Annotated in this window: 56 protein-coding genes and 1 tRNA gene (2 of these 57 running past the window's edge); 29 read left to right on the top strand and 28 right to left on the bottom strand. The window is 61.8% G+C overall.

The window, feature by feature from the left end:
- Window positions 1-842 carry the 5' portion of a cell division protein FtsX gene (locus tag AC2444_RS19560; RefSeq protein WP_012759178.1) on the bottom strand. The gene continues 172 nt to the left of window position 1, outside the view, so the window shows 842 of its 1014 coding nt (coding positions 1-842); its start codon is at window positions 840-842; its stop codon lies off the left edge, out of view.
- A complete protein-coding gene (gene ftsE, locus AC2444_RS19555) occupies window positions 835-1494 on the bottom strand; it encodes a cell division ATP-binding protein FtsE (protein WP_003543317.1) in 660 nt (219 codons plus the stop codon). The genes AC2444_RS19560 and ftsE overlap by 8 nt, the downstream gene beginning before the upstream one ends.
- A gap of 206 nt (window positions 1495-1700) precedes the next feature.
- Between ftsE and AC2444_RS19550 the strand changes: the two genes are divergently transcribed.
- The 3 genes from AC2444_RS19550 to AC2444_RS19540 all read left to right on the top strand — a co-directional run bounded on the left by AC2444_RS19550 (window position 1701) and on the right by AC2444_RS19540 (window position 3560).
- Window positions 1701-2360, top strand: a complete 660-nt coding sequence (locus AC2444_RS19550; RefSeq protein WP_012759177.1) for a membrane protein — start codon at window positions 1701-1703, stop codon at window positions 2358-2360.
- Window positions 2361-2489: 129 nt separating this feature from the next.
- Entirely contained in the window at window positions 2490-3032 is a 543-nt protein-coding gene (gene hpt / locus AC2444_RS19545) for a hypoxanthine phosphoribosyltransferase (protein ID WP_003543314.1), read from the top strand.
- A 168-nt stretch (window positions 3033-3200) separates the two neighbouring features.
- A complete protein-coding gene (locus tag AC2444_RS19540) occupies window positions 3201-3560 on the top strand; it encodes a response regulator (RefSeq protein ID WP_012759176.1) in 360 nt (119 codons plus the stop codon).
- 143 nt (window positions 3561-3703) lie between these two features.
- On the opposite strand, the gene AC2444_RS19535 is transcribed toward AC2444_RS19540, so the two are convergent.
- From AC2444_RS19535 to argH, 4 genes are all read right to left on the bottom strand, one after another.
- Window positions 3704-6358, bottom strand: coding sequence for a TIGR02302 family protein (locus AC2444_RS19535; RefSeq protein ID WP_012759175.1), 2655 nt, complete (start codon window positions 6356-6358; stop codon window positions 3704-3706).
- 165 nt (window positions 6359-6523) lie between these two features.
- Window positions 6524-7792 carry a diaminopimelate decarboxylase gene (lysA, locus tag AC2444_RS19530; RefSeq protein WP_012759174.1) on the bottom strand — a complete coding sequence of 423 codons (1269 nt, stop codon included), beginning with the start codon at window positions 7790-7792 and terminating at the stop codon, window positions 6524-6526.
- An 11-nt stretch (window positions 7793-7803) separates the two neighbouring features.
- Window positions 7804-8016: an LPS translocon maturation chaperone LptM gene (gene lptM, locus AC2444_RS19525; RefSeq protein WP_017995323.1), complete on the bottom strand. Its 213-nt coding sequence runs from the start codon at window positions 8014-8016 to the stop codon at window positions 7804-7806.
- Between the two features lie 158 nt (window positions 8017-8174).
- A complete protein-coding gene (gene argH, locus AC2444_RS19520; protein ID WP_128448890.1) occupies window positions 8175-9578 on the bottom strand; it encodes an argininosuccinate lyase in 1404 nt (467 codons plus the stop codon).
- Window positions 9579-9618: 40 nt separating this feature from the next.
- Here argH and tlpA point away from each other — a divergent pair, with 40 nt between their 5' ends.
- A complete protein-coding gene (tlpA, locus tag AC2444_RS19515) occupies window positions 9619-10281 on the top strand; it encodes a thiol:disulfide interchange protein TlpA (protein ID WP_012759171.1) in 663 nt (220 codons plus the stop codon).
- 49 nt (window positions 10282-10330) lie between these two features.
- Here tlpA and AC2444_RS19510 read toward each other — a convergent pair whose 3' ends face one another.
- The 7 genes from AC2444_RS19510 to AC2444_RS19480 form a co-directional block, all read right to left on the bottom strand.
- A complete protein-coding gene (locus AC2444_RS19510) occupies window positions 10331-11212 on the bottom strand; it encodes a 3-hydroxybutyryl-CoA dehydrogenase (protein WP_012759170.1) in 882 nt (293 codons plus the stop codon).
- A 148-nt stretch (window positions 11213-11360) separates the two neighbouring features.
- Entirely contained in the window at window positions 11361-12302 is a 942-nt protein-coding gene (locus tag AC2444_RS19505) for an electron transfer flavoprotein subunit alpha/FixB family protein (RefSeq protein ID WP_012759169.1), read from the bottom strand.
- A 25-nt stretch (window positions 12303-12327) separates the two neighbouring features.
- Complete coding sequence (locus tag AC2444_RS19500) at window positions 12328-13077, bottom strand: electron transfer flavoprotein subunit beta/FixA family protein (protein WP_012759168.1); 750 nt, start codon at window positions 13075-13077, stop codon at window positions 12328-12330.
- Window positions 13078-13264: 187 nt separating this feature from the next.
- Window positions 13265-14050, bottom strand: coding sequence for a rhomboid family intramembrane serine protease (locus AC2444_RS19495; RefSeq protein WP_012759167.1), 786 nt, complete (start codon window positions 14048-14050; stop codon window positions 13265-13267).
- A 33-nt stretch (window positions 14051-14083) separates the two neighbouring features.
- Window positions 14084-14662 (bottom strand): cob(I)yrinic acid a,c-diamide adenosyltransferase, encoded by a 579-nt coding sequence (locus AC2444_RS19490; protein WP_012759166.1) that lies wholly within the window; start codon window positions 14660-14662, stop codon window positions 14084-14086.
- A gap of 21 nt (window positions 14663-14683) precedes the next feature.
- Window positions 14684-14887 (bottom strand): twin transmembrane helix small protein, encoded by a 204-nt coding sequence (locus AC2444_RS19485; protein WP_012759165.1) that lies wholly within the window; start codon window positions 14885-14887, stop codon window positions 14684-14686.
- A gap of 18 nt (window positions 14888-14905) precedes the next feature.
- Complete coding sequence (locus AC2444_RS19480; RefSeq protein ID WP_012759164.1) at window positions 14906-15739, bottom strand: SDR family oxidoreductase; 834 nt, start codon at window positions 15737-15739, stop codon at window positions 14906-14908.
- Between the two features lie 76 nt (window positions 15740-15815).
- On the opposite strand from AC2444_RS19480, the gene AC2444_RS19475 reads away from it, so the two are divergent.
- The gene (locus tag AC2444_RS19475) at window positions 15816-16739 is read left to right on the top strand and encodes a YihY/virulence factor BrkB family protein (RefSeq protein ID WP_012759163.1); all 924 of its coding nucleotides are present in this window, start codon (window positions 15816-15818) and stop codon (window positions 16737-16739) included.
- Here AC2444_RS19475 and gluQRS read toward each other — a convergent pair.
- Window positions 16704-17585 (bottom strand): tRNA glutamyl-Q(34) synthetase GluQRS, encoded by an 882-nt coding sequence (gluQRS, locus tag AC2444_RS19470; RefSeq protein WP_012759162.1) that lies wholly within the window; start codon window positions 17583-17585, stop codon window positions 16704-16706. The genes AC2444_RS19475 and gluQRS overlap by 36 nt on opposite strands.
- On the opposite strand from gluQRS, the gene AC2444_RS19465 reads away from it, so the two are divergent.
- Window positions 17584-18276: a DNA-3-methyladenine glycosylase family protein gene (locus tag AC2444_RS19465; RefSeq protein WP_041935582.1), complete on the top strand. Its 693-nt coding sequence runs from the start codon at window positions 17584-17586 to the stop codon at window positions 18274-18276. The genes gluQRS and AC2444_RS19465 overlap by 2 nt on opposite strands.
- Before the next feature lie 111 nt (window positions 18277-18387).
- Window positions 18388-18945: an HNH endonuclease gene (locus AC2444_RS19460; protein WP_012759160.1), complete on the top strand. Its 558-nt coding sequence runs from the start codon at window positions 18388-18390 to the stop codon at window positions 18943-18945.
- Window positions 18946-19020: 75 nt separating this feature from the next.
- On the opposite strand, the gene AC2444_RS19455 is transcribed toward AC2444_RS19460, so the two are convergent.
- Together AC2444_RS19455 and AC2444_RS19450 are read right to left on the bottom strand one after the other, a co-directional pair.
- Window positions 19021-19536, bottom strand: a complete 516-nt coding sequence (locus AC2444_RS19455; RefSeq protein WP_012759159.1) for a disulfide bond formation protein B — start codon at window positions 19534-19536, stop codon at window positions 19021-19023.
- A gap of 78 nt (window positions 19537-19614) precedes the next feature.
- Window positions 19615-20205, bottom strand: a complete 591-nt coding sequence (locus AC2444_RS19450) for a YqaA family protein (RefSeq protein ID WP_012759158.1) — start codon at window positions 20203-20205, stop codon at window positions 19615-19617.
- Window positions 20206-20402: 197 nt separating this feature from the next.
- Here AC2444_RS19450 and AC2444_RS19445 point away from each other — a divergent pair, with 197 nt between their 5' ends.
- Window positions 20403-20693, top strand: a complete 291-nt coding sequence (locus AC2444_RS19445) for a hypothetical protein (protein ID WP_041935581.1) — start codon at window positions 20403-20405, stop codon at window positions 20691-20693.
- Window positions 20694-20740: 47 nt separating this feature from the next.
- Here the strand turns inward: AC2444_RS19445 and AC2444_RS19440 are convergent, their stop codons facing one another.
- Entirely contained in the window at window positions 20741-22489 is a 1749-nt protein-coding gene (locus AC2444_RS19440; RefSeq protein ID WP_012759156.1) for a cation:proton antiporter domain-containing protein, read from the bottom strand.
- Between the two features lie 212 nt (window positions 22490-22701).
- Between AC2444_RS19440 and AC2444_RS19435 the strand changes: the two genes are divergently transcribed.
- Together AC2444_RS19435 and AC2444_RS19430 are read left to right on the top strand one after the other, a co-directional pair.
- Window positions 22702-22986, top strand: coding sequence for a hypothetical protein (locus AC2444_RS19435; protein ID WP_012759155.1), 285 nt, complete (start codon window positions 22702-22704; stop codon window positions 22984-22986).
- A 169-nt stretch (window positions 22987-23155) separates the two neighbouring features.
- Window positions 23156-23443: a hypothetical protein gene (locus AC2444_RS19430; RefSeq protein ID WP_012759154.1), complete on the top strand. Its 288-nt coding sequence runs from the start codon at window positions 23156-23158 to the stop codon at window positions 23441-23443.
- Between the two features lie 233 nt (window positions 23444-23676).
- Here AC2444_RS19430 and AC2444_RS19425 read toward each other — a convergent pair whose 3' ends face one another.
- Complete coding sequence (locus tag AC2444_RS19425; RefSeq protein WP_012759153.1) at window positions 23677-24534, bottom strand: LysR family transcriptional regulator; 858 nt, start codon at window positions 24532-24534, stop codon at window positions 23677-23679.
- A gap of 114 nt (window positions 24535-24648) precedes the next feature.
- Between AC2444_RS19425 and AC2444_RS19420 the strand changes: the two genes are divergently transcribed.
- A complete protein-coding gene (locus AC2444_RS19420; protein ID WP_012759152.1) occupies window positions 24649-25107 on the top strand; it encodes a DUF3237 domain-containing protein in 459 nt (152 codons plus the stop codon).
- Between the two features lie 104 nt (window positions 25108-25211).
- Here the strand turns inward: AC2444_RS19420 and AC2444_RS19415 are convergent.
- A tRNA-Leu gene (locus AC2444_RS19415) sits at window positions 25212-25296 on the bottom strand.
- A 125-nt stretch (window positions 25297-25421) separates the two neighbouring features.
- Window positions 25422-26717: an MFS transporter gene (locus tag AC2444_RS19410; RefSeq protein WP_012759151.1), complete on the bottom strand. Its 1296-nt coding sequence runs from the start codon at window positions 26715-26717 to the stop codon at window positions 25422-25424.
- A 129-nt stretch (window positions 26718-26846) separates the two neighbouring features.
- On the opposite strand from AC2444_RS19410, the gene AC2444_RS19405 reads away from it, so the two are divergent.
- Window positions 26847-27425: a TetR/AcrR family transcriptional regulator gene (locus AC2444_RS19405; RefSeq protein WP_012759150.1), complete on the top strand. Its 579-nt coding sequence runs from the start codon at window positions 26847-26849 to the stop codon at window positions 27423-27425.
- Window positions 27426-27515: 90 nt separating this feature from the next.
- Here AC2444_RS19405 and AC2444_RS19400 read toward each other — a convergent pair whose 3' ends face one another.
- Window positions 27516-28496 carry an aldo/keto reductase gene (locus AC2444_RS19400; protein WP_012759149.1) on the bottom strand — a complete coding sequence of 327 codons (981 nt, stop codon included), beginning with the start codon at window positions 28494-28496 and terminating at the stop codon, window positions 27516-27518.
- Window positions 28497-28719: 223 nt separating this feature from the next.
- Between AC2444_RS19400 and AC2444_RS19395 the strand changes: the two genes are divergently transcribed.
- Window positions 28720-30351 carry an AMP-binding protein gene (locus AC2444_RS19395; protein WP_012759148.1) on the top strand — a complete coding sequence of 544 codons (1632 nt, stop codon included), beginning with the start codon at window positions 28720-28722 and terminating at the stop codon, window positions 30349-30351.
- Window positions 30352-30377: 26 nt separating this feature from the next.
- On the opposite strand, the gene AC2444_RS19390 is transcribed toward AC2444_RS19395, so the two are convergent.
- From AC2444_RS19390 to secA, 3 genes are all read right to left on the bottom strand, one after another.
- On the bottom strand, window positions 30378-31655 hold the full coding sequence (locus AC2444_RS19390; RefSeq protein WP_012759147.1) for a GNAT family N-acetyltransferase: 1278 nt from the start codon (window positions 31653-31655) through the stop codon (window positions 30378-30380).
- The gene (locus tag AC2444_RS19385) at window positions 31656-33071 is read right to left on the bottom strand and encodes a lipopolysaccharide biosynthesis protein (RefSeq protein WP_012759146.1); all 1416 of its coding nucleotides are present in this window, start codon (window positions 33069-33071) and stop codon (window positions 31656-31658) included. It lies immediately after the preceding gene.
- 180 nt (window positions 33072-33251) lie between these two features.
- A complete protein-coding gene (secA, locus tag AC2444_RS19380; RefSeq protein WP_012759145.1) occupies window positions 33252-35969 on the bottom strand; it encodes a preprotein translocase subunit SecA in 2718 nt (905 codons plus the stop codon).
- 246 nt (window positions 35970-36215) lie between these two features.
- Here secA and AC2444_RS19375 point away from each other — a divergent pair, with 246 nt between their 5' ends.
- Entirely contained in the window at window positions 36216-37097 is an 882-nt protein-coding gene (locus AC2444_RS19375) for a peptidylprolyl isomerase (protein WP_012759144.1), read from the top strand.
- Between the two features lie 69 nt (window positions 37098-37166).
- Here the strand turns inward: AC2444_RS19375 and AC2444_RS19370 are convergent, their stop codons facing one another.
- Window positions 37167-37400, bottom strand: a complete 234-nt coding sequence (locus AC2444_RS19370; protein ID WP_171815669.1) for a hypothetical protein — start codon at window positions 37398-37400, stop codon at window positions 37167-37169.
- Here AC2444_RS19370 and argJ point away from each other — a divergent pair.
- The 5 genes from argJ to AC2444_RS19345 all read left to right on the top strand — a co-directional run bounded on the left by argJ (window position 37330) and on the right by AC2444_RS19345 (window position 40452).
- Window positions 37330-38571 (top strand): bifunctional glutamate N-acetyltransferase/amino-acid acetyltransferase ArgJ, encoded by a 1242-nt coding sequence (gene argJ, locus AC2444_RS19365; protein WP_012759143.1) that lies wholly within the window; start codon window positions 37330-37332, stop codon window positions 38569-38571. The genes AC2444_RS19370 and argJ overlap by 71 nt on opposite strands.
- Window positions 38552-39358, top strand: coding sequence for a GNAT family N-acetyltransferase (locus tag AC2444_RS19360; protein ID WP_012759142.1), 807 nt, complete (start codon window positions 38552-38554; stop codon window positions 39356-39358). Before argJ ends, AC2444_RS19360 begins: the two co-directional genes overlap by 20 nt.
- Complete coding sequence (mutT, locus tag AC2444_RS19355) at window positions 39355-39768, top strand: 8-oxo-dGTP diphosphatase MutT (RefSeq protein WP_012759141.1); 414 nt, start codon at window positions 39355-39357, stop codon at window positions 39766-39768. Before AC2444_RS19360 ends, mutT begins: the two co-directional genes overlap by 4 nt.
- A gap of 126 nt (window positions 39769-39894) precedes the next feature.
- Window positions 39895-40212 carry a hypothetical protein gene (locus tag AC2444_RS19350; protein WP_003543245.1) on the top strand — a complete coding sequence of 106 codons (318 nt, stop codon included), beginning with the start codon at window positions 39895-39897 and terminating at the stop codon, window positions 40210-40212.
- Between the two features lie 72 nt (window positions 40213-40284).
- Window positions 40285-40452, top strand: a complete 168-nt coding sequence (locus tag AC2444_RS19345; RefSeq protein ID WP_012759140.1) for a Flp family type IVb pilin — start codon at window positions 40285-40287, stop codon at window positions 40450-40452.
- Between the two features lie 15 nt (window positions 40453-40467).
- Here AC2444_RS19345 and AC2444_RS19340 read toward each other — a convergent pair whose 3' ends face one another.
- Entirely contained in the window at window positions 40468-41352 is an 885-nt protein-coding gene (locus tag AC2444_RS19340) for a methyltransferase domain-containing protein (RefSeq protein WP_012759139.1), read from the bottom strand.
- Window positions 41353-41429: 77 nt separating this feature from the next.
- Between AC2444_RS19340 and AC2444_RS19335 the strand changes: the two genes are divergently transcribed.
- The 4 genes from AC2444_RS19335 to AC2444_RS19320 are packed head-to-tail and all read left to right on the top strand — an operon-like array spanning window position 41430 to window position 43788.
- On the top strand, window positions 41430-42206 hold the full coding sequence (locus AC2444_RS19335; RefSeq protein ID WP_128406141.1) for a ComF family protein: 777 nt from the start codon (window positions 41430-41432) through the stop codon (window positions 42204-42206).
- Window positions 42207-42237: 31 nt separating this feature from the next.
- Entirely contained in the window at window positions 42238-42495 is a 258-nt protein-coding gene (grxC, locus tag AC2444_RS19330; protein WP_012759137.1) for a glutaredoxin 3, read from the top strand.
- Window positions 42496-42505: 10 nt separating this feature from the next.
- Entirely contained in the window at window positions 42506-43363 is an 858-nt protein-coding gene (locus AC2444_RS19325; protein WP_012759136.1) for a carbon-nitrogen hydrolase family protein, read from the top strand.
- Window positions 43360-43788, top strand: a complete 429-nt coding sequence (locus AC2444_RS19320) for a DUF1178 family protein (RefSeq protein WP_012759135.1) — start codon at window positions 43360-43362, stop codon at window positions 43786-43788. The genes AC2444_RS19325 and AC2444_RS19320 overlap by 4 nt, the downstream gene beginning before the upstream one ends.
- Before the next feature lie 76 nt (window positions 43789-43864).
- Here AC2444_RS19320 and ubiG read toward each other — a convergent pair whose 3' ends face one another.
- Window positions 43865-44611, bottom strand: a complete 747-nt coding sequence (gene ubiG / locus AC2444_RS19315) for a bifunctional 2-polyprenyl-6-hydroxyphenol methylase/3-demethylubiquinol 3-O-methyltransferase UbiG (protein ID WP_012759134.1) — start codon at window positions 44609-44611, stop codon at window positions 43865-43867.
- Window positions 44612-44908: 297 nt separating this feature from the next.
- Here ubiG and AC2444_RS19310 point away from each other — a divergent pair, with 297 nt between their 5' ends.
- From AC2444_RS19310 to clpB, 6 genes are all read left to right on the top strand, one after another.
- Window positions 44909-46183: an aspartate kinase gene (locus AC2444_RS19310; RefSeq protein ID WP_017995292.1), complete on the top strand. Its 1275-nt coding sequence runs from the start codon at window positions 44909-44911 to the stop codon at window positions 46181-46183.
- 89 nt (window positions 46184-46272) lie between these two features.
- Window positions 46273-48540, top strand: coding sequence for a phosphoenolpyruvate--protein phosphotransferase (ptsP, locus tag AC2444_RS19305; RefSeq protein WP_012759132.1), 2268 nt, complete (start codon window positions 46273-46275; stop codon window positions 48538-48540).
- Between the two features lie 29 nt (window positions 48541-48569).
- Window positions 48570-49649 (top strand): peptide chain release factor 1, encoded by a 1080-nt coding sequence (prfA, locus tag AC2444_RS19300; protein ID WP_012759131.1) that lies wholly within the window; start codon window positions 48570-48572, stop codon window positions 49647-49649.
- Window positions 49646-50506 (top strand): peptide chain release factor N(5)-glutamine methyltransferase, encoded by an 861-nt coding sequence (prmC, locus tag AC2444_RS19295; RefSeq protein WP_012759130.1) that lies wholly within the window; start codon window positions 49646-49648, stop codon window positions 50504-50506. Before prfA ends, prmC begins: the two co-directional genes overlap by 4 nt.
- Before the next feature lie 342 nt (window positions 50507-50848).
- A complete protein-coding gene (locus AC2444_RS19290) occupies window positions 50849-51607 on the top strand; it encodes a DUF4167 domain-containing protein (protein ID WP_012759129.1) in 759 nt (252 codons plus the stop codon).
- Window positions 51608-51858: 251 nt separating this feature from the next.
- The gene (gene clpB, locus AC2444_RS19285) at window positions 51859-54459 is read left to right on the top strand and encodes an ATP-dependent chaperone ClpB (protein WP_012759128.1); all 2601 of its coding nucleotides are present in this window, start codon (window positions 51859-51861) and stop codon (window positions 54457-54459) included.
- 99 nt (window positions 54460-54558) lie between these two features.
- On the opposite strand, the gene AC2444_RS19280 is transcribed toward clpB, so the two are convergent.
- A protein-coding gene (locus AC2444_RS19280; RefSeq protein WP_017995288.1) for a M23 family metallopeptidase crosses the window boundary here: on the bottom strand, window positions 54559-55996 show its 3' portion. Its footprint extends 503 nt past the window's final position; the window shows 1438 of its 1941 coding nt (coding positions 504-1941); its start codon lies off the right edge, out of view — the gene reads right to left on this strand; it ends in the stop codon at window positions 54559-54561.

Raw genomic sequence — 55996 nt, 5'->3', positions numbered from 1 at the left:
GCGGTCGCCTGGTCCGTTTCCGGGGTGGCGAGGGTGCGGCTCTGCCAGAAACCGGCGCTAGCGAAGAAGAGAGCGGCAAGCGCGCTGCCGATCGCCGAGCCCTTGAGGCTGATCTTCAGGAAATGCTTCTGAAATTCGGTGGCGACGAAGGAGCTTTCGGCGCCGACGAAATGCAGCACTTCGACGACGTGACGATTGCCCGACAGCGCGCCGCGCGTGGCGAAGACGACCGTGAGCACCATCGCCGTGAAAACCAGCAGCAGGATGCCGGTGCCGATCATGACAGTCGTGTGCGCCATGGACACCAGCCGGTCGACCCAGGTGCGGTGATCGTCGAGGCTCGCCTGCGGGATACTGTCCTTGAGCAGCGCCCGCATCGAATCGAAATCCGGTGGATTGCTCTCATCGATGGTGATGATGACGAGACGGGGAACGGGCAGATCCTTGAGATCGAGACCGGGGCCGAGCCACGGTTCGAGCAGGCGGGCGGTCGCCGCCTCGTCGACGATCTGGCCGCTTTTGGTGCCGACGAAGGTCAGCGCCAGGTCGCGCGCCTGGGTGAGCGCCTTCTCCATGTCGAGATTGTCGTCCGGCTTGATCTGAATGGTGATCTCGCGGGAGATCTGGCTCTCCCAGCTGGCCGCCGTCGAGCGCACCATGCTGACGCCGCCGAGCGTCAGGCAGGCAAGAAAGGCCATGATTGAGATCACCACCATCAACGCGCTGCCCTGGATGTTCGAAGGCGGCAGGATCGGCGCAGTCGGACGCACGCGCAATTCCGGCCGCTTCTGCTGGGTCTTGGCAGACGCCTTCTCGGGGTTTCTGGACGGGGGCTCAGTCATAGATATCGAGATGCCCCTCTGAGAGGATCATGCGGCGGGCTTCCACCTGTTCCATCAGCGCCAGGTCATGGGTGGCGATCACCACCGCCGTGCCGAGTCGGTTCAGCTCGAGGAAAAGATTGAGCAGGCGCTTGGCCATCGGCGGATCGACATTGCCAGTCGGCTCGTCGGCCAGCAGCACTTCCGGCCGGTCCATCAGCGCCCGGGCGATTGCGGCGCGCTGTTTCTCGCCGCCGGAGAGCACGGGCGGCAGCACGTTGATGCGTTCGCCGAGGCCGACCCATTTCAAAAGTTCGAGGACATCGGTCTTGTAGGAGCTCTCATCCTTGCCACGCACCCGTAAGGGCAAAGCGACATTCTCATAGGTGGTGAGATGGTCGAGGAGGCGGAAATCCTGGAAGACGATGCCGACGCGGCGGCGCAGAAGCGGCAGTTCAGGGCGGGGGATTTCGGAAATGTCGCGCCCGAACATGCGGATCAGGCCGCGCGTCGGCTGCAGCGACATGAAAAGCATCCGCAGCAGCGACGTCTTGCCGGCGCCCGATGGGCCTGTCAGGAACTGAAAGGATTTCTTCGGAATGTCGAAGGTCAGGTCCCGGAGGATTTCCGGGCCCATGCCATAGCGCAAACCGACATTCTCGAAGTGGATCAACGGGCAACTCAGTCTGTTGTGGGTTTCACCGCACGACTTGTTAACCAACACCGTTAACAGCCGGTAAATTTTGCTGGAAAGACGCCCGTTTGATGGCGATCTTTGCGAAGCATTAACCATTAAAATTTACGACTGAGCAGGATTCGTTTCAATGCCAAGATTTCCCCTGGCAGCGAAACCATGTGGACATCTGCGAGGCAGCCACCATGGAAGCATCCTCCTTCAGTCGCCGGACGCCGGGCCAGGCCTATGATTTCCTGCCGCCGGAACCTGCCAACCGTCAGTACCGCTCTGCGCGTCCTGCCGATATCTCCGACGCCGAATTCGTCACCCTCGGCAAAGTTCGGCCCAGGGAATTCAATGCAAGGACCTATAACGACAACCGCAAGCGTATGGCTGCCGCAAACGCTGCACCGCCGCCGTTCATGCTGGCAATCGCGAATTCCGTTCTGCAGACCGCGGAATCCTGGCTGCAGCGCGCGTCGATGCGGAGCTTCGCAGCGCTGGTGCTGGCGCTCGTCGTGCTTGTCTTCGGGCTAACGGGTGGCTTTTCCGGCGTTTCCGGCGAGCGAGCCACGTCCGGAGCGTCGCTGCATTTCACCCATGTCACGGTGACGCCGCGTGATGCGAACGGCATGCGCGTGCTGGTCATCAACGGCATCATCGAAAACGACAGCGGCACGACGCAGACGGTGCATCCGATCCGTGCCGATCTCGTGACCGACGAGCGGCTGACCGCAAGCATCGTCATCAACCCGCCGGCCGATGTGATCTATGGCGGCCAAAGCCGGGGCTTCTCGGCTCGCGTGCAGCATGCCGGCGGAAAGATGCCGGAGGTCCGGCTTTCCTTCCTGCCACAGACGTAACAGGACACGGGATGGGCCGACTTTCGCGCCACAGGTCGTGCCAATCGCGCTAATTTCATAGCCGGCGAGGCTGTTTCAAGCTCGCATATGTGCTAACGGCTTACCTTCTTTTTCATGGAGCAAGCCCTTATGCCTGTCGTGCGCGGAAAAAACATCGAGCCGCTCTTCACCGCCGAGCAGATTGCCGAACGCAATCATTCGATGGCGCGGGAGATCGCCAGCGGCCCGACCAAGGACCTGCTCGTCATCGCCGTGCTCAAGGGCTCATTCATTTTCGCCGCCGATCTGATCCGGGCCCTGCATGACAGCGGGCTTGCCCCGGAGGTCGAGTTCATCACGCTGTCGAGTTACGGCATCGGCACAGTTTCGCAGGGCGTGCGCATCGTCAAGGATATCGACAGCGACGTGCATGGCCGCGACGTCCTGCTGATCGACGATATCCTTGAATCCGGCCGGACGCTGCTCTTTGCCAAGGAACTGCTTTTCGAGCGTGGTGCGCGCAACGTCACGATCGCCGTGCTGCTCGACAAGCGCGTCAAGCGCAAGGAAAAGCTGGAGGCCGACTATGTCGGCTTCGAATGCCCTGACTATTTTGTCGTCGGCTATGGCATGGATGTCGCCTATGCCTTTCGCGAACTGCCCTTCGTCGGCGTGGTGACCGGGGACGCCTGAGCGACTGCAAAGTGTTGCAGCGCTTTTGCGCGTCTGAAAGACCCGTTGCGCTACTTTGCCGTTCGAGACGGGTTGTTAACCATCTCGTCCATCGCTTCCTCATCTTTACCGATCGAAAAGGAAAGTCTGGTGATTTCCGTCGCGGGGCTGATACGGAGCGATGCACATATGGCAAGAATTCTGATTACGGAAGACGAGGACTCCCTGCGGTCCTTCGTGGCCCGGGCCCTGCGGCTTGATGGCCACGAAACCGATGAGGCGGCCGATGGGGCCGAGGGGCTGGAGAAGCTCAAGGACGGGGTCTACGATCTGCTGCTTTCAGATATCCGCATGCCGGTGATGGACGGCATTGAACTCGCCCATCAGGCAAAAGACGCTTTTCCCAGTTTGAAAATCCTGCTGATGACCGGCTATGCCGAACAGCGCGAACGGGCCGACGATCTTGCCGAAAAGATCATCGATGTCGTCGCCAAGCCATTCGCGCTTCCCGAGATCCGCAAGGCTGTCGCCCGAGCGCTTGTCGCTTAGAGCCAGGATACCAAAAGGCGTGATTTGGAGCGAAATCATGCTCCATTTCTTTGATTGAGATCACGATTCAGATTCCAGGCCGGTTCGGCCTGGAGTGAATTTGTTCTAACGCGCCTGCTGTTGATCGCGTTGCGGTGAGTGGCCTACTGGATGTCCAGCAGTCGTTCGAGATAGCGCCGTTCCATTTCCTGCGGCGGATTGTTGCCGAGCTTTTCGCGGATCGCGTCAAGGATTTCTCGCGCCCGCTGAACGTCGATTTCGTCAGGCACCTTCACGCTGTTGTCGCCGAACTCCGGCCCCTGGGGGCGGCGCGGCCGGCCGAGCGGGTCGCGGCCGTTCTGGTCGCCCTGGCCCACCTGGCCGTTCGGACCTTGACCCTGCTGGCCCTGCTGCGCCTGCATCATCTGGTTCATCATGTCGCGGGCGCCCTGGCGAAGCGCTTCCAGGGCGCGGCCCTGGCCCTCGACGGCCGGTTGGCCACGTCCCTGGCCGAGTTCTCGGCCGGCGCCTTCCATTTCGCGCTGCGCCTGGCCAAAGCCGGGGCCGGGCTTCATGCCCATCTCGCCGAGGCTCTTCTGCAATTCGCCGAGCTGCTTGCCGAGCGCATCCTGCTGGGCGCGCAGCTGTTTCAACGCCTCCCGCAGCTGCTCGGCCGTCATCTGGTCGGAGGGCTGCTGGCCTTCTTTGCCTTGCTGGCCCTGCTGCTGATCCCGCGGCTCGCCGTTCTCTCCGGGGTTCATCTCGTCGAGCAGCGGATCGTTCTCGCCCATGTCAGGCTCGCCGCGCTGCATGCGGTCCCTGAGCTGCTGGTCGAGCCGGAAGGTCTGTTCCATCAGCTTCTGCTGGTCGCGCAGGATCTCACCGAGCTTGTCGATCTGCTTGCGGGCCTCGCTGTTTTCCTGGCCCTGCTGACCTCGCTGCGGGCGGCCCGCCTGCAGGTTGTTCATCATCCGCTGCAATTCCGACAGCATCTGCTGGGCGGCGTCACGATTGCCGGAGCGGGCGAGATTTTCGATCTGGTCCATCATCCGTTCCAGGTCCTGCTGACGCAGGATATTCTGCGCGTTCTGGTTCGGCTGCATCGGCGCGTTCTGCATGCGTTGGGCGAGCTCGGTCATATAGTCCTGCATCGCTTTGCGCAGCTCGTCCATCAGCTCCTTGATCTCCGCGTCGGGAGCGTTGCGGTCCAACGCGTCGGCAAGCTTCTGCTGGGCTTCGCGCAGCTTGCGCTCGGCGAGCGATAGATCGCCGTCCTCCATGCCGAGGGCGATTTCCCAGAGATATTGGGCCGTATCCTTCAGCGCATCCTCGCCCCTGGCGAGCTTCATGCGCGTCAGGGCGGATTCGAGCAGCAAGTAGTTGGTAAGCTTGGGGATCGTCTCCTCGGGGCGGATAGTCAGCGCCTCGTTCAGGGCGATTGCCTGCGGCATCTTGCGCGTATCGAGCGCGAAAACCTGCCGCTCCTCAGCTACGGCCGCGGCAAGCGGCTCGTTGAAGGGCCGCGACGGCAGCACCATCTCATGCGGCGGGCTGCGGCCGGTCTGGCCGGCGGCATCCTTGGCGACGAGGGTGATGCGCACGCGCTTGCCGGCAAGCGGATGTTCGGTCAAGTTCCGGCTGGTCACGCCCTTGGCGTCGCGGGCGTTGCGGCGGGGAATATCCAGCCGGTATTCCGGCAGCGGATAGAGCGGCGTTGCCGTCGGATCGGTTTCGACGGGGACGATCTCGGCATGCGCCTCCTGGACCCCGTAATCGTCCTTGACGGTGAAACCGATTTCGAGCGCGCCGTTGACGCTGGGCTTCGGCAAACCGTCGAAGGCAATCTCCGGCGCCTTGTCGGGGAGCACGTCGAAGCTCCAGCGGCGGCCGTTGACCTCGAGTGCACCGTTCTCCTGGAGCTTCATCATATGCGTCTGGGCGACGAGAGCCTGGCTGGCCGGGGCTGCTGTCTGCTGCTCGCTGCCTGATGCCGCCGTCTGCTGCGGCTTGGTATCCGCCTGCACGGCAATATCCTGGGCCTCGCCGTTCGCCTTGCGGAACACGACCTTTTCGGCGGTCTTTCCGCCGCTGACGCGGACGGTGAGGCCTGAAAACTGCGGAATGCCGATCGGCGCCTGCTCGCTGCCGTCGGCCGTCAGATAGATCGGGGCTCGGCCGGTATAGGAAGGCGGCGTCACCCAGGCGTCGATGCGCACTGCCGGATCGCTGACCACCTGCTCGGGTGCTGCCTGCAATGCGTCGCGGATCGAGCCGCCGTTGATCGACAGTGAATAACCGAAGGCCGTGACGAGCAGCAGCGCCGGGACGGCGCGCAACGCGAAACGGTCATGCGCGGCGATATCAGGCCGCGGCAGTCCGGTATCAAGCGCTGCGATCTTTTCGGCCATGCGCGCCTGGTGCTCGCGCCAGAGCGCCCGGCCGAAGGGCGTATCGAAGGCCGGCTCGTCTTCCTGGACGGTGACCGGCTGGTGCGGCAGACCGTTGCGCTCCTCCAGCATGCGGTCGGCTTCTGCGATCCTCGGCCAGCGCAGGGTGCGGAAGGGGAGGAGCGAAATGAGAAAAGCGGCGGCAAAGGCGATGAGCAGCAGAATGCGCAGCCAGTCCGGCACGCTGCGGAAGAGGCCGAACCAGGAGGCAGAGAGATAAAAGGCGATGACGGACAGTACCGGCATCAAAGGAGGCAGCAGTTGCTCGAAAAAGAGCACGATTCGCGCCAGCAGTCGTTTCGTCGTCACGAGCCGGGCAAGCGAGGGACGGTAGGCAAATGCGCCTTTCTTCTGCCTCGATGGGCTTGTCATCGGTCCGGTCTCCGCGATCTGGCGTTCTGGAACAGAGGGCGCTTCCGGCGATTGCAGGGCAATACGCTCATGAACGAAAGGATAACACTCTTTGTGGCGAAGGCGAGGGCGAGCGGCCGGCAATACCGGCTTTTCACGTTTATTCGCCAAAAAGTGATGGCTTGTTCAGTCGAGCCAGGCCGGAACGGAGTCGAGGCTGATCAGTTCGGCATAGGTTCTACGCGGTCGAATCGTGTGGAAATCGCTGCCCCTGACCAGAACTTCGGGCACCAGCAGCCGGCTGTTATAGGTGCCGGCCTGGACTGCGCCGTAGGCGCCGGCGGTGCTGACGGCCATCAGGTCGCCGGGCTTCGGCATCGCCATCTCGCGGTCGAGCGCCAGATAGTCGCCGGTCTCGCAAACGGGGCCGACGACATCGGCGCGGATGCGCGGCGCGTTGGCCGCCGAAATCGTTACCGGCCGAATCTCGTGATAGGCCTCGTAAAGCGTCGGGCGGATGAGATCGTTCATCGCGCCGTCGACGATGACGAAGGTCTTTTCGCCGCCATCCTTCACATAGAGGACCTCGGTCACGAGGATGCCGGCATTGCCGACGATCAGGCGTCCGGGTTCGGTGATGATCTTGCAGTTTAGACCGCGCAGCTGGTTCTTGACGATTGCCGCATAGGCGTCCGGCAGCGGCGGCGGATTGTTGTCGTCCTTGTAGGGGATACCGAGGCCGCCGCCGATATCGACGTGATGGATGGTGTGGCCGTCGGCGCGCAGCGTCGCGACAAGGTCGTGCAGCAGCTTGAAGGCGTCGTCGAAGGGCTGCAATTCGGTGATCTGGCTGCCGATATGCATGTCGATGCCGGTGACCTCGATGCCCGGCAGCTTGGCGGCATGGGCATAGATGGCGCGGGCGCGCTCCCAGGAGATGCCGAACTTGTTTTCCTTCTTGCCGGTCGAGATCTTGGAATGCGTCTTCGCATCGACATCAGGGTTGATGCGGAAGGAGACCGGCGCTTTCTTGCCCGCGCTGACGGCGCGCTGATTGAGGATCTCGAGCTCGGGCTCGGATTCGACGTTGAAACAGTAGATACCGGCTTCGAGGGCGAAATCCATCTCGGACGGCGTCTTGCCGACACCTGAGAACATGATGCGGCTCGCTGGAATGTCGGCGGCAAGCGCGCGGCGCAGTTCGCCCTCAGAGACGACATCGATGCCGGCGCCGAGGCGGCCCAGCGTCTTCAGCACCGCCTGGTTCGAATTCGCCTTCATCGCATAGCAGACCATGGAGTCCATGTCGGCGAAGGCTTCCGAAAAGACGCGGTAATGGCGCTCCAGCGTCGCGGTGGAGTAGACGTAGAAAGGGGTGCCGACCGCCTTGGCGATCTCGGGAACGGGGACGTTCTCCGCATGAAGGACGCCGTCGCGGTACTCGAAATGGTTCACGGATTTATGCCTTAAAGAAGGGGATCGAGAAGGAAGGGCTTGTCGACGGTTCCCGGCCGTTTCGTCGGCTTGGAAACGTCGCCTTCCTTGGTTGCCGCAGCGCTCGGCGGATCGAGGTCGCCCTTGCGCCCGCATCCGGCAACGGCAAGGCCGATGACGGCGAGAACCGCCGTCAGGCGGACGAGGTGCGGCAAGCTCTTCATGGATATCCTCTTCTGCGGCATGTGACGGGCATCATTCGTACCGAACGATGGACATCATTCATATCGGATGATGGACATCTTCATAGCGAAGTTTATTCGCCTTGTGCACCCTGATTGTTGGCGGTCTTTGCGCGCCCCGCAGGAAGGGCGCGGCGGCTTTTCGCCACGCCTGGTATCTCTTAGTTGCGGGCGCGCCAGAAGGCGATCTGCCTGCGCACTTCGGACGGCGCGGTGCCGCCGAAGCTCTTGCGGCTGGCGACTGAGGCCTCGACGGTCAGCACGTTGTAGACCTTGTCGGTGATGTCGGGATGGATCGCCTGCAGATCGGAGAGCGGCAGCTCGGCAAGGTCGCAGCCCTTGCTTTCGGCGAGCGCTACGGCGCGGCCGGTGACGTGATGGGCGTCGCGGAAGGGGAGGCCCGCTTCGCGCACCAGCCAGTCGGCAAGATCGGTCGCCGTCGAATAGCCGGAGCCGGCCGCAGCCTTCATGCGCGCGGTGTTGACGGTCATGTCGCGCACCATGCCGGTCATGGCGGCAATTGCCAGTTCCAGGCTCTCGGCGGCGTCGAAGACCTGTTCCTTGTCTTCCTGCATGTCCTTGGAATAGGCGAGCGGCAGGCCCTTCATGATCGTCAGCAGCGCCACCAGCGAGCCGTTGATGCGGCCGGTCTTGGCGCGCACCAGTTCGGCGGCATCCGGGTTCTTCTTCTGCGGCATGATCGACGAGCCGGTCGAGAAGGCGTCGGAGAGACGCACAAAACAGAATTGCGGGGTCGACCAGATGACGATCTCTTCTGCCAGACGCGACAGGTGCATGCCCGCAATCGCCGCGATCGACAGGAATTCGATGGCGAAATCGCGGTCGGAGACCGTATCGATGGAGTTGCGGGTCGGCTCGCGGAAACCGAGCGCCTTGGCCGTCATGTGGCGGTCGATCGGATAGCCGGTGCCGGCAAGTGCGGCGGCACCGATCGGGCTTTCATCCAGATGTTCGATGGCGTGGCGCACGCGCGAGCGATCGCGGCCGAACATTTCGACATAGGCCATGCAGTGATGGCCGAAGGTAACGGGCTGGGCTGCCTGCAGATGGGTGAAGCCCGGCATGACGCTTTCGGCATGTTCTTCGGCGCGGTCGAGGAAAGCCGCGATCAGGCCGGTCAGCATCTGCTCGGTCTTCTGCAGCTCTTCCTTCACCCAGAGACGGAAGTCGAGCGCCACCTGATCATTGCGCGAGCGGGCGGTGTGCAACCGGCCGGCGGCCGGTCCGATCAGCGTCGCCAGGCGTGCTTCGACATTCATATGGATGTCTTCGAGCTGGCGCGAGAATTCGAAATTGCCGCTTTCGATTTCTGACAGGATCGTGTTTAGCCCGTGAACGATCTTGTCCTTATCGTCAGCGGAAATGATCCCCTGATGGGCGAGCATCGTCGCATGGGCAATCGAACCGCGGATGTCCTGCGCGAATAGCTTCTTGTCGAAACCGATCGAGGCATTTATCTCCTCCATGATCGCGTCCGGGCCGGAGGCGAAGCGACCGCCCCACATCTGGTTGGAGGATTTGGTGTCCGTGGTGTCGTCGGCCATGAAGGTGTCCGCCTTGAGGATGCATGTCCAGGAGAATGAAATGACGACAAGAAAACCCCTCGGGCTGCCATCCCTGAAATGGATCGCGATGGCCGCCGTTGCGGGTGTCGTTGCCGGTGCGGCAGCGGTATACGTGAAGGAGACGGGGATTGGCAATGGCGGCGGCGAAACGGCGTCAGCCGAATGCAAGCTTGCCAGGGATCGCGTCGCCAGCGTCACACTGTTGATGAAAGGGCAGGTGGCCGCCATGGTCGCCGCCTACGAGCCGCGCAAGCTTACTGCAGTCTCCTTCAACGGGCCGGACGGCAAGCCGCTGACGCTCGATCATTTCGCCGGCAAGACCGTGCTTCTCAATCTCTGGGCGACATGGTGCGTTCCCTGCCGCGAGGAGATGCCGGCGCTGAACGCGCTCGAGAAGGAGATGGGCAGCGACAGGTTCCAGGTGGTGCCGGTCAATATCGATAGCGGCGACGACGAGAAGCCGAAGACCTTCCTCGCCGAGATCGGCGTCGATGCGCTGCAGCTCTATCGCGACAATACGATTTCGGTGTTCAACAATCTGAAGAAAGCGGGCCTCGCCATGGGGCTGCCGGTGACGCTGCTGATCGATGACAAGGGATGCCTGATTTCAGCGATGAACGGGCCGGCCGCCTGGGACAGCGAGGATGCCAAGGCGCTGATCAAGGGCGCGATCGGGTCCTGAAGCCACGATTGGCCACCCTCCTTCGCTGAAGAGGGGGCGCAGCAGAAGTTTACCGCGTCGGGACCGGCACTTCACCGCGATAGTCATAGAAGCCGCGGCCGGACTTGCGTCCGAGCCAGCCGGCTTCGACATATTTCACCAGCAGCGGGCAGGGACGATATTTCGAGTCCGCCAGGCCGTCATGCAGCACCTGCATGATCGAAAGGCAGGTGTCGAGGCCGATGAAATCGGCAAGCTGCAGCGGTCCCATCGGATGATTGGCGCCGAGCTTCATCGCCGTATCGATGGCGTCGACCGTGCCGACGCCCTCATAGAGCGTGTAGATCGCTTCGTTGATCATCGGCAGCAGGATGCGGTTGACGATGAAGGCCGGGAAATCCTCGGCGACAGTGATGGTCTTTTCCAGCGTGCCGACGAATTGCTTGGCGGCGGAAAAGGTCTTCTCGTCGGTGGCGATGCCGCGCACCAGTTCAACCAGCTTCATGACAGGCACCGGGTTCATGAAATGTATGCCCATGAAGCGCTCGGGGCGGTCGGTGGCGGCAGCAAGCCGGGTGATGGAAAGGGAAGAGGTGTTGGTGGCAAGCAGCGCTTCCGGCTTCAGGACCGGACAGACCTGGGTATAGATCTTGCGCTTGACCGTTTCATCCTCGGTGGCGGCCTCGATGACCAGATCGGAGGGAGCGAGATCATTGACATCCGACGAGCCTGTGATGAGCGACAAGGTCGACTTGCGCTCCTCTTCGGTCATCTTGCCGTTCGTCACCAGGCGGGCCAGGTTGCCGTTAATGGTGGCAAGGCCGGATTCGATGCGGTCCTGCGAAAGATCGTAGATGTGAACCCTATAACCTGCGGCGGCCGAAACATGCGCGATGCCGCAGCCCATCTGACCGGCACCGATAATACCAATATTCTTCAACACCGCATTCATCTCCAAACCCCCGCACGGCATTCGCCCCCGCGCCGCCGTATTTTTCTAGCAATACTGCCGGACGAAGGATCGCCCGGCAGCAGTAGTAGCCCGATAAAAGATAATTTTCCAGTCATTCGCAAGTGCGAAAGAAAAGCATTTGACGCGGTCAGAGCGCCTTTTGCAATTCCGGCAAGACATCGAAGAGATCGGCGACCAATCCGTAGTCGGCGACCTGGAAGATCGGCGCCTCCTCGTCCTTGTTGATGGCGACGATGACCTTCGAATCCTTCATCCCGGCCAGGTGCTGGATGGCGCCTGAAATGCCGCAGGCGATATAGAGCTGCGGCGCCACCACCTTGCCGGTCTGACCGACCTGCCAGTCGTTCGGCGCATAACCGGCATCGACGGCCGCACGGCTTGCACCGACGGCAGCACCCAGCTTGTCGGCAAGCGGCAGGATGACCTCCCTGAACTTTTCCGCCGAGCCGAGCGCCCGGCCGCCGGAAATGATGATCTTCGCCGAGGTCAGTTCCGGACGGTCGGAGGCCGACAGCGCGTCCCTGACGAAGGTCGACAGTCCCGGATCGGAAACCGCCGGAATTGCTTCGACGGTCGCCGAACCACCCTCCGGTGCGGAGGCGAAGGAGGCGGTGCGCACGGTGATCACCTTCTTGGCATCGCTTGCCTGCACCGTCTGGATGGCATTGCCGGCATAGATCGGCCGCTTGAAGGTATCGGACGAGATCACCTCGATGATCTCGGAGACCTGGGCGACGTCGAGAAGAGCGGCGACGCGCGGCAGCACGTTCTTGCCGACCGAGGTGGCGGCAGACAGGATCGTGTCGTAGCTGCCAGCCAGCGAGACGATCAGGTCGGCCAGCGGTTCGGCCAGATTGTTGGCGAGTTCATCGCTTTCGGCCAGTAGCACCTTGGAGACGCCGGCAAGCTTGGCGGCGGCATCGGCAGCAGCCTTGGCAGCTTTGCCGGCGACGAGGATGTGAATATCGCTTGCCTGTTCCTTGGCGATCTTTGCGGCTGCCGTCAGCGCCTTGGCGGTCTGATCGGACAGGCTGGCATTGTCGTGGTCAGCCAGAAGAAGAATGGTCATGATGATGGCTCCTGTTCCAAGCTGATTACAGCACGCCGGCTTCGTTTTTGAGCTTGTCGATCAGTTCGGCGACCGACTTGACCTTGACGCCGGCCTTGCGGCCCGACGGCTCCTCGGTCTTCAACACCTTGAGGCGCGGCGTGGTCGAGATGCCGAAGTCGCTTGGCGTCTTCTTGTCGAGCGGCTTCTTCTTCGCCTTCATGATATTCGGCAGCGAGGCATAACGCGGTTCGTTCAAGCGCAGATCTGATGTGATCACCGCCGGCAGCTTGATCTCGATCGTCTGCAGGCCGCCATCGACTTCACGGGTCACCTGAGCCTTGCCATCACCGATCTCGATCTTCGAGGCGAAGGTCGCTTGGGCGGTTCCCATCAGCGCTGCCAGCATCTGGCCGGTCTGGTTGCTGTCGTCGTCGATCGCCTGCTTGCCAACGATGATCAGCCCCGGCTGTTCGGCATCGGCGACAGCCTTCAAGATCTTGGCGACAGTAAGCGGCTCGATCTGATCGTCGGTCTCGACCAGGATCGCCCGGTCGGCGCCCATGGCAAGTGCTGTGCGCAGCGTCTCTTCGGCCTTGGCAGGACCGATCGACACCACCACCACTTCCTCGGCCTTGCCGGCTTCCTTCAGCCGCAGCGCTTCTTCCACCGAGATCTCGTCGAACGGGTTCATCGACATCTTCACATTGGCAAGCTCGACACCCGTGCCGTCCGGCTTCACCCGGATCTTCACGTTGTAGTCGACAACCCGTTTGACTGGCACGAGTATCTTCATGGGGTCCTTCCTTCAGGAGAAACTGGCTTCAGAGACTTTTTTAGAAAATGCGCGCTTGGGCGCCGCTCCGATTGTCGAATGGCGACATGGATACGCGTTTTTCCTCCAAATTCAACGCTTGCATGACGCCGGCAGGCGATTTGCTTCGGCAATATATGGACGTTTACGTTCACGTCAATATAGCTGTTTAGCGGCGGCCCCAGGGAAATCGCTGCGCCGTCCGTCCGTCCGTGCCGGCTGCGATGGCCGGGCCGGCGCCCGGGTCGTTTCTGACGGCGCGGGGCGTGACGATCTGCCGGTCGAAGAGCGGCACACCAGGCCGGCGCAACACCAGGATTAGGAAAGCCCCGGCAAGGATGCCGCCGACATGCGCGCCCCAGGAAACGTCGCCATCGGGTGCAATCGCCAGCATGAAGAACTGCTGCCCGATCCACAAAAGTAGCGGCACGAAGGCCGGCAGGGGCAACGGCACACGGAAAAACACCAGCACCCAGACCCTGACTCGCGGATGCAGCAAGACATAGGCGGCAACGACGCCGGAGACCGCCCCCGATGCGCCGACCAGCGGCGCTTCCGAGGTCATGGTCAGCAGGCCGTGGCAGAGCGCGCCGGCGGCCGCGCAAACGAAATAGAAGATCAGGAAGCGCAGATGTCCCATCGCATCCTCGACATTGTCGCCAAAGACCCAGAGGAAGATCATGTTGCCAGCCAAATGCCAGAAGCCGGTATGGACGAAGGCGTATGTAAGGTAGGTCAGCGGTTCCGGCACGATTTCGAGCCCCTGCGCCAGCATCGCATGGCCGAAGGCAATCGCCGGGATATAGCCGAGACCGACGGTCGTCGCCTGGGCTGCCTGTTCGCTCTCCAGGCTGGTCAAAAGCCAGACCGCGATGTTCAGCGCGATCAGTGCGAGCGTCACCCACTGAACCTTGATATGTTTCAGCGTATTGGCATCGTGAAGTGGTATGAACATAAAGGCCCCCCGGCGATCGTGAACGCGGCAAGCCTATCTGTTTTTTCCCGGAACCCAAAGTACATCCGCATGGCCCTGGTCATTTGCATGACGCGCGGCGACGAAGAGGAAATCGGAGAGTCGGTTGACGTATTTCATCGCCGGCTCGCCGACGATTTCGCCGTCGGTGCGAGCAAGCGCCACCATCAAACGTTCGGCGCGCCGCGCAATCGTGCGGGCAAGATGCAGATGTGCCGCGGCCGGACTGCCACCTGGCAGGATGAAGGATTTCAGCGACTCCAAACCGGCGTTCAGCTGGTCGATATCATGCTCGACGCGGTCGACCTGCGTCTCGGCGATCCGCAGCGGCTCGTAGGCCGGTGGCTCACCGGTGTCGGGGGTGGCGAGATCGGCGCCGAGATCGAAGAGATCGTTCTGGATCGACATCAGCATGGCGTCGAGTTCAGGCAAGTCGGCCGTGTGCAGCCGCGCCAGGCCGATCGCGGAATTGGCCTCATCGATGGTGCCGTAGGCCTCGACGCGCAGATCGTCTTTGAGCCGGCGCGGACCGGATACCAGCCCGGTCGTACCGTCATCGCCTGTTTTCGTGTAGATCTTGTTGAGCTTGACCATGGTTTCCCCCTTGAATCCCGGTCAGGTCGGGCGGCCGCCGCCGGTCAGCCACAGCGTCACCATGATCAGGATGACGGCGATCGCCTGCAACAGCACACGAAGCTGCATCAGCTTGTTGGAACGGTTGGGATCGCCGCCCTTCATCATGTTGAAGAGGCCGCGGATCAGGACGAGGGCGACGACGCCCATGACGATGATCGCGAGGATATAGGTGACCGTGGACATGGCGTTCAGCTTTCTCAGTCAGTCTGTCCAGCGCATCAGGCGGTAGAAGAGGTCTGCCGGAAGCAGCCGCTTCAGGAACATGCCCTGTTTAGCCGGAGTCGTTACGGGATAATGTGGCCTCGGATTTTTCGAGTTCAATGCGTGTTTCAACACGGAATAGACCGCTTCCGGGCCGAGTTTATGGCGGTTGACCGGCCCCGATCCGTCGAGTCTCGCCAATTGGCTGATGTAATCGACCGCGTGAGGCGAATTCTCGAGGTCGATATGTTCCTTGATCTTTGCGAGCGCATTGGCGGTGAACCGCGAGGCGATCGGTCCCGGCTCGATCAGGCTCACATGGATGCCGCTGCCCTGCAGCTCCATGCGTAGGGTGATGCTGAGGCCTTCGAGTGCAAATTTGGACGCGGTGTAGGCGCCGCGAAAGCGATAGGGGACGACGCCGAGGATCGACGAACATTGCACGATCCGCCCTTGGCCACGTTTGCGCATCGGCGGAAGGACCTGCCGCGTCAGTTCATGCCAGCCGAAGAAATTCGCCTCGAACTGCGCGCGCAGCGTTGCCGTCGACAGATCCTCGACAGCGCCCGGCTGGCCGTAGGCGCCGTTATTGAAGAGCGCGTCGATGCGACCGCCGCTGCGTTCCAGAACCGTGCCGACCAGCTCGGAAATCGTCTCGGTCCTGGCATAGTCCATCAGGAAGGCTTCGATGCCTTCCGCTTCCAACCCCTTGAGATCGTCCGGCTTGCGCACCGTTGCGAAGACACGCCAGCCATCGGCTTTCAGCGCCCGTGCGCAATGAGCGCCGATACCGGACGAACATCCGGTCACGACGATGGTGCGCGCTCCCGCCATGGAATGATTCCTGTACAAAATGGGACTCGTTTCCCATATTCGGCCAGAGGATACAATCTGGAAAGCCGGAGACGGAATGCCGAAGGTACTGCGCACGATCTACGACGTGGTCTATGACGCGATCTGTCACATGGTCGAGGACGACGGCTTCGCCATGGCAAGCCATGTGGCGCTGTCGAGCCTGCTTGCGGTTTTCCCCTTCCTGATCTTCGGCACGGCGCTTGCAAGCTTCCTCGGCGCCGATCAATTTTCCTCGACCGCCATCCACCTGATCTTCGACACCTGGCCCGAGGCGATCGCCAAACCGCTCGCCGACCAGGTGCTGCAGGTGCTGACCATTCCGCGCGGCGGGCTGCTGACGATCTCGGTGCTGGCGGCCGCATATTTCGCCTCGAACGGTGTCGAGGCGCTGCGCATTTCGCTCAATCGCGCCTATCGGGTGCAGGAGACGCGGGCCTGGTATTTCACCCGTCTCGCCAGCCTGGGCTACGTGCTGATCGCGGTCATCATCTTCACGGCGATCAGCATTCTGCTGGTCGCCCTGCCGCTGGCGCTCGATTATTCGAGGAAATGGTTTCCGCTGTTTGCCGATACGCTCGACATCGTCTTCAGCTGGCGCATCTACGGCACGCTGGTGGTTCTGACCGTCGGACTGCTGGTGATGCATCTCTGGCTGCCGGCCGGCAAGCGGCGGGTCTTCGACGTCATTCCCGGGGTGCTGCTGACACTGCTTCTCTGGCTCGCCGGCGCGCTGATCTTTGCCTATTATCTGGCGACCTTCGCCAACTATACGGCAACCTATGCCGGTCTCGCCTCCGTCATGATCGTGCTGATCTTCCTCTATATGGTCGGCGTCATCTTCATCATCGGCGCGGAGATCAATGCGGCGCTGATCAAATTCCGCGTCTTCCGGATGTTCTCCCGCACGCTTTCGATCGTCGGCAGAGAGCGTGTCGAAAGGCAATCAGAGCCCGACAAGGCGGCGAATATCCGCCCCTGACATGCCCTGGGCGCGCAATTCGCCAAGCCCGCTGTCGCCTTGGCTTTTCGAAAGCTTGCGGCCATCGGCGCCAAGAATGAGACGATGATGGTGATAGACCGGCTGCGGTAGGCCGAGCAGCACCTGCAACAGCCGGTGCACCGATGTCGCGTGGAAGAGGTCGAGCCCACGCACGACATGGGTGACGCCCTGCAGCGCATCGTCGACGACCACGGAAAGATGATAGCTCGACGGCGCATCCGAGCGCGACAGGATGACGTCGCCCCAGACGTCGGGCTCGGCGGCGATCTCGCCTGTCCTGCCGTCGCCGGTTTCCGTCCAGAACAGCAGTTCGCCGATCAGGTCGAGCGCTTTGCGCATATCGAGCCGCCAGGCATGTTTCTTCCCCGAGGTCAGCATGTCCCGCCGTTCGTCTGCCGGACGCTCGCGATCACTTGCGGGATAATGCGGGGTGCCGTCGGGATCGTGCGGCCAGGGTTCACCCGCCGCCTCGTAGGCAGCGATGCGCGCCTTCACCTCGCCCCGCGTCAGAAAGGCCGGATAGACCAGTCCGCGCTCGATCAGCGCATGCAACGCCGCCTGATATTCGGGAATATGTTCCGACTGGCGCCGCACCGGGCTTGCCCAGCCGATATCAAGCCATTCGAGATCCCTGAGGATGCCGGCCTCGAACTCGGGCGTGCAGCGCGTCTGGTCGATATCCTCGATGCGCAGCAGCAGGCGCGCTTGTTCGGCCTCCGCCATGTCGCGGTTCATGAGGGCCGAGAGGGCATGTCCGAGATGCAACGGTCCGTTGGGGCTCGGCGCAAAACGAAAGACAGGTTTTTGACGCTCACTCGTGGTCATGCTTTCTTCTGCCATGGATTCGGTTTTTGAACCACAGCGAGGCAAAGTGCAGATCATCCGCAACGAAGATGACGTCAGGCAGGGGCTCGAAGCGCTGCTTCGCCTCGATCCGCGCCTTGCGCCTGTAGTCACTGAGGCCGGGCCTATTCCGCTGCGGTTGCGCGAGCCCGGCTTTGCCGGTCTTGCCCATATCATCGTCTCGCAGATGGTGTCGCGCGCCAGCGCCGAGGCGATCTGGCGGCGCATGCTGCCGGCGGACGGTTCGCTGACGGCCGAAGGTTACGCACTGCTTCACGCCGAGGCGTGGCGCGAATTCGGTCTGTCGCGCGCCAAGGCCGAGACGCTGTCGCTGATTGCCGAAGCGGTCGCCTCCGGCCGTCTCGATCTCTCCGGGCTCTGCCTGAAGCCGCCGGGCGAGGCGCTTGGCGAACTGACAGCGCTGAAGGGCGTCGGGCCGTGGACGGCAGAGGTCTATCTGATGTTTTGCGGCGGCCACGCCGATGTTTTCCCGGCCGGCGATGTCGCGCTGCAGAATGCCGTCGGGGCGGCATTCGGTCTTGCCGCACGGCCGCAGGCGAAGGCGCTTGCTGAGCTTTCGGAAGTCTGGTCGCCGTGGCGCTCGGTGGCGGCACGGCTTTTCTGGGCCTACTATGCCACGAGGATGCGCCGTGACATGGTGCCGATCGGCTGATCGGCAACACTCTTCAAATTGCCTTTATCCTCTGAATTTATTGGACTTCACAATCCTGTAACAACCGGCCTAATATACAGGTGCAGATGCCGAATCGATCAGGAGAGTCCCTTGACGATTGCAGTCTCCCCACAGGCCCTGCCGGCGCTCGTTCTGAACGCTGACTACCGGCCGCTGAGTTATTACCCCTTGTCGTTGTGGTCCTGGCAGGACGCGATCAAGGCGGTATTTCTCGACCGTGTGAACATCATTGCAGAATATGAACATTCGGTTTCTTCGCCGAGCTTTTCGATGCGGCTTCCGAGTGTCGTGTGCCTGAAGACTTACGTTCAGCCGTCCCGCAATCCCGCGTTCACCCGGTTCAACGTCTTCCTGCGCGACCGGTTCGAATGCCAGTATTGCGGCGCCCATGACGACCTGACCTTCGACCACGTCATCCCGCGCGCCCATGGCGGCGAGACCACCTGGGAGAATGTCGTGGCAGCCTGCTCGCCTTGCAATCTGCGCAAGGGCAGCAAGCTTCCGAAGCAGGCAAGCATGTTCCCGGCGCAGAAGCCCTATCAGCCGACGGTGCAGGATCTGCACAATAACGGCCGGCTGTTCCCGCCGAACTACCTGCATGAAAGCTGGCTCGACTATCTCTATTGGGATACCGAACTGCAGCCCTGATCGAACGGCCCGCAGCGCCGCGCATCTTTTTCAGAGGCGGCAAGGACGCTGCGGCACTTCGAATGCTGCATAATTTTATGAGGCGGCCTTGCGAACGCCGACAAAGGCGAAGGCTGCGAGCAGGATTCCGGCAATCACGTTCCAGCCCGCAAAAGACAGGCCGAGCACGCGCAGTGCCGCGTCGGTGCAGGACGGGCCCTTGATGGTGTTGAGCTCGCCGAGCAGATCGCCGGCATTGGTCGTCATGCTGCTTGCCGTCGTCGAGCAGGTGGACGGGCCGGGCCAGAAGTGCCATTCCACACCGGCGTGATAAACACCCATGCCTGCCGTCACCAGCATCAGGATGCCGGCCGCGAGAATGAGCGCCCGGGTGATCCAATTCGGCAGTCCGACGAGCTCGGAGATCGCGGCCAGGATCGCGATCGGGATGGCGTAATAATAGGGCTGCCGTTGCAACAGGCAGAGCGCACAGGGAATATAACCGCCGATATACTGGAAGCCGAGCGCGGTGCCGACCGCCGCCGCCATGCCGATGGCGAGCAAAATGGAATAGACAAAGCCGGGGCGGGCGAGCGGCGAGGAAATAGTCATGGCGGAGCTCCGCGAGTTTAGTAGAGCATGAGATGCAGATTGAGATTTTAGGCCTGTTCGGCCGAAAACCATCCTCGCCTAGTGAGCGAAAGAGCGGTAGCCGACATATAGCACGATCACGGTAGCGGCACCGATGCCAACGATTTGGCCGAGGCGCTTCTCGATGAAGTCACGGATCGGCTCGCCGTAGCGGCGCAGCAGCCAGGCGAGGAAGAGGAAACGCGCGCCGCGTGCAATAATCGCCGAAACAATGAAAAGGCCCAGATTGACGTGAATGACGCCAGACAGAATCGTCACGATCTTGATCGGCGGCAGATGCGCAAGACCTGATGTGACAAGCAGCAGCAGGATCCACTCGTAGGTGACATAGGCCTTCATCTGCTCAAAGGCATCGAGCTTGCCATAGAATTCGAGAACCGGCCGCGCCACCGTCTCATAGGCGTAAAAGCCGAGCGCCCAGCCGGCGATGCCGCCGAATACAGAGGCGACGGTCGCGACCAGCGCGTAGCGATAGGAGCGTTCCGGCCTGGCAAGCGCCATCGGCAGGAATAGCACGTCGGCGGGGACGAGAAAGATGGAGCTTTCGACGAAGGCGATGACGGCGAGCCAGATTTCGGCCGATTTGCGCGCGGCCAGAGACATGGTCCAGTCGTAAAGTCTGCGGAGCATTCCGTTTCCTTCCTGTTGCAGTGCAAAAGAGCTTTAGGGGCCGTGCGCGGCGCTGTAAATGCTCGCCCGTGTCCTTCCTGCCACCGCCGTCAAAAAATTTTCGTGATGCGGGGTGTCAGCGCCTCTCCCAAGATTTCGGGAGATTGCGAATCGGCCATTCTGCGGCAAGCTAATTTAGGGTCGACGTGCAAGGTGGCATGAGAATGTTCAAAGTGATCGAAGGCGGCCGTGGGCGGGCCGTGCAAATGGATGACTGGTCCGAAGAGCGGCGCGGGCCAAGCAAAGAGGACGTGCGCCGGGAGGCTGCGCGGCGGATCAGCGAGAGCGGTTATCATCTGTCTCGCATCCGGGAATTCGCGACCGGCGTGCCAATGCTGGCGCCTCTTAAATACTTGTCGCTGCAGATCGATTTCGCAGCCGAGACGTTGTCGCGGCTCGACCCGATCCCGGAGGATTTCCGCTCAGATGGCTATTGGCCGGCGGGCTGAAGCCATCACGCTAGCGTGATTGCCGCTAAAATGCGGAGGTATTTGCGTCAGGACAGGTCCATCGACTTTTCCCATTGCTGACGCAGGACATTCATTTCCGTCCGCTTCTGGGCCATTTCGCTAACGGCGGCGCGCAGATGCGGATGGTGAGACATGAACATGTTGAAGTCGCGCCGTTCGAGCACCTCGAACTGGCAGAAATCGACGGCGATCACGTCGGCCGTGCGCCGTGCGCCAGTCAGCAGGGCCATTTCGCCGAAAAAGGCGCCCGGCTCCAGGCGGATCGCGCCACTGGCGAGCCGCACTTCCACCGCGCCCGAGGAGATGAAATACATGCTGTCGCCGCGGTCGCCGCGGCGGATGACGCGTTCGCCGGGCGGCGCGGATTTTGCCTTGAAGAGCAGTAGCAGTTCCTCCTGGGCGTCCTCGTCGACTTCGGAGAACAGCGGGAAAGTCTCGATCAGCTGTTGCATCTTCAGTTGATGCTGGCGCTCGCGCTCTTCGCCGAGCGCCCTGATCTTTTCCAGTTCTTTGCCGAGCGCCTTCTGCCTGCTCCTGCCGTAGCTTTCCCAGAGGGAGGGCCATTTCGAATGGATATATTTCTTCAGGCCGTCGGTTGCGAAGATCACGATCGGGTTGAGCGTGATCGACAGGATCGCGGCAGCCAGGATCAGATCCTGGCCCTCATGCGGCAAAAGCCCGAGTGAGACGCCGAGGCCGGCGAGGATGAAGGAAAACTCGCCGATCTGGGCGAGGCCGCCGGCCAATGTCAGTCCCATGCTGATCGGATATCTGAGCAGGATGACGATGAGGAAGGTGATGATGCCCTTGCCGAGGATGACGAGAGCCAGCGCGCCGATCACGGCCAGCGGCTGGCGCACCAGGATCGAGGGATCGAAGAGCATGCCGACGGAGACGAAGAACAGCACGGAGAAAGCGTTCTGCAGCGGCAGCGAGTCGGCGGCCGCCCTGTGGCTGAGCTGGGATTCGCTCATGACGACGCCGGCGAAAAATGCGCCGAGTGCAAAAGAGACGCCGAAGATCGCCGCCGAGCCGAAGGCGATGCCGAGTGCGATCGCCAGCACCGTCAGCGTAAAGAGTTCGCGCGAGCCGGTCCGGGCGATCATCGTCAGCAGCCAGGGCACGATGCGAGGCCCGAGGAAGATCGCCATGGCGGCGAAGGCCACAACCTTCAGCAGTGTCAAGCCGATCGTCAGCGCCAACGGCAGGTCACCGAGGCCATGGTTGGTCGTAGTGCTGGCGTTGCCACCCAGAAGCTCTGCCAGCGCCGGCAGCAGCACCAGTGCCAGCACCATCACCAGATCCTCGACGATCAGCCAGCCGACGGCGACGCGTCCGCTGGCCGCGTTGACGAGATTGCGCTCCTCCAGCGCCTTCAAGAGCACGACGGTGCTCGCCACCGACAGGCTGAGGCCGAGGACAATGCCGGCGCCGAGGCTCCAGCCCCAGAGTTTGCAAAGACCGATGCCTAACAGGGTGGCGAGGATAATCCGTCCGATCGCGCCAGGCACGGCGATGCCGCGCACGGCGAGCAGGTCGGAAGCGGAAAAATGCAGGCCGACGCCGAACATCAAAAGGATGACGCCCATCTCGGCGAGCTGGCCGGCAAGGGCGGTATCGGCGACGAAGCCCGGCGTGAACGGCCCCATCAGGATGCCCGCCATCAAATAACCGACGAGTGGCGGCAGCCGAAGCCGGTCGGCCCCATAGCCCAGGATCGCTGCGAAAACGAAACTGACGGCGACCGTCGCGATAAGTCCTACTTCCTGATGCACGTCCGCCCTCTCTTGTGATAGCGGCGGCCACTTTGGACGAAGCGCAAGCAAAATTAAACAGTTGATTTGGGAATGAGCTGCTGTTCGGGCTTTCGTTCTCAGTGCTGGCTGGTGTGGCGCAGACGTCGTCCGCGGCACGGTCGGGCCGTCACCGATGTTGGAACCACTTGCGTCTTGCCTCGTTGCCCTTTCATCAAGAAAGGAGAAACGACATGCGGAAGATGATCTTGAACTGTACTGTAGCGGCCCTTGCCGCCTGCTCGTTTGCAGCGCCTGTTCTTGCCGACAGCGTGTATGTCAGGGAGCGTTCCTATGATGACGGCTATCGCCACGAGCGGGTGCGACCCGGCATCACCATCAGCGAGCGTGGCGTCACTTTCGGTGCCGTGCGCGAACGCGAGCATCGCCGCTATCGCGATAGTGGCTGCGAAACCAGGAGCGTCACCCGACAGACCGACGAAGGCGAGGTCACCAAGACGGTCCGGCGCTGCAATTAACGAAAAAATGTGCGATAAGGACGAAGCCCGGTTCCGACGAGCCGGGTTTTCGCCTTTTGTGGCAAGAATATCTCAATGCAGTGGTGAAAGTCGTCTGTCGGTGTTATGAGCACGCCTTTGGTAACAGCGCGTTCCCAGCGCAAACACCGCCCGCACAGGATCTTTTAGTATGATTGAGCTTACGCCGTCCCAGATCGCCGCACTTAAACTCGCCAGGGATGGAGACCTTTATCCTCAGCCAGCCAATAAATGGACGCACGAGAACGCGACAGTGACTTATGCAAAAACTGACCGGTGGAAAGAGCGGCCTCAGAAAATAAAGTCGGTCACTGCCAAGACGCTGGGCGAGTTGAAGGAGCCGGGCTTTCTGGAGAGGCGGCACCTGGATGACGACGCAACAAAGGACGTCTACGGCATCACGATGGCCGGCAAGATGTGGCTGCTGAAGAACAAATAAGCTTCGCTTAGGCGCTGAGTATTTTCACAAGCCTCCCAGCCGAACGGGATATGACGGACCTCATATCCGACTTTTCGGGAGGGACTGGAGATCGCCGCCAAAGCGACCTGGCCAATAAGAATTCTATCGCGTACGGGCGGCGGTCGAGGCGGTGATGCAGCGTCGTCTTTCGCTGGCGCACAGCCGCCAGCGCCCCATCACGCGCAAGCCTTCATAGTGCCTTTGGATCGGAATTATGCGGCCTCACCTGCCTGCGCGCGAAGCCATGCGCAGAGCTGCCGCGGCGCTTGGCGCGGGTCATTGGCGCGGATGAGCGCAAAATGCCAGGCTGGCCCGCTCAGCACGTAGGGGAACGGCGCGATCAGCCGGCCCTCGGTCAAAAGCGGCCGAAACAGCGACGGTGACAACAGCGCCACACCCACGCCTGCCAGCGCCGCATTGGCATCCAACTCGTGCGTGGGGTAATCGACCGCCAAAAAGCGCAAATCCTGCGGGGCCGAGCATTGAGCCTCCTTAAACCATTGCTCCCAATCAGGGTGCGGCAAAAGCTCGAAGTCAGCCAGCGCCTCCGGCGCGGCAAGCGTCCGTGTTTCAAGCAGGGAAGGCGACAGCATCGGCGTCACTTCTACGGGAGCGAGCCGATATTCTTCCAGCCCGGCCCATCCACCGCGACCCGTCCTTATGGCGACGTCGAATGCGCCCGGATCACGTATTTCCGCCGAGACGTCGACCTCGATGACGGAAGCTCCAGGCGTAGGATAGCGCGCCAGACGCGGTGCAAGCCAGCGTGACGCGAAGGTCGGCGGCGCCGTGAGCCTGAGTGGCGGCGTCGCCGCCTGAAATTCTGCGAGCGCCTCACCGATCCCGGTTAACGCCTCCCGGACCCGCTTTGCGAGAACTGAGGCCGCGGCCGTCGGGACCACTCGCCGACCGGCGCGGATAAATAGCGGCTGACCGAGCTCAGCCTCCAGGGTGCGAATACGAAGGCTGACCGCCGCCGGTGTCAGAAACAAGCGTTCGGCTGCCCGCGCGAAGCTGCCGGCCGAGACACAGGCTTCCAATACGCGCAGAGACTCCAATGACGGCCGCATGATCAGCTTCCCTTCACGATCAATTTATCTTGTGGTGACGACAAGCAAAGCACGTTTTGAAGGCGGAACGCCCTGGTGCAGTTTTGGTGGACAGCCAAGAATAGGAGATTTACTGTGTCCCTGCAATCTCAGCACCTGTTTACACTCTTCATCGCGCTTCATCCGACGCTGGAGCTTGGGCAGACACCTGCCGGCGGCCGGCGCATTTTTCCTGTCTCAGGCGGACATTTCCAAGGGGAGCGCCTGAAAGGAAAAGTATCGTCGCTGATCGGCTCGGATCTCCTGCTCGCTCGTGGCGACGGCACATTTCAGCAAGATGTCAGGCTCCTCCTCGTCGCCGACGACGGGGAGCTCGTCCTCATGACCTATCGCGGCGTCAGGCGTGCGTCACAGGCCGTCGACGAGCGTTTGGTATGCGGCGAAACGGTCGACGCTTCGGAATATTATCTGCGCACGACACCGTATTTCGAGACCGCCGCGCCTGCGCATGCGTGGCTCAACAGCATTGTCGCGGTCGCAAAGGGCGGCAGGTGTCCGGGCGGTGTCGAATACGAAGTCTTTGAAGTTCTGTGACCACGATATTGTCTTCGCCGCTCTCTCACATTGCGGGCGGGGGCGTGACGACGCAGTCCGCTTGCGTTGCTTGAACTATCTGACAAAGAGCTTGAAGATTTTGGTGGTGCCCCATGCCGGAGTCGAACCAGCACTTCTTTCGAAACTCGATTTTGAGTCGAGCGCGTCTACCAATTCCGCCAATGGGGCAACGGATGCGAACGGGCGGCTGTCTAACATGCGAGCGCCCGGACGCGCAAGACGGGCAAGCGAAGTTATCGGATTGATCCGGTAGAGAGATCCGGCCTCGCTTAGAGGCCGAATCTAGTCTGATATCAATGGGCGGCGGCCGATGCCGGGTTGCTCAGGCCGGACTTCTTCAGCGTGATCGCCAGGATCGAGGCCAGCAGGCAGAAGGCGCCGGCGACGAAGAAGGCGGGCAGGTAGCTCGAAAGCTCGGTGCGGGAGAGGCCGGCGCCATAGGCGGCGGTGGCGGCTCCCAGCTGATGTCCGGCAAAGACCCAGCCGAAGACGAGGCCGGTCTTTTCACGGCCGAAGCGGTCGGCGGCGATCTTGACGGTCGGCGGCACGGTGGCAATCCAATCGAGGCCGTAGAAGATGGCGAAGATGGAGAGGCCGTAAAAGCTGAAATCGCTGAAAGGCAGGTAGAGCAGCGAGAGGCCGCGCAGGCCGTAATACCAGAATAGCAGCCAGCGATTGTCGAAGCGGTCGGACAGCCAGCCGGAACCGATGGTGCCGAAGAAATCGAAGATGCCCATGACGGCCAGCACGCTTGCCGCAGCCACCGGCACGATGCCGAAGTCGCCGCAGAGGGTGACGAAATGGGTCTGGATCAGGCCGTTGGTGCTGAGACCGCAGATGAAGAAGGTGGCAAAGAGGATCCAGAAGGTCGAGGTCTTCGAGATTTCCTTGAGGACGGTGATCGGCGTCATCAGCGCGGCGCCAAGCGAGGTGCTTGCCGGTGGCGGCGTCACCTGCGTCTCACCGAAGGCGGGCAGGTTGAGGTCGGCCGGGCGGTCGCGCATGAAAGCAAGCACGGCAAGGGCTGCGACCATGATCATGGCGCAGACGAAAAACACCGTCGAGCGCCAGCCATAACGTTCCGTCAGCTCCGCCATCAACGGTAGAAAGACGAGCTGGCCGGTGGCCGAACTTGCCGAGAGCATCCCGACGACGAGACCGCGATGCTTGGCGAACCAGCGGCTGGAAATCGTCGCGGCGAGCACCATGGCCGTCAATCCGGTACCGAAACCGACGACGATGCCCCAAAGCAACAGCAGTTGCCACAGCGTCGTCATGAACAGCGAACCAACGAAGCCGGCGCCAATCAGCGCTAAGGCGAAGACGATGACCTTGCGCACGCCAAAATAATTCATGAAGGCGGCGGCGAAGGGACCCATGAAGCCAAAAAGGATCAGTCGGATCGCAAGGGCCGAGGAAATCTGCGAGGTCTCCCAGCCGAACTCATCCTGCAGCGGCTTGATGAGAACGCCGGGTGCGCCCATGGCGCCGGCGGTGACCAGCATGGTGAGGAAGGTCGCGGCAACGACGACCCAGCCGTAATGGATGTTGCGCCGGGCAAGGGTGGAGGCGAGGGCTGTGGAAACCATGGGCAAGATTCCGTTTGAATTCAGGTTCTAGAAGATAGTGGACCATTTTACATGATGCTCATCATATTTCTTGCATATTGATGATGGACGTCATATATTTTGTCAAGCGACTATTTCTGGAGATGACAAATGCGGGTCAGCCGCGAAAAATTTGCCGAAAACCGCGAAAGGATCCTGAGCGTTGCCGGCGTGCTTTTCCGCGAAAACGGCTTCGACGGGGTCGGCGTCGCCGACATCATGAAGGCGGCGGGGCTGACGCATGGCGGCTTTTACGGTCATTTCGGTTCGAAGGACGACCTGGCGCTTGAGGTCAGCCGCAAGCTGATCGACAGGGTGGAAGAGCGCTGGAAGGAGCATATCGCCGAATCGCCGGACCGGCCGCTGGCAGCCCTTCTCGACCATTATATCCACTGGCGCACAGTTGACGATCCGGGCGGCAGCTGCGTCTTCGCAACGCTGATCCAGGAAGTCAGCCGCAGCCGCGGCGCGGTCCGTGCGGTCTTCAGCGATGGGCTGTCCGTGCTGGTCGACACGCTTGCCGATATCGTTCCCGGCGAAACGGAAGAGGAGCGCCGCGCCAATGCGACGACGACACTCTCATCGATGATGGGTGCCGTCATTCTTGCTCGTGCTGTCGAGGACAAAGCGCTTGCCGAGCAGTTTCTGGTGACGATGCGCCGGCAGCTCGATCCTGAAAGCCCGAAATAATCTCAGTCGCGAATGGCCATGGTTTCGATCTCCCTCTCCAAGTGGAGAGGGATCTGCCTTGCAGGTGCCTGAGGACCGAAAAGCCAGCGGCTACTTGAAGCCGGCGATGGCGTGCGGGATGTAGGGTGCTTCCAGCGCCGCGATCTCCTCGGCGGTGAGCTTGACCGAGAGCGACGCAACGGCGTCTCTGAGGTGGTTCGGTTTGGACGCGCCAATGATCGGGGCGGTCACCGCACTCTTCTGCAGGATCCAGGCGGTTGCGACCTGGGCGCGGGAGACGTTGCGGGCCTTGGCGATTTCGGCCACGGCCCCGACGATTTTGCGGTCGGCATCGATGGACTGGGTGTAAAGCGTCTTGCCGAATTCGTCGGTTTCGCTACGTGCCGTCGTCTCCTCCCAGTCGCGGGTCAGGCGGCCGCGGGCAAGCGGGCTCCAGGGGATGACGGCGATTTTCTGATCCTCGCAAAGCGGCAGCATTTCGCGCTCTTCCTCACGGTAGAGCAGGTTCAGGTGGTCCTGCATGCTGACGAATTCGGTCCAGCCGTTCAGCCTGGAGACGTAAAGCGCCTTGGCGAATTGCCAGGCATACATGGAGGAGGCGCCGATATAACGCGCCTTGCCCGATTTGACGACGTCGTGCAGCGCTTCCAGCGTTTCCTCGATCGGCGTCGTGTAGTCGAAGCGATGGATCTGGTAGAGATCCACGTAGTCGGTGCCGAGGCGACGCAGACTATTGTCGATCTCGTCGAAGATCGCCTTGCGCGACAGGCCGGCGCCGTTCGGGGCCGGCCGCATGCGGTTGAACACCTTGGTCGCCAGCACGATGTCTTCGCGTTTGGCGAAGTCTTTTATGGCACGGCCGACGATCTCCTCTGAGGAACCATTGGAATAGGTGTTGGCGGTGTCGAGGAAATTGATGCCGAGGTCGATCGCCTGCTTGATCATCGTCCGGCTTTCTTCTTCCCGCAGGCTCCAGGCATGATTGCCGCGGCCGGGATCGCCGAAGGTCATGCAGCCCAAGCAGATCTTCGACACTTCGAGGCCGGTCTTCCCAAATTTTGTGTATTCCATGAAACGACTCCGTGATGAATTTAATAACCCCAGACGGCCTTCCATGATTTAGCGCGAGATGGCCAAAGTCGCAGGGTGGCACATGAAAAATTATGCTGCATGCGCACAATGATCCGTGATCGAGACCTCTGAAGCCGCTCTCTTCGCTATCGATTCCGGCTGCAGCTTGCACATTCCCGCCGCAAGATGTTAGCTGATGCAGCATTTTTACCGGAATCCGACCATGCAGCTGCCGTCCCACGATCGCTATGACGATCTCTATTGCAATTTCTCCTGGCAGATCACGGAGGATTTCAATATCGGCCGCGCCGTCAGCGACGACTGGGCCGCGAGAGAACCCGAGCGCGTCTGCCTCGAGCATTTCAGCCCCGACGGCAATCATCGCGCGATGACCTATCGCGCGCTCGCCGACCGTTCCTCGGCCTTTGCAAATGCGCTCGTTTCACTTGATATCAAACGCGGCGATCGCGTCGCGCTGCTCTTGCCGCAATCCTTCGAAACGGTGATCGCGCATGTGGCGATATACAAGACCGGCGCGATCGCGCTGCCACTGGCGCTGCTTTTCGGCGTCGAGGCGCTGGAATACCGGCTGAAGGCGGCAGGTGCTGTGGCCGTCGTCACCAATGGTTTCGGTCTCGAACGCATCCGGCAGATCCGCGGACGCCTGCCGGCGCTGAAGCATATCGTCAGCATCGACGGGGCGAGTGGCGATGCGACTGCTTTCGCCGAACTGGTGGATGGCTATCCCCCTGTCTTCGACATCGCCAAAACCGGTCCGGACGATCCGGCGCTGATGATCTTCACTTCGGGAACGACGGGGCCGCCCAAGGGCGCGTTGCACGGCCACCGCGTCCTGCCCGGCCATATTCCGGGCATGCAGTTCGCCCATGAGGGGTTTCCGCGGCCGGGTGATAAGGTCTGGACGCCGTCCGACTGGGCCTGGGCCGGCGGGCTGCTCAACGCGCTGCTGCCGAGCCTTCTGCTCGGGATTCCTGTCGTCTCTTCGCCGGCGCAGAAATTCGATGCCGACATGGCCTATCGCATCATGGCCGAGATGAAGGTGCGCAATGCCTTCATTCCGCCGACGGCGCTAAGGCTGATGAGATCCGTTGCCGATCCGCGCTCGAAATATGATCTGGCGCTGCGCACCATCGGCTCGGCCGGGGAGGCGCTCGGCCGCGAGACCTATGAATGGGCGCGGCATGTGCTCGGCATCACCGTCAACGAATTCTACGGCCAGACGGAGTGCAATTTCGTGCTTGCGTCGAGCGCTGCCTATGGCGTCACCAAAGCGGGCGCCATCGGACGGGCAGTGCCCGGGCACCGCGTCGCGATCGTCAGCGAGACGGGCGACGAGTTGCCCGTCGGCGAACCGGGCCAGATTGCCATCGCCAGTCCCGATCCTGTCATGTTCCTCGGCTACTGGGACGATACGGCAGCGACGGAACGAAAATTCGTCAAAGGCTGGCTGCTCACCGGCGATATCGGCCGGCAGGACGCCGAGGGATATGTGACCTTCGAAGGCCGCGACGACGACGTCATCACCTCGTCGGGATATCGCATCGGCCCGGCCGAGATCGAGGACTGCCTGATCGGTCATCCCGCCGTGCAGCTTGCCGCCGCCGTCGGCAAACCCGATGCCGTGCGCACCGAGATCGTCAAGGCCTATATCGTGCTTTCACCAGGCCATCGGCCAAGCGAGACGCTGGCCACCGACATCAGGGAATGGGTGAAGACGCGGCTTTCGATGCACGAATATCCGCGCGAAGTGGAATTCATCGATGCATTGCCGCTGACCACCACCGGGAAGGTCATCCGACGGCTGCTACGCGAAAGGGCCGCTGGCGAGGGATAGAACTGCTACGCATTTTGCTGGAATGCTTAGCCCCGGCCGGCAAGCGACATGATCTTTTCGCGCAGCATCTTCGCCATATTGCGGGTACTGCGGTACATGTGCAGCTGGGCGGTGACCTGGCGCATGTCGCGGTCGCTGTTCTGCGTCAAGCCGATTACCAGCGTTCCCATCTCCTCGCGCTCCTGCCAGAAGCGGCTCATGATCGGATGATCCGAGACCGCGCAGGAATCGGAGCGGATGATATTGGCGTCGTCGAGATGCCATTCGGTGAGTTCGCTCATCAGCAGCTTGCCAGGCGAATAGCGGGCATAGTTTTCGTCGTAGGCAGTCTTCCAGGTATAGGCCTCGCCGCCCATCATCAGCACGACGATGGCGGCAATCGCCTTGCCGTTGAGATCGATCGTGTGAATACGCACGGCATCGACGGCGGCAAGGTTCGATACCGCCTCGCGGGCGAAGGCCGTGTGATAACGATCGGTGACGAGAGCGCTTCGCCGCTTGCCCTTCCAGCCACCGGCTTCCATCGCCAGGAATTCCTCGAAGCGGATATGGATTTCGCGCGGTTGGCGGGCGACGGTATAGACCGTCGTTCCCCGTTCCTCCAGCAGCCGCCACTGGCGGCGCATCTCGCGCATATGCGAGGAGGCGATGGTTTTGCTGAGATAGGCCGGCGCCTCTTCCTCGCTCTGCAGCATCGGGCGCAGGTAGGGATTGGTGACGGTGACGGGAAGATTGCGGCTGAGCGCCACGGCCTTGACCATGCGCACGAAGATACCGTTCAGCCTGAGATCCGGCAGAACCAGTATGCCGGGCAGATTGAGATCACGGGCGGTCAGTCCCTCGAAGAGATTGTCGAGGGTCTCGGCGGCATCCTCGCCATCGACGAGCGGCGTGCCGAGCGGACCGAAACTGTTCGACCAGCCGCGGATGATCGACGGGCCGACGGCAAAACCCGGCTTGTCGACCGAAAACGGCAAAAGGAAGCGCATGCGGCTGCGGCCGGCACTGTGGTCGCGGATCAGGGCGAAGTTCACCTGCCGGTCTTCGAGCCGCGGCATGGCGGGGGCGAGGAAGCGGCCGGAGAAAAAGACGTTCGGTTCCATCGCCCGGTTGGAAAGGAAATCGAGCTCATCCTGAAGCTCATAGCCGAGCTTACCCGGATAGAGGCAGAGCTCGCGCCCCGGCCGGCCGATCTCGGCGCGAGCCTCGGCTTGCGGCGCTTCGAAATGCAGTGCTGCGAGATCATGCACCATGCGGTTCGCAGCGCTGTCGGTGCTTTCGGTAACGGGGGGGATACGCACCATCTATCGAACTCTCATTTCTGGCGTTGCGGCGGAGGGGCTGGCGAAAGCGAAAAGGACGATGCCAAGCGTGCGGCGCACGGCGAGATGCAACAGGATCGCCTCGACTGCCATGGCGGAGGCCGTGGCGATCGCCGTGCCTTCGATGCCGTAATGCGGGATCAAAGCGAGGTTGAGGCCGACATTGGCCGTCAGTGCGCCGGCATAGAGCGCGACGCAGAGGTTCTGTTTGCCTGCCATCATCAGCAGCGTTTCGGCCGGGCCGACCAGCGATTTGGCGAGGATGCCGGCGAGCAGGATCGCCATGACCAGATAGCCTGATGTAAAAGCGCCGCCGAAGAGCGACAGCAGCAGATGGCCGGCCGCAAGCACGACAAGGCCGACCCCGAGCGCTGGCCAGAAGGTCCAGCGCGCGGCGTCGATGGCAGCGGCTGCCAGCTCTCCGTGGTTGCCTTCGGCGATGATCGAGGAAAAGCGCGGGCCGGAGGCCGCCTTGACCGAGAAATTGATGAAATGCACCAGCGCCATCGTTTTGGCAGCGGCGAAGTAGATGGCGACATCGTGCGGCTCGAGGAAGATGCCGACGACGACGACATCGGAATTGGTGAGCAGGAAGCTCACGCCCTCGATCAGGAAAATCGGAAAGGCGACGCTGAACCAGGCGAGGAAATCGACCTTGCGCGGGCCGTCGTCATAATGCCGGCGAAGGCGGTAGAGCGTTGCGGCATATTGGCCGAGGGCGGTGACGTAGGTCGCAACGAGCGCTGCCTGCATCGCGGTGACGGCAGTGTGATCGGCGCCGATGGCAATCGCAATCAGCATGAAGAGGATGATGAGGATCGGGCGGACGATATAGACGGGGCTCAGTGCCATCACCGGCCAATGGTTTGCCCGCGACGTCCCTTCCAGAATGTCGCCGAGCGCGATCATCGGCATGGCGAGCAGACCGATGAAGATCGGGACGAGATAATAGACCTGGATCATATCGCCGAAGAAATGCAGCCCGAGCATGCCGGCAGCGAGCACCGCCGTACCTGATAGCAGCGCAAAGATGCGCGCCGTGCCGGTCAGGCCGCGGATTTCTTCGAAAGCGCCCGCTGCCCTGTATTGCGGCAGGAAGCGGACGATTGCGGTGTGGAAACCGAGGCATGAGAGATCGCCGAAGACGACGACCAGCACCCAGACGAAAACGAAGATGCCATATTCATATTCACCCATCAGCCGGGCGAGCACGATCTGCGAGACGAAGGCGAGTGCGGCGCTGAGGATGCGGATCGAAAAGGCCGTCAGCGCCATGCGCTGGGCGGCCGCCCTCTCGCCGCGTTCGGTGAGCACGGCCGCAAGCAAACGCAGCGTCCGGCCGCCGATCGGGCGCAGGCCGGCGGGCAGCATCTTCTCCGCTGTTTCTATGACCGCCATGATGAACACGCAAAACTCTGAGGTCAGGCAAATCGCCCCTGAAGTCTTGCCAGAACAGGGTTAAGAAACGGTTCCGGATCAAGCTTGAGTCCGATGCTAGAATTCCGAATTTCCGGCGTTGCCGCAGAAAAGAAAATGCCGCCCGGAGGCGGCATTTTCGCGGATCTTTGCGGGCTTGCCTCAGACCTGCTCGAAGGCGCCGTGGCAGTGCTTGTATTTCTTGCCGGAGCCGCAGGGGCAGGTCTCGTTGCGGCCGACCTTGCCCCATGTGGCCGGGTCATCCGGGTTGCGGTTTTCAGGAGAAACGATGACTTCCGACGCCTGGTAGATCGCCGGGGCGAAATCATCCTCGCCGGTCGTCGGATCCAGGTGATGGGCCTGCATCAGCGGTGGTTCTGGTTCGGCAGGGGCCTGCTGCACCAGTTCGACGCGCATCAGCTGGGCAGTAACGGCCTCGCGCAGGTTGTTGAGCAGCGCGGTGAAGAGCTCGAAGGCCTCCGACTTGTATTCCTGCAGCGGATCGCGCTGAGCATAGCCACGGAAGCCGATGACGGAGCGCAGATGGTCGAGGTTGACGATGTGCTCGCGCCAGAGATGATCGAGCGTCTGCATGACGATCGAGCGTTCGACATAATGCATGATGTCGTCACCGAAACGCTCGGCCTTTTCCGTGAAGGCGGCATTGGTGGCTTCCGTCAGGCGCTCGCGGATATCGTCTTCGCCGATACCTTCTTCCTTCACCCAGTCCTCGATCGGCAGGTCGAGATTGAGAATGTTCAACGCGCCGGTCTTCAGGCCGGCGGCATCCCATTGTTCGGCATAGGCACGTTCGGGGATATGCTTTTCGACCATGTCCTCGATCACCTCACGGCGCATATCGGAAACGGTCTCGGAAATATTGGTCGATTCCATCAGTTCGAGGCGCTGCTCGAAGATCACTTTGCGCTGATCGTTGAGAACGTCGTCATACTTCAGGAGGTTCTTGCGGATGTCGAAGTTGCGGGCTTCGACCTTCTTCTGGGCGCGCTCCAGGGCCTTGTTGATCCAGGGATGGACGATCGCCTCGCCCTCCTTGAGGCCGAGCTTGGTCAGCATGCTGTCCATGCGATCGGAGCCGAAGATGCGCATCAGGTCGTCCTGAAGCGACAGGTAGAACTTCGAGCGGCCAGGGTCGCCCTGACGGCCGGAGCGGCCGCGCAGCTGGTTGTCGATGCGGCGGCTTTCATGGCGTTCGGTCGCGATGACGTAGAGGCCGCCGGCTTCGAGCGCCTTCTGCTTGAGTTCCTTGATCTCCTCGATGATCGCCTGGATCCGGGCGTCACGCTCCGGACCGGCTTCGACTTCGCCGAGCTCGCGCTCGATGCGCATGTCGAGGTTGCCGCCGAGCTGGATGTCGGTGCCGCGGCCGGCCATGTTGGTGGCGATGGTGATGGCACCGGGCACGCCGGCCTGAGCGACGATATAGGCTTCCTGCTCGTGGTAGCGGGCGTTCAGCACCTTGAAGTCGTCGAAGCCCTGCTTGCGCAGGCGCTCGGCGAGCAGTTCCGATTTCTCGATCGAGGTGGTGCCGACCAGCACCGGCTGGCCGCGCTTGTGGGCGTCGAGGATCTCCTCGATGATCGCCTTGAACTTCTCGTCGAAGGTCCGGTAGACCTCGTCGTCCTCGTCGAGGCGCTTGATCGGCAGGTTGGTCGGGACCTCGATGACATCGAGATTGTAGATATTGGCGAATTCTTCCGCTTCCGTCTGCGCCGTGCCGGTCATGCCGGCGAGCTTGTCGTACATGCGGAAGTAGTTCTGGAAGGTGATCGAGGCCAGCGTCTGGTTTTCCGGCTGGATCTGCACCTTTTCCTTGGCTTCGAGCGCCTGGTGCTGGCCTTCCGAATAGCGGCGGCCCGGCATCATGCGGCCGGTGAACTCGTCGATGATGACGACTTCGTCGTTGCGGACGATATAGTCCTTGTCGCGCTGGAACAGCTTGTGGGCCTTCAGCGCGTTGTTGACGTGGTGGACGATCGCAACGTTCTCGATGTCGTAGAGCGCGTTGCCTTTCAAGAGGCCGGCCTGGCGGAGCAGGTTTTCCAGCTTTTCGGTGCCCTCTTCGGAGAAGTTGGCCGAGCGCTGCTTCTCGTCGATCTCGTAATCGCTCGGCACCAGCAGCGGAATGTAGGCGTCGATCGTATTATAGAGTTCGGAGCGGTCGTCGAGCGGACCGGAGATGATCAGCGGCGTGCGCGCCTCGTCGACGAGGATCGAGTCCACTTCGTCGACGATTGCGAAGTTGTGGCCGCGCTGGACCATCTGGTTCTTCTCGTACTTCATGTTATCGCGCAGATAATCGAAGCCGAGTTCGTTGTTGGTGGCGTAAGTGATGTCGCAGGCATAGGCCGCGTGGCGTTCCTCGTCGGAAAGGCCGTGGACGATGACGCCGGTAGTCATGCCGAGGAAGCCGTAGACACGGCCCATGGTCGCGGCATCGCGCTGGGCGAGGTAATCGTTGACGGTGACGACGTGCACGCCCTTGCCGGAAAGCGCGTTCAGATAGACCGGCAGGGTGGCGACGAGGGTCTTGCCTTCGCCGGTCTTCATCTCTGCGATCGCATTTGAATGCAGGATCATGCCGCCGACCAGCTGTACGTCAAAAGGTCGCAGGCCGAGAACGCGGCGCGAGGCTTCGCGCACGACGGCAAAGGCCGGGATCAGAATGTCGTCGAGCGTCTTGCCCTCGGCGAGCAGGGCGCGAAACTCCACGGTCTTTGCCGCGAGCTGCTCGTCCGTCAGGGCCTTCGTCTTCTCTTCGATAGAGTTGATGGCAGTGACGTTCGGCTGGTAGGACCGCACGCGGCGGTCGTTGGAAGACCCAAATAACTTGCGGGCTATACCGCCAAAGCTGACCATATGACTGGCCCTTTCTCAATATTCATCCCCGGCGTTTCTTGTCCGCGGCCCAGCCGAAAATCAGGCGCGCGCCTTAAAACGCCCGGAAACTGTTCTGGACGCGAGGTTGCGTGACAGATAAGAGGGGGGTCGAATGATGTCAACGGATTTGGCGGATACAGAAAGGCCACAATCCGGTGTTGATGGCTATTTTGGGCTGGATTCAGGGGATGCTGAAACCGGCAATGTAACTGTGAAGGGTATTTCATGTTGAGCACCAACAAACTTGCCGTTCTGGCGTTTGCAACTTTTGTTGCGCTCCAGGCCCCGGCCTATGCCGATGACGCCGTCATCGCCAAGGTCGGCACCCTGGAAATCCACCAGTCGGAACTCGACCTCGCCGTCGCCAATCTCGACCCCCAGCTGGCGCAGCTTCCCGATGACCAGAAGAAGGTCGCAGCCCTTTCCGCCGCCATCGACGTGAAACTGCTCGCCGCCGACGCTGCGGCCGAGAAGCTCGATCAAACCGACGAATTCAAGAAGCGCATGCAATACCTCACCGACCGCGAGTTGCACAATGCCTACTTCAAAAAGCATGTCGTCGACATCGTGACGCCTGACGAAGTCAAGGCCCGTTACGACAAGGAAGTCGCCGCCCTGCCGAAGCAGGAAGAAGTCCACGCCCGTCATATCCTCGTCAAGACCGAGGACGAAGCCAAGGACATCATCAAGCAGCTCGACGCCGGCAAGGATTTTGCCGAACTCGCCAAGGAAAAGTCCACCGATCCGAACAAGTCGGAAGGCGGCGATCTCGGCTATTTCTCGCGCGGCCGCATGGTCAAGGAATTCGAAGACGCAGCCTTCGCGCTTGAGAAGGGCACCTATTCCAAGACACCGGTTAAGACCGATTTCGGCTTCCACGTCATCAAGGTCGAGGATAAGCGCGACGCTCCGCCGCCGCCTTTCGAGCAGGTGCAGGATCAGGTTCGTCAGCTCGTCATGCGCGACAAGTATCTTGAGCTTCTGAACAAGGCAAAGGCCTCCGCCAAGATCGAGATCACGGACGAGACGCTACGCAAGGGTTACGACCAGGCCAACAAGCAGCCGGAGCCGGGCAGCGAGCCCGTCGCCCCGGCGCCGAAGCAGTAAAATTCGCATCAGGGCCCGGTTCTTCCGGGCCCTTCATTAGATCCCGGATGATCTTGGGGCCTGATCGGTCTAAAGTCTGACATCCAGATCTAAATCAAAGAATTTGAGCATGATGTCGTTCGAAAACCGCTGACACTTTTCGGCATCATGCTCTGGCATCGTTTGTTGTCGCATTTCCGGACGGCGAACCGGTTTCCATTTCGCCTGGAAATGCTCATTGGCAGGTCTCATCATGTCCGGTTCCGTCTCTCCGCTCGCTCCGAAATCCTTCGTCTCGATGCCACCGTTGCGCGGTGTGCGCATGGCGACGGCTTCCGCAGGCATCAAGTACAAGAACCGGACCGACGTGCTGCTGATGGTCTTCGACAGGCCGGCGGCTGTTGCGGGCGTTTTTACCCGCTCGAAGTGCCCGTCGGCGCCGGTGGATTTCTGCCGGGCCAATCTCTCCCATGGCAGCGCCCGCGCCGTCGTCGTCAACTCAGGCAATGCCAATGCCTTCACCGGCCTGAAGGGCCGCCAGGCGACCGCGCTGACGGCGAAGTCGGCTGCCGGTGCCGTCGGCTGCGCCGAAAACGAGGTCTATCTGGCCTCGACCGGGGTCATCGGCGAGCCGCTCGATGCCACCAAATTCGCAGGCGTTCTGGATGGGATGCAGGGCGAAGCGACCGGCGATTTCTGGTTCGAGGCCGCCAAGGCGATCATGACGACCGACACCTATCCGAAGGTTTCGACCCGCAGCGCCGAGATCGGCGGCGTGGCCGTGACGATCAACGGTATCGCCAAGGGCGCCGGCATGATCGCGCCCGATATGGCGACGATGCTCTCCTTCGTCGTCACCGATGCCGACATCGCGCCTGCCGCGTTGCAGGCGCTTCTGTCTGACGGCGTCGGCCCGACGTTCAATTCCATGACCGTCGATAGCGACACCTCCACCTCGGACACACTGATGCTGTTTGCGACGGGTGCTGCGGCCGAGGACGGTCAGGCCCGCATCGAACGCGCCGACGACCCGCGCCTTGCCGCCTTCCGGGCCGCACTCAACGAAGTGCTGAAGGATCTGTCGCTACAGGTGGTGCGCGATGGCGAGGGCGCCACCAAGATGCTCGAAATCACCGTGACGGGTGCCGAGAGCGATGCCGCCGCCAAGCGCATCGCGCTGTCGATTGCCAATTCGCCACTGGTCAAGACCGCGGCCGCCGGCGAAGACGCCAATTGGGGCCGTATCGTCATGGCCGTCGGTAAATCCGGCGAGATGGCCGATCGCGACCGGCTCGCCATCTGGTTCGGCGATATCCGGGTCGCCGTCAACGGCGAGCGTGATCCCGATTATTCCGAGGCGGCCGCCTCGGACGTCATGAAGGCGCAGGATATCCCCGTCAAAGTCGATATCGGGCTCGGCGCCGGCACGGCAACGGTCTGGACCTGCGACCTCACCAAGGAATATGTTGCCATCAATGGCGACTATCGGAGCTGATCGTTCATTGGCGCAGGCATCCATTTCCTCACACAATCTGCCGCTGGTGCGCAGGCTGGAGGCCGTCGGCTTCCGCGCCTGGCCGGCGGCATCCGTGCAATATGATGGCAGCTGGCAGGTACGGCTGACGGCCGGTCACCCGTCCAACCGGCTGAACTCGATCGTGCCGCTCGATCCTTCGGATCATCGCGACGTCGAAATCCGCCTGGAAAAGGCGAGCCGGAAGTTTGAAGCCTATGGCCGCGCCGCCGTGGTCCGCCAGACGCCGCTTGCCTCGCCGGTGCTAATCGAACTTCTGCGCGCGCAGAACTGGACGCGCTTCGACGATACGGTGGTGATGACCTGCGACCTTGCCGAGGCAGAGCTGCCGGATACGCTCGATCACCTGCCGACCCATGATGTCGGCCGTTTCGTCGACGCCAACCTCGCCGTCGACCAGGCGCCACCGAGGCTGAAGCCGGCGCTTGCCGAGATCATTTCGGCGATCAAGCCGCCATCCGGCCTGTTCATGATCGAGAACGCGGCGGACGGCCCGCTTGCGACCGTGCTCTGCGTCCAGGACAACGACCTCGCCGGCATCATGTCGCTTTCGGTCTCCGAGGCGCGGCGGCGCGAGGGGCTCGGCATCGAAATCCTGACCTCGGCGCTACGCTGGGCGCGCATGCGCAGCGCCCGTTCGGCCTGGCTGCAGGTGAAGCTGTCCAACCGCCCGGCCATCGCACTTTATGAGCGCCTCGGTTTTCGCGACGCCTATCATTATTGCTATTGGCAAAAGGAGCCGCGATGAGCGAGGCGGGCCGGAAGATATTGCTGGTCGCCGCCTGTGCGCTGATCGATGCCGACGGGCGTATCCTGTTGGCACAGCGCCCCGAGGGAAAGTCGCTCGCCGGGCTCTGGGAGTTTCCCGGCGGCAAGGTCGAGCCGGGTGAGACGCCGGAGGAAACGCTGGTGCGCGAGCTCGAGGAAGAACTCGGCATCAACACCAAGATCGCCTGCCTGGCGCCGCTGACCTTCGCCAGCCACTCCTACGAGACCTTCCACCTTTTGATGCCGCTTTATATCTGCCGGCGCTATGAGGGCATTCCCCAGGGCCGCGAGGGTCAGGCGCTGAAATGGGTGCGCCCGCAGGCGTTGCGCGATTATCCGATGCCGCCGGCCGACGAGCCGCTCATCCCGATGTTGCAGGATTTACTTTAGCATTGTCTGATTATTATTGTGCCACGCCATTTTCGGCTGTGGATATTAATGGATCGTTTAACACCTTCTGCCAAAGATCGGCCTCAATCAAGCATCTGGCGTGCGTGTATTAAAAGGCTTGACGTCATGGACGATGATTTCTGGAAAGCTGTCCGGGAAAAGGAACGGGCCTCGTCTGCCTCGCGCAGGACGGGTGCGCTGAATATCGCCCTTCTGTTCGGCACGGCAGTGGTCGCGTTGACGCTCATCCTGACGCCAATGCTTGCGGATTCCTCGAAGAAAAGCGTCTTTGCCAGTGCTCCGGCGGATTTCGATACGATCACGACAGGATCGATCCCGAAGAGCGAAAGCGGCAAGCGTTATACGATCCGCCGCAGCGTCCTCCAGGATACGCCCGGCTCGGTCTGCGTCGTCCAGGGCTACGGCGTCGGCGCCGGTTGCTGAAAAATGCCGGCCATCGTCCCGATGGTCGTGGAATTGGTCGTTTGTTGTCGGTTTCGCGCAGCGGGTGGGGTCATGCGTCTTTTGAAAGCATTTGTTGCAGATAACAGAGGTGCGACGGCGATCGAATACGGCCTCGTCGCCGCCCTCATTGGTGGCGCACTCGTCTCCGCTCTAGGAATCTTCAGCGGCAGCCTGCAGGACGTCTTCAACGTGATCAACAATAATCTGACCGTCAATTGAAGAAGCAACCGGCCATTACTGCCTGAGCTTGTGCTCGTCCACCTTCAGCGCATCGGCGAGGCGCGCCTTGGCTGAACCGGGCTTCAGCGGCTTTTGCTGGCTCTCGTGCGCAGCCCATCCCGAGACATAGATGATCGAGAAGGTGGCGCGGATGCGTCCGTCGGGATCGGCATAGCGTTCGGCGTAGATCTCCGCTGCGCGCAGGAAGAAAGCGCGCGTCAGCGGCATGCGGCCGCGGGCTGCAAGCGGATTGCTCATGCCCATCGCTCTCAGATCCCGCATCAGCGGAAAGAGCGAATCATAACGTACCGTGTAGTTCTCCGCGTCGATCACCGGCAGCGTGAAGCCGGCGCGTTGCATGAGATTGCCGACATCGCGCACATCAGCGAAGGGAATGACACGCGGGCTTGCGCCACCCGTCATCTCGACCTCGGCGGCCAGCAGCACCTCGCGCAGTTCCTGCAACGTGCCGGCGCCGGGGATCGCCGCCAGAAACAGGCCATCCGGCTTCAGGGCGCGGCGGATCTGGATGAAGACGCCCGGCGTATCGTTGGTCAGATGCAGGCTGAGCGGCGCAAGGATGAGATTGACCGATTGCGGTTCGAGCGGCACGTCCTCGAGCGGCGCCTCGATCAAGTTTTCGCCTGGCCCGGCATAGGCCTTGTCGCTTTCGACGCGGATCATCGTGCCGATCTTGCCCGTCGCCAGTGCGGCCCGGGCGGCAGCACCGGTCGCGCCATGCAGTTCGACGGCGGTCTCGAAAGTCCGCTCGACCACGGAAAGCCTCTCGGCCATTTCCTCAGCGGCGATGTCGAGCAGGAAGGCGGCTTTCGGGTCGTTGTTTACAAGCGCGCGGCGGCGATGTGCGGCGATCAGGGCTCTGTCGAAGATCGTTTCCATGGCGATGTCCTTAGTCTCGTGCCGCCTGTGCGGCAAGACGATTTTCCTTTCGCGAAGAACACGCTAGTCTCTGCGGCATGGGCCTGATCAACATCGAAAAACCGTCAGAGTTCCTGCGGACGCATCTCTTGCGGCCGTTTTCGGCGCTTGCTGATTTCTTTTATCCACCCGCCTGCTCGGTCTGCGGCATTTCGACCGGCGGCCATCGCGGGCTCTGCGCGAAATGCTGGTCCGGTATCCGCTTCATCGAACGGCCCTATTGCGAGGTGCTCGGCATTCCCTTCTCGCATGATCTCGGCGCCGGCATCCTCAGTGCTGAGGCGATCGCCAACCCGCCGCCCTTCGACCGGCTGCGGTCGGCGGCGACCCACGACCGTGCCGTCCGCGATCTCGTTCATGGGCTCAAATATCGCGATCGCACCGATCTGGCGCCGATGATGGCCGCCTGGATGCTGCGCGCTTCCGACGGGACGGTCGAGAGCTGCGATGCGCTGATCCCGGTGCCGCTGCACCGTAGCCGTATGCTGACGCGCAAGTTCAACCAGGCAGCAGAGCTTGCCCGCCATATGGCAAGGCTCTCGGGCAAGCCGCTGCTTGCCGCCACGCTTATGCGCGTCAAGCGCACCAGCCAGCAGGTCGGCCTTGGCGCCAAGGCGCGCGAAGACAATGTCAGGGGCGCTTTTGCGATCGCCAAGGGTTGCGAAAACGACATTTTCGGCAAGCGCATCGTCCTTATCGACGACGTCTATACAACGGGGGCGACGGTCGCCGCGGCAAGCCGGACACTGCGCAAGGCGGGTGCGACCGACATAACGGTTTTGACCTTTGCAAGGGCTCTCTCCGAGCCTATATGACAGAAATACCCGGCATCGGTCTGGAGAGATTATGGTACGCGTCACCATCTATACACGGCAGTTCTGCGGCTATTGCACCCGCGCCAAGTCCCTTCTCGAAGAAAAGGGTGTCGAATATGTCGAGCACGACGCGACCTTTTCGCCGGATCTTCGCCAGGAGATGATCGGCAAGTCGAACGGGCGTACCACTTTTCCGCAGATCTTCATCGGCGCCGATCATGTCGGCGGTTGCGACGATCTCTTTGCGCTCGATCGGGCCGGCAAGCTCGACCCGTTGCTGGCGGCTTGAGGAAGAACCGATGAGCTTCAAGGCCGCCGCTGTCCAGATGTGCTCCGGGGTCGATCCGGTGAAGAACGCCGCCGCCATGGCGCGGCTGGTGCGCGAGGCCGCTGGCCAGGGCGCGACCTATGTGCAGACTCCCGAGATGACCGGCATGCTGCAGCGCGACCGTACAGCGGCACGCGCCGTGCTTGCCGACGAAGCGCATGATATCATCGTCAAGACCGGCTCAGAGCTCGCCATAGAACTCGGCATCCACATGCATGTCGGTTCGACGGCGATTGCCCTTGCCGATGGCAAGATCGCCAATCGCGGTTTCCTGTTCGGTCCCGACGGCAGGGTTCTCAATCGCTACGACAAGATCCACATGTTCGACGTCGACCTCGACAATGGCGAGAGCTGGCGTGAAAGTGCGGCCTATACGGCCGGCTCGGAGGCCCGCGTCCTGTCGCTGCCTTTTGCCGAAATGGGCTTTGCGATCTGTTACGACGTGCGGTTTCCCGCGCTCTTCTGCGCCCAGGCGGTGGCCGGCGCCGAGGTGATGACAGTTCCTGCCGCCTTCACCAAGCAGACCGGCGAGGCGCATTGGGAGATCCTGCTCAGGGCACGCGCGATCGAGAACGGGGTCTTCGTCATCGCCGCCGCGCAGGCCGGCCGGCATGAGGACGGGCGCGAGACCTTCGGCCATTCGATGATCATCGATCCCTGGGGCACGGTTTTGGCGTCGGCCGGCGCCACCGGCGAGGCGGTTATCGTCGCCGAGATTGATCCCGCCGCGGTCAAGGCCGCACATGACAAGATCCCGAACCTGAGGAATGGTCGGGAATTCTCGGTCGAGAAGATTGCGGGGGCAATCGCCGGAGGCGTCGCCGCTTGATCCGCTATTCCCTCACCTGTGACAATGCCCATGAATTCGAAGGCTGGTTTTCGGAAAGCGCCGATTTCGATCGTCAGGTCGAAACCGGTTTCCTGACCTGCCCGGTCTGTCATTCCGCCGCCATTTCCAAGCTGTTGATGGCGCCTTCGGTGTCGACCGCGCGCGGGAAGGACGAGAGGCAGACGCTGGCGATGGATGCCATGCGCCGCGAGGCCCTGCAAAAACTCAAGGAGGCCGTTGCGGCGGTCAAGGCCAATTCCGAGGACGTCGGCACGCAGTTTCCCGAGGAAGCCCGCAAGATCCATTACGGCGAGGCGGATGCCCGCGGTATCATCGGCCACGCGACGGTCGACGAGGCGCAGGCGCTCTTGGAAGAAGGCATCGAGATCGCGGCCATTCCCGTTTTGCCGGAGGACGTGAACTGACATGCAGTCGGCGCGTCTGGCCGCCTATCTGCATCTCGCGCTGCTGAAAGTCTAGCCGGCTTATTGACGGCGCGAACTATGCCGACCGCTTCGCCAGCAGCATATAATTCACGTCCATATCCTTGGACAGGTTCCATTGGTTCGACAGCGGATTGAAGAAGACGCCGGTGCGGTCGCTGATCTCAAGGCCGCTTGCCACCAGCGGCTTTTCTAGTTCTTCCGGACGTACCAGTTTTTCGTACTGATGTGTGCCGCGCGGCAGCCAGCGCAGAATGTTCTCGGCGGCGAAGATGGCAAGCGCTGCCGCCTTCATCGTGCGGTTGATGGTGGCAACGAAGATCAGGCCGCCGGGGCGGACCATTTTCGCGCAGGTGGTCATGAAGAATTCGACATCGGCGACGTGCTCGACAACCTCCATGTTCAAGACGATATCGAAGGTCTCGCCAGCCTCAGTGAGTTCCTCGGCGGTGACGGCGCGATAGTCGACCGAAACGCCGGAGGCCTTCGCATGGGTGGAGGCGATGCCGATATTCTTCTCGGACGGATCGGCGCCGACGACGGAGGCGCCCATGCGGGCGACCGGTTCGGACAACAGGCCGCCGCCGCAGCCGATATCGAGCACGCGCAGGCCTTCGAGCGGGCGCGCGCTTTTCGGATCACGGCTGAAATTCTCGCAGGCTTTGTCGCGGATATAGGAGAGCCGGACGGGATTGAATTTGTGCAGCGGCTTGAACTTGCCGGTCGGGCTCCACCATTCCGCCGCCATCGCCGAGAAGCGGTCCACTTCGCCCTGGTCGATCGTGCTTCTGGCGCCTTCCGTCATCGTCCGCTCCTTCATTCGTGACATGTGAAGTCGGACGATCGGGGGCATAAGTCAAGAGGCGCAGATCAGGGGACTGACAAGCACGGAGCCGCTCGCCAATAGCTTTTGTCGCGCGCGCTTGCCTCCCCCCGCCAAACTCGCTAAGAGACGCCGCAACTTGGGGCCTTTGGGGCCTGGGCTTTTAGAGCGATTCCAGAAGTTGGGAATCCGGCTCTCTGGCCCAAACGGTCTGCCCCAGAGCTTTCGTGATGCCGGGTCCGGTTTTCCGCTTCCCGGCGCCAGTCGTGGTAGAGGCATATGGCACGCATTGTAATGAAATTCGGCGGCACGTCCGTCGCTGACCTGGACCGCATCAAGAACGTTGCCCGCCATGTAAAACGCGAAGTCGATGCCGGGCACGAGGTGGCGGTGGTGGTGTCGGCTATGTCCGGCAAGACCAATGAACTGGTCGGCTGGGTCCAGGGCACGCCGAAGGTGATCGGCGCCAATTCTCCGTTCTACGATGCGCGGGAGTATGATGCGGTGGTCGCATCGGGTGAGCAGGTGACCTCCGGTCTGCTGGCGATCGCATTGCAGGCGATGGATATCAATGCGCGTTCCTGGCAGGGATGGCAGATCCCGATCCGCACCGACAACGCGCACGGCGCGGCACGGATCATGGAGATCGACGGTTCCGACATCGTCAAACGGATGGGCGAGGGGCAGGTCGCCGTGATCTCCGGCTTCCAGGGGCTGGGACCCGACAACCGTATCGCGACGCTCGGGCGCGGCGGGTCGGACACTTCGGCCGTCGCAATCGCGGCAGCTGTCAAGGCGGATCGCTGCGATATCTATACCGATGTCGACGGCGTCTACACGACCGACCCGCGCATCGTGCCAAAGGCGCGCAGGCTGAAGAAGATCGCCTTCGAGGAAATGCTGGAAATGGCCTCGCTCGGCGCCAAGGTACTGCAGGTGCGCTCGGTCGAGCTTGCCATGGTACACAAGGTGCGCACCTTCGTGCGCTCATCATTCGAAGATCCCGATGCTCCGGGCATGGGCGATCTGTTGAACCCGCCCGGAACGCTGATTTGTGACGAGGAAGAAATCGTGGAACAGGAAGTAGTCACCGGCATCGCCTATGCCAAGGATGAGGCTCAGATCTCGCTTCGCCGTCTTGCCGACCGGCCGGGCGTTTCCGCGGCGATCTTCGGGCCGCTCGCCGAATCCCATATCAATGTCGACATGATCGTCCAGAATATTTCCGAGGACGGGTCGAAGACCGACATGACCTTCACCGTGCCATCAGGCGACGTCGAGAAGGCGATCAAGGTGCTCGGCGACCATAAGGAGAAGATCGGCTACGATGTCGTGCAGAACGAATCGGGGCTGGTGAAAGTATCGGTCATCGGCATCGGCATGCGCAGCCATGCGGGCGTTGCCGCTACCGCATTTCGTGCACTTGCCGAAAAAGGCATCAACATCAAGGCGATCACCACCTCCGAGATCAAGATTTCCATCCTGATCGACGGTCCCTATGCAGAACTCGCTGTCAGGACTTTGCATTCCTGCTACGGTCTGGATAAGAATTGATTCCCAGTGGGCGGCCTGCCCCTTCAGGTTGAGGAGACGAGGGCCGGCCCGCCGGGACTGAGTGCGTTGTTTCGGGAGCTTGAGACGCCATGAGAGACCTTTCCGGCGGTCCGCGCGTGCTGCTCAGGCGGCTGCGCGAGTTGATGGCGGAGCCGCTGGAGCCGCAGGATCGTCTTGACCGGATCGTCCGCCAGATCGCCGGCAACATGGTGGCGGAGGTTTGCTCCGTCTATGTGCTGCGCGCCGACGGTGTCCTCGAACTCTATGCAACCGAAGGCCTCAACCGCGAGGCCGTGCATCTGGCGCAACTGAAGATGGGGCAGGGCCTGGTCGGCACGATCGCGGCCTCGGCCCAGCCGCTCAACCTTTCCGACGCGCAGTCGCACCCTGCCTTCCGCTACCTGCCGGAAACGGGCGAAGAGATCTACCATTCCTTCCTCGGCGTGCCGATCCTCAGGACCGGGCGCTCGCTCGGTGTTCTCGTTGTGCAGAACAAGGCGAGCCGCAATTATCGCGAGGAAGAGCTGGAAGCGCTCGAGACGACGGCGATGGTGCTTGCAGAGATGATCGCCACCGGCGAGCTCAAGAAGATCACCAAGCCAGGCCTCGAACTCGACCTGACGCGTTCGGTCACCGTCGACGGCGACACTTATAATGACGGCATCGGCCTCGGTTACGTCGTGCTGCACGAGCCGCGCATCGTCGTCACCAACCTGCTGAACGAGGATGCCGAGAAGGAAATCCGGCGGCTGGCCGAAGCCATGGGCTCGCTGCGGATCTCGATCGACGACATGCTGTCGCGTCGCGACGTGTCGATGGAGGGCGAACACCGCGAGGTGCTCGAAACCTATCGCATGTTTGCGCATGACCAGGGCTGGGTGCGCAAGCTCGAGGAGGCGATCCGCAACGGCCTGACGGCGGAAGCAGCAGTCGAGAAGGTGCAGAGCGACACCAAGGCGCGGATGATGCGGTTGACCGACCCTTATCTGCGCGAACGCATGCATGATTTCGAGGATCTGGCGAACCGTTTGCTCAGACAGTTGACCGGTTATACCGGCCGGACGTCCGGCGAAGGTTTCCCCAGCGATGCGATCATTCTGGCGCGCGCCATGGGAGCAGCCGAACTGCTAGATTATCCGCGTGCCAATGTCCGCGGGCTGGTGCTGGAAGAAGGGGCGGTAACAAGCCATGTGGTGATCGTCGCGCGCGCCATGGGCATTCCGGTCATAGGTCAGGCGGCGGGCGTGGTGGCGCTCGCCGAGAATGGCGATGCCGTGATCATCGATGCCGACGAGGGACATGTGCATCTGCGGCCGATGGCCGATCACCGGCGTTCCTACGAGGAGAAGGTTCGCTTCCGTGCCAGGCGGCAGGAGCAGTTCCGGGCGCTGCGCGCCGTCGAGCCGGTGACCAAGGATGGGCAACGGATCGCGCTGATGATGAATGCCGGCCTGCTGGTCGACCTGCCGCAGCTTTCGGAATCGGGCGCCGAGGGCATCGGCCTTTTCCGCACCGAGCTGCAGTTCATGATCGCCTCCACCATGCCGAAGGCGGAGGAGCAGGAGCAGTTCTACCGCAATGTGATAAAGCAGGCGGCGGGCCGCACTGTCACCTTCCGTACGCTCGATATCGGCGGCGACAAGGTCGTGCCCTATTTCCGTGGCCATGAGGAAGAAAATCCCGCCCTCGGCTGGCGCGCCATCCGGTTGTCGCTCGACCGGCCGGGTCTGTTGCGCACCCAGTTGCGTGCTCTGCTGAAGGCATCGGCCGACACCGAGCTGAAGCTGATGGTGCCGATGGTGACCGAGGTTTCCGAGCTGAAGATGGTGCGCGAGCTCTTGCAGAAGGAAGTGCAGCATCTGTCGCGCTTCGGCCACGGGCTGCCGCGCAAGCTGCAATTCGGCGCGATGCTGGAGGTGCCTGCATTGCTCTGGCAGCTCGATGAACTGATGGAGGCGGTCGATTTCGTCTCGGTCGGTTCGAACGACCTCTTCCAGTTCTCGATGGCGGTCGATCGCGGCAATGCGCGGGTTTCGGACCGCTTCGATCCGCTCGGCAAGCCGTTCTTACGCATCCTGCGCGACATCGTACGCGGGGCGGACCGGAACAAGACACCGGTGACGCTCTGCGGCGAACTCGCCAGCAAACCGATCTCGGCGATGGCGCTGCTCGGCATCGGCTTCCGCTCGATTTCGATGTCGCCGGCCTCGATCGGGCCGGTGAAGGCGATGCTGCTCGGGCTGGATGTCGGGGCACTGACGAAGGCGATGGACGAGGTGCTGGACGATCACCACGCCTTGATGCCGATGCGCGAGGTGCTTGCCCGCTTCGCCGAGAGCCACAATATTCCCCTTTAGACAGAGATTAAGAAGAATCGGAGTGAAGGGTGGCGAAGCTTCCCGTTGAAAAGATGCGCGAGCTGGAACGTCGTTTCGGCGAGATCGAGGCGCGCATGTCGGCTGGCCCGGCTGCCGATGTCTATGTGAAGCTCGCATCCGAATATTCCGAGCTGCAGCCTGTCGTGACGAAGATCCGCGTCTATGAGAAGGCGGTCGCCGAGCTTGCCGATCTCGAAACGCTGCTCGAGGACAGGTCGGTCGACCGCGAGATGCGCGAACTCGCCGAGCTGGAGCTGCCCGAGGTGAAAGAGCAGATCGAGGTGCTTGAGCAGGAGATGCAGATCCTGCTTCTGCCGAAGGACGCAGCCGACGAAAAGAGCGCGATCCTCGAAATCCGCGCCGGCACGGGCGGCTCGGAAGCGGCCCTTTTCGCCGGCGATCTCTTTCGCATGTACGAGCGTTTTGCAGCGGAAAAGGGCTGGAAGGTGGAGGTGCTCTCGGCGAGCGAGGGCGAAGCCGGCGGCTACAAGGAAATCATCGCGACGATCACCGGCAGGGGTGTCTTTGCCAAGCTGAAATTCGAATCCGGCGTGCATCGTGTGCAACGCGTGCCGGAAACCGAGGCGGGTGGGCGTATCCATACGTCGGCCGCAACGGTTGCGGTGCTGCCGGAGGCCGAGGAGATCGACATCGAGATCCGAGCCGAAGACATCCGCATCGACACGATGCGCTCTTCGGGTGCTGGCGGCCAGCACGTCAATACGACGGACTCGGCAGTGCGCATCACCCATCTTCCGAGCGGCATCGTCGTCACCAGTTCGGAAAAATCGCAACACCAAAATCGCGCCAAGGCGATGCAGGTGCTGCGCTCCAGGCTTTACGATGCCGAGCGGCAGAGGGCCGATAGCGAGCGCTCTGCCGATCGCAAGAGCCAGGTCGGCTCCGGCGATCGCTCGGAACGTATCCGCACCTATAATTTCCCGCAGGGGCGGGTAACGGACCATCGCATCAATCTGACGCTCTATAAGCTCGACCGGATGATGGAAGGCGAGATCGAGGAGGTCGTCGACGCGCTGATGGCCGATTACCAGGCCAGCCAGCTGGCGCAGCTCGGCGAGCAACAATGAGCTCGACGGTCGCCGATATGCTTGCCGATGCGCGCCGCCGCTTCACCGAAGCAGGTATCGTCGACCCGGCGACCGATGCGCGGCTGCTGGTCGCGGGCCTTCTGAAACTGTCGCCGACCGAGCTGTTGACGCGATCGGCCGAGAGGCTTTCTGCTGAGCAAGCCGAAGCGATTTTCAGGGCGCTGGAGCGGCGCCTCGGTCATGAGCCGGTGCATCGCATTCTCGGCGAGCGGGAATTCTATGGCCTGCCACTTCGGCTCTCGGCGGAAACGCTGGAACCGCGGCCGGATACGGAAATCCTGGTCGATACGGTTCTCGTCTATCTCAAGGACCTTGCAAAGGTGCAAAGCCGTCTCCATATCCTTGACATGGGAACCGGGACGGGGGCGATATGCCTTGCGCTTTTGAGTGACTGTCCTGATGCGTCAGGTGTCGGCAGCGACATATCGGCGGATGCACTTCTGACGGCAAGATCGAATGCAGAAAGAAACGGATTGCAGGATCGTTTTCAGGTCGTACAGTCGAGTTGGTTCGAGAACATCCAGGGATCCTTTCACGCGATTGTCTCAAATCCGCCCTATATTGCTTCCAATGTCATTCACGATCTCGCTCCCGAAGTGACCAAATTTGATCCGGCTGCGGCTCTGGATGGCGGCCCGGATGGGCTTGACGCTTACAAAGCCATAGCCAAGGATGCGGCAAGGTTCATCAGGCCCGATGGGGTCGTCGGACTGGAGATCGGCTACGATCAGCGAAACGACGTGACGGCGATCTTTGAAGCGAAGGGCTTCAGGTGCCTCAAATCCGTAAAAGATTATGGTCAGAACGACAGGGTGCTCGTGTTCGCGCTCGCGTGAGAGACGATAATGCGGCATTGAACAGGACATTATTGTTATTGCGAAGAAAAGGCTTGGATTTCCCGGTGAAGCAATATAGGTTGCGGTCACGTGTTGGGCAGATAGGAATGAACGAGATTCGTTCGGTACTTGGTTTGCCTCGGGGGTCCGCTCTTTTAAACGAGAGTTTCAACGGTTGAACACGACCCAATGCGTGAATCAGTCAAACTGACTTGAGAACCAAGCGGCAGGTCGGCGCAAAGGCGCAGTATGCTCGCGGCACAAAGGTCCTGACCCGGTTTTCCGGTCATGGCGGTTGGTGCCATGTATCCATCACAAACAGAGAATTCAGGTGAACGATCTATGAGGCCAGGACAGCAGAACAAGCGCGGTCGAGGGCGTGGCAACAATAACAACGGCGGCGGTGGAAATAACAATAACAACAATTTCAACCGCAAGGGCGGCAATCCGCTGACCCGGACCTATGACAGCTCCGGCCCCGATGTGAAGATTCGCGGTACTGCGCAGCATATCGCCGAAAAATACGCACAGCTCGCCCGCGACGCCCAAAGCTCCGGCGACCGCGTGATTGCCGAGAATTATCTCCAGCACGCCGAACATTATAATCGTATCATCGCCAGCGCCCAGGCGCAGATGCAGGAACGCTTCCAGCGCGACGATCGCGGCGAGTACAATGATCGCGACGGTGCGGACCGCGACGGCGACGACATGGACAACAATGACAATGAGAATGACAATGACGGCGACGATGTCGTTATCGTCCAGCCGCCGCAGAGCAGGCCGCACCAGCCGCAGCAGAGCAGACAGCACCAGCCGCAGGCACAGCCGAAGCCGGTAGCCGCTCAGGCGCCTGCGCCGGCACCCCAGTCCGAGGTCATCGATGGAACCGGCCCGCAGCCGGAGATCGAAGGCATTCCGGCCGAAGTCGCCATGGACGAGGAAGGTGCCGGCGGCCAGCCGCGCGAACGCCAGCCCCGCCGCCGCAGCACCGGCAGCCGCCCCCGTCGCCCGCGTCGGGGTGCCGAGGGCGAAGAAGCAGCCGCTGAAGGCGAAGGTGCCTCTGCCGAGGCGCCAGTGCTGGCTGACGTCACATCGGAATGAGGATTTCGCTTCCCCTTCAGGGAGAGCGTGACGCTCATGCCATCTACTCGAATTAGCTTGAAAATCCCCGGCCTTGTGCCGGGGATTTTCATTTTATGGGCTCTTTAAACTCGCTGAACAGGCTACCATATTCTCTTCGAACTGCTTCGCCCGAATCCCAGCCGGGCAAAGCGCGACCTGCCTTTTCAGGGGGTCGATCTCAATCATCGGTCTGCGCCTCGTCAGGGCAGGGCGATCCATGGAGGCAGAATATGAATATCGAGAAATATTCGGAGCGGGTGCGCGGTTTCATCCAGTCCGCCCAGACCTATGCGCTGGCGCAGGGTCACCAGCAATTCACGCCCGAACATGTGCTGAAAGTCCTGCTCGACGACGATCAGGGCATGGCGGCGTCGCTGATCGAGCGCGCCGGCGGCGATGCCAAGGCCGCCCGCCTGGCCAATGACGCGGCTCTCGCCAAGTTGCCGAAGATCTCCGGCGGCAACGGCAACATCTATCTGGCACAACCGCTCGCTAAGGTCCTTTCGACCGCCGAAGAAGCGGCGAAGAAGGCCGGCGACAGCTTCGTAACCGTCGAGCGCCTGCTGCAGGCGCTGGCGATCGAATCCTCGGCCTCGACCTTTTCGACGCTGAAGAACGCAGGCGTGACGGCCCAGGGCCTCAACCAGGTCATCAACGACATCCGCAAGGGCCGGACGGCGGATTCCTCCAATGCCGAGCAGGGTTTTGACTCGCTGAAGAAGTTCGCACGCGATCTCACCGCCGAAGCCCGCGAGGGCAAGCTCGACCCGGTGATCGGCCGCGACGACGAAATCCGCCGCACCATCCAGGTGCTTTCGCGCCGTACCAAGAACAATCCAGTGCTGATCGGCGAACCCGGCGTCGGCAAGACGGCGATCGTCGAGGGCCTGGCGCTGCGCATCGTCAACGGTGACGTGCCGGAATCGCTCAAGGACAAGAAGCTGATGGCGCTCGACATGGGCGCGCTGATTGCCGGTGCGAAATACCGCGGCGAATTCGAGGAGCGGCTGAAGGCCGTGCTCAATGAAGTCCAGGCGGAAAACGGCGAGATCATCCTGTTCATCGACGAGATGCACACGCTGGTCGGCGCCGGCAAGGCGGATGGGGCGATGGATGCCTCCAACCTCCTGAAGCCGGCTCTTGCCCGCGGTGAGCTGCATTGCGTCGGCGCGACCACGCTCGACGAATACCGCAAACATGTCGAGAAGGATCCGGCCCTTGCCCGCCGCTTCCAGCCCGTCGTCGTCGATGAACCGACGGTCGAAGACACGATCTCGATCCTGCGCGGCTTGAAGGAAAAATACGAGCAGCATCACAAGGTGCGCATCGCCGATGCGGCGCTGGTGGCTGCGGCGACGCTTTCCAACCGCTATATCACCGATCGTTTCCTGCCGGACAAGGCGATCGACCTGATGGACGAGGCGGCAGCGCGGTTGCGCATGCAGGTGGATTCCAAGCCGGAAGAGCTCGACGAACTCGACCGCCGTATCATGCAGCTGAAGATCGAGCGCGAAGCGCTGAAAAAGGAAACGGACGTCGCGTCTGCCGACCGTCTGAAGCGGCTTGAAACCGAAGTGACCGATCTCGAGGAACAGGCCGATGCGCTGACGGCCCGCTGGCAGGCGGAAAAGCAGAAACTCGGCCTTGCCGCCGATCTCAAGAAGCAGCTCGATGATGCCCGCAACGAACTGGCGATCGCCCAGCGCAAAGGCGAATTCCAGCGTGCCGGCGAGCTGACCTACGGCGTCATTCCCGATCTTGAAAAGCAGCTCGTCGATGCCGAGAAGCAGGATGGCGACCGCGGCGCGATGGTGCAGGAGGTGGTCACCCCCGACAATATCGCCCATATCGTTTCCCGCTGGACCGGCATTCCGGTCGACAGGATGCTGGAGGGCGAACGTGACAAGCTGCTTCGGATGGAAGACGAACTGGCGAAATCGGTGATCGGCCAAGGCGATGCGGTTCAGGCCGTGTCGCGCGCCGTCCGCCGCGCGCGCGCCGGCCTGCAGGATCCGAACCGGCCGATCGGCTCGTTCATCTTCCTCGGCCCGACCGGCGTCGGCAAGACGGAGCTCACCAAGGCGCTCGCCCGCTTCCTCTTCGACGACGAAACGGCGATGGTGCGCATGGACATGTCGGAATATATGGAGAAGCACTCCGTTGCCCGGCTGATCGGTGCACCTCCCGGCTATGTCGGTTATGACGAAGGCGGAGCGCTGACGGAAGCCGTGCGTCGCAGACCCTATCAGGTCGTGCTGTTCGACGAGATCGAAAAGGCGCATCCCGACGTCTTCAACATCCTGCTGCAGGTGCTGGACGATGGACGCCTGACCGACGGTCAGGGCCGGACGGTCGATTTCCGCAACACGATGATCATCATGACCTCGAACCTCGGCGCCGAATATCTGACGCAACTGAGGGATGGCGACGACAGCGACACGGTTCGCGAGCAGGTGATGGAGGTCGTGCGCGGGCATTTCCGGCCGGAATTCCTGAACCGCATCGACGAGATCATTCTGTTCCATCGCTTGAAGCGCGAGGAGATGGGCGCGATCGTCGATATCCAGCTGAAGCGGCTGGTGGCTTTGCTGTCCGAGCGCAAGATCATCATCGATCTCGACGAGGAAGCCCGGCACTGGCTGGCGAACAAGGGTTACGATCCGGTCTACGGTGCAAGGCCGCTGAAGCGGGTGATCCAGAAGTTCGTGCAGGATCCGCTGGCCGAGCAGATCCTGTCCGGCCAGGTGCCGGATGGATCGACGGTGACGGTGACGAGCGGTTCGGACCGGCTGCAGTTCAGGACGAGGCAGACGGTGAGCGAAGCAGCGTAAATCCAGTTTGCCGGATGAATGAGAAATGGCGGCTTCGGCCGCCATTTTTCGTTGGATGGTCGGGGCCGTTTGTTGGAGGGGAAGCAGCGTAGATGGACGCTACTTGCTCGCCACCTGGTCCGGCGTCTGGTTGTTGAGCAGCGTATCGATGCGTTTGCGCTCGTCTTCGAATTTCGCCAGCGCCTCGCCCTGCAGCGATTTGCCGCCCGGCAGGCGGATGCGCAGCGGATCGACCTTGGTGCCGTTGACGATCAGCTCGTAATGCAGGTGAGGGCCGGTGGATTCGCCCGTCGTACCGACCCAGCCGATCACCTGGCCCTGGCGGATCTTGGCACCGGGGACGACGCCCTTGGCGATGGCGCTCTGGTGATTGTAGGAGGATTCATAGCCGTTGGCATGGCGCACGATCGTCTGGTTGCCGTAACCGCCGGAATCCCAGCCGGCTTTTTCGACCGTGCCGTTGCCGGCGGCGATGATCGCCGTGCCGCGCGGTGCAGCCCAATCGACGCCGGTGTGCATGCGGGCAAAACCGAGGATCGGATGGCGGCGCATGCCGAAGCCCGATTTGAAGATGCCGTTCGGAACCGGGTTACGCAGCAGGAACTGGCGGATGCTCTTGCCGTTCTCGTCGAAATAATCGACCGTGCCGTCTTCGGGGTCCTGGAAGCGGTAGAAGCGCGTCTGCGTATCGCCGAAACGGGCGTTGACATAGAGCAGTTCGGAATCCTCGGTCGCCTGACCAGCGCTGTCGGCGACGGAGAAGAAGGCTTCGAGACTGTCGGTCGGCCTCAACTGCGCCTGAAAATCGACATTGCTGGCGAGCAGCTTGATGATCAGCGCCGTCATATCCTTGGTCATGCCGTAGGAAAGGGCAGCACGATAGATGCCGTCATAGACGCGCGGCAGGTTCTGGCCGGGGGGCGGTGCGAACGAATTGTCATCGAAGGCGGTGGCGATGGCATCCAACATCGGCGGCTCGCTGCCGGGCACATATCTGCCCTTGTCGTCGACGGCTACGGTGACGAGATGGCGCGTGCCGCGATAGACGCTGGCTCGGATGATCTTTGCCTGTTCGCCCTTCTGAATGATGCCGATGCGCAGCACATCGCCCTTGTCGAGATCACCAGAACCCAGTTGCTGCGCGATATAGCCGGCGATGCCATCGGCATATTGCTGCGGATAGCCTGAATCCGTCAGCGCCTTGGCGATGGGCGTGTCGACGCGCACCGGCAGGATGTCGTCGGCGAATTCTTCGGTCTGCGGCGTGATCGATTCCGATGCGGAGACCGTCATGTTCTGTTCGAGCACGCGGGCGGACAGACCGGCGGTCAGATCGACATCGGCATCCTCGTTGGAGAAACGACGCGGATCGACGTAATAAAGGGCTGCGAGCTGCGTGTTGCCGTCGGTCAGCACCGAGCCGTTGGAGCGCACATTCTCTTCGACCTCCTCGAGCGACAGGCCGGATGCCATCTGCATGCTGGTCTTGCCGGTCGGGAAGGGAATGGTCTTCAGGCTGACTTCGGATTCGACGTCG

Source organism: Rhizobium sp. WSM1328 (assembly GCF_057653715.1).
Note: the sequence above shows the minus strand (reverse complement) of the source record. Positions and strands in the feature narration are given on the sequence as shown.

Bases quoted from the DNA above. Each gene is read 5' to 3' on its own strand.
- AC2444_RS19550 (WP_012759177.1), top strand. From the start codon at position 1,701: ATGGAAGCATCCTCCTTCAGTCGCCGGACGCCGGGCCAGGCCTATGAT.
- hpt (WP_003543314.1), top strand. From the start codon at position 2,490: ATGCCTGTCGTGCGCGGAAAAAACATCGAGCCGCTCTTCACCGCCGAG.
- AC2444_RS19540 (WP_012759176.1), top strand. From the start codon at position 3,201: ATGGCAAGAATTCTGATTACGGAAGACGAGGACTCCCTGCGGTCCTTC.
- AC2444_RS19535 (WP_012759175.1), bottom strand. From the start codon at position 6,358: ATGACAAGCCCATCGAGGCAGAAGAAAGGCGCATTTGCCTACCGTCCC.
- lptM (WP_017995323.1), bottom strand. From the start codon at position 8,016: ATGCCGCAGAAGAGGATATCCATGAAGAGCTTGCCGCACCTCGTCCGC.
- argH (WP_128448890.1), bottom strand. From the start codon at position 9,578: ATGGCCGACGACACCACGGACACCAAATCCTCCAACCAGATGTGGGGC.
- tlpA (WP_012759171.1), top strand. From the start codon at position 9,619: ATGACGACAAGAAAACCCCTCGGGCTGCCATCCCTGAAATGGATCGCG.
- AC2444_RS19510 (WP_012759170.1), bottom strand. From the start codon at position 11,212: ATGAATGCGGTGTTGAAGAATATTGGTATTATCGGTGCCGGTCAGATG.
- AC2444_RS19505 (WP_012759169.1), bottom strand. From the start codon at position 12,302: ATGACCATTCTTCTTCTGGCTGACCACGACAATGCCAGCCTGTCCGAT.
- AC2444_RS19500 (WP_012759168.1), bottom strand. From the start codon at position 13,077: ATGAAGATACTCGTGCCAGTCAAACGGGTTGTCGACTACAACGTGAAG.
- AC2444_RS19495 (WP_012759167.1), bottom strand. From the start codon at position 14,050: ATGTTCATACCACTTCACGATGCCAATACGCTGAAACATATCAAGGTT.
- AC2444_RS19490 (WP_012759166.1), bottom strand. From the start codon at position 14,662: ATGGTCAAGCTCAACAAGATCTACACGAAAACAGGCGATGACGGTACG.
- AC2444_RS19485 (WP_012759165.1), bottom strand. From the start codon at position 14,887: ATGTCCACGGTCACCTATATCCTCGCGATCATCGTCATGGGCGTCGTC.
- AC2444_RS19480 (WP_012759164.1), bottom strand. From the start codon at position 15,739: ATGGCGGGAGCGCGCACCATCGTCGTGACCGGATGTTCGTCCGGTATC.
- AC2444_RS19475 (WP_012759163.1), top strand. From the start codon at position 15,816: ATGCCGAAGGTACTGCGCACGATCTACGACGTGGTCTATGACGCGATC.
- AC2444_RS19465 (WP_041935582.1), top strand. From the start codon at position 17,584: ATGCTTTCTTCTGCCATGGATTCGGTTTTTGAACCACAGCGAGGCAAA.
- gluQRS (WP_012759162.1), bottom strand. From the start codon at position 17,585: ATGACCACGAGTGAGCGTCAAAAACCTGTCTTTCGTTTTGCGCCGAGC.
- AC2444_RS19455 (WP_012759159.1), bottom strand. From the start codon at position 19,536: ATGACTATTTCCTCGCCGCTCGCCCGCCCCGGCTTTGTCTATTCCATT.
- AC2444_RS19450 (WP_012759158.1), bottom strand. From the start codon at position 20,205: ATGCTCCGCAGACTTTACGACTGGACCATGTCTCTGGCCGCGCGCAAA.
- AC2444_RS19445 (WP_041935581.1), top strand. From the start codon at position 20,403: ATGAGAATGTTCAAAGTGATCGAAGGCGGCCGTGGGCGGGCCGTGCAA.
- AC2444_RS19435 (WP_012759155.1), top strand. From the start codon at position 22,702: ATGCGGAAGATGATCTTGAACTGTACTGTAGCGGCCCTTGCCGCCTGC.
- AC2444_RS19430 (WP_012759154.1), top strand. From the start codon at position 23,156: ATGATTGAGCTTACGCCGTCCCAGATCGCCGCACTTAAACTCGCCAGG.
- AC2444_RS19425 (WP_012759153.1), bottom strand. From the start codon at position 24,534: ATGCGGCCGTCATTGGAGTCTCTGCGCGTATTGGAAGCCTGTGTCTCG.
- AC2444_RS19410 (WP_012759151.1), bottom strand. From the start codon at position 26,717: ATGGTTTCCACAGCCCTCGCCTCCACCCTTGCCCGGCGCAACATCCAT.
- AC2444_RS19405 (WP_012759150.1), top strand. From the start codon at position 26,847: ATGCGGGTCAGCCGCGAAAAATTTGCCGAAAACCGCGAAAGGATCCTG.
- AC2444_RS19400 (WP_012759149.1), bottom strand. From the start codon at position 28,496: ATGGAATACACAAAATTTGGGAAGACCGGCCTCGAAGTGTCGAAGATC.
- AC2444_RS19395 (WP_012759148.1), top strand. From the start codon at position 28,720: ATGCAGCTGCCGTCCCACGATCGCTATGACGATCTCTATTGCAATTTC.
- AC2444_RS19390 (WP_012759147.1), bottom strand. From the start codon at position 31,655: ATGGTGCGTATCCCCCCCGTTACCGAAAGCACCGACAGCGCTGCGAAC.
- AC2444_RS19385 (WP_012759146.1), bottom strand. From the start codon at position 33,071: ATGGCGGTCATAGAAACAGCGGAGAAGATGCTGCCCGCCGGCCTGCGC.
- secA (WP_012759145.1), bottom strand. From the start codon at position 35,969: ATGGTCAGCTTTGGCGGTATAGCCCGCAAGTTATTTGGGTCTTCCAAC.
- AC2444_RS19375 (WP_012759144.1), top strand. From the start codon at position 36,216: ATGTTGAGCACCAACAAACTTGCCGTTCTGGCGTTTGCAACTTTTGTT.
- argJ (WP_012759143.1), top strand. From the start codon at position 37,330: ATGTCCGGTTCCGTCTCTCCGCTCGCTCCGAAATCCTTCGTCTCGATG.
- AC2444_RS19370 (WP_171815669.1), bottom strand. From the start codon at position 37,400: ATGCGCACACCGCGCAACGGTGGCATCGAGACGAAGGATTTCGGAGCG.
- AC2444_RS19360 (WP_012759142.1), top strand. From the start codon at position 38,552: ATGGCGACTATCGGAGCTGATCGTTCATTGGCGCAGGCATCCATTTCC.
- mutT (WP_012759141.1), top strand. From the start codon at position 39,355: ATGAGCGAGGCGGGCCGGAAGATATTGCTGGTCGCCGCCTGTGCGCTG.
- AC2444_RS19350 (WP_003543245.1), top strand. From the start codon at position 39,895: ATGGACGATGATTTCTGGAAAGCTGTCCGGGAAAAGGAACGGGCCTCG.
- AC2444_RS19345 (WP_012759140.1), top strand. From the start codon at position 40,285: ATGCGTCTTTTGAAAGCATTTGTTGCAGATAACAGAGGTGCGACGGCG.
- AC2444_RS19340 (WP_012759139.1), bottom strand. From the start codon at position 41,352: ATGGAAACGATCTTCGACAGAGCCCTGATCGCCGCACATCGCCGCCGC.
- AC2444_RS19335 (WP_128406141.1), top strand. From the start codon at position 41,430: ATGGGCCTGATCAACATCGAAAAACCGTCAGAGTTCCTGCGGACGCAT.
- grxC (WP_012759137.1), top strand. From the start codon at position 42,238: ATGGTACGCGTCACCATCTATACACGGCAGTTCTGCGGCTATTGCACC.
- AC2444_RS19325 (WP_012759136.1), top strand. From the start codon at position 42,506: ATGAGCTTCAAGGCCGCCGCTGTCCAGATGTGCTCCGGGGTCGATCCG.
- ubiG (WP_012759134.1), bottom strand. From the start codon at position 44,611: ATGACGGAAGGCGCCAGAAGCACGATCGACCAGGGCGAAGTGGACCGC.
- AC2444_RS19310 (WP_017995292.1), top strand. From the start codon at position 44,909: ATGGCACGCATTGTAATGAAATTCGGCGGCACGTCCGTCGCTGACCTG.
- ptsP (WP_012759132.1), top strand. From the start codon at position 46,273: ATGAGAGACCTTTCCGGCGGTCCGCGCGTGCTGCTCAGGCGGCTGCGC.
- prmC (WP_012759130.1), top strand. From the start codon at position 49,646: ATGAGCTCGACGGTCGCCGATATGCTTGCCGATGCGCGCCGCCGCTTC.
- AC2444_RS19290 (WP_012759129.1), top strand. From the start codon at position 50,849: ATGAGGCCAGGACAGCAGAACAAGCGCGGTCGAGGGCGTGGCAACAAT.
- clpB (WP_012759128.1), top strand. From the start codon at position 51,859: ATGAATATCGAGAAATATTCGGAGCGGGTGCGCGGTTTCATCCAGTCC.